Raw genomic sequence first — 53,984 nt, 5'->3', positions numbered from 1 at the left:
TCCGGTCGGCCCTCAGGCGCGGCGACGCCCCAAGCGGGACACCCTGGCCGGCTACGTGTTCCTCTCGCCGTGGCTGATCGGCTTCGTCGGGCTCACGCTCGGCCCGATGCTGATGTCCCTCTACTTCTCCTTCACCGACTACAACCTCTTCCGGGCGCCGGAGTGGATCGGCACCGGGAACTTCGAGCGCCTGTTCGGCGACCCGAAGTTCCTCCAGTCGGTGCAGCTCACCCTCGCCTACGTCTTCATCGGCACGCCGGTGAAGCTGGCCGCCGCGCTCGTCGTGGCGATGCTCCTCAACTACAGCGCGAAGGGCACCGGCTTCTTCCGCTCCGCCTTCTACGCGCCGTCGCTGATCGGCGCGAGCGTCAGCATCGCGATCGTCTGGCGCGCGATGTTCTCGACCGACGGACCGGTCGACTCGGGACTGCAGATCTTCGGCATCCAGATCGGCGGCTGGGTCGGCGTGCCCGCCCTGATCCTGCCGATGATGATCATCCTGGCCGTCTGGCAGTTCGGCGCCCCGATGGTGATCTTCCTGGCCGGCCTCAAGCAGGTCCCGGCCGAGCTCTACGAGGCCGCGATGGTCGACGGAGCGGGCCCGTGGCGGAAGTTCCGCAGCGTCACGCTGCCGATGCTCTCGCCGGTGATCTTCTTCAATCTGCTGCTCGAGATGATCAACGCCTTCCAGGTCTTCGCCTCGGCGTACATCATCGGCAACGGTACCGGCGGCCCGGCCGGCGCCACGAACTTCTACACGGTGTACCTCTACACCCGCGCCTTCACGAACAACCAGATGGGCTACGCCTCGGCGATGGCCTGGGTCCTCCTCCTCTTCGTCGGCGTCCTCGCCTTCGTCCTCTTCAAGACCCAGAAGAGCTGGGTGCACTACTCGGGAGACACACGATGACGACCTTCGACACCACGCTCCCCTCGGCCGATACGCAGGTGCTGACCGAGCCCGCACCCCGCCGGCGCCCGCGCCGCAAGCGCCCGAAGACCGCGACGCTGGTCTGGATCGCGGCGATGATCGTGCTCACCGCGATCGTGCTCTACCCGCTGGTCTGGATGGGCGCCGCGGCGTTCAAGCCGAACAGCGAGTTCGGCGGGCAGACCTCGCTGCTGCCGCAGAACCCGACGCTCGACAACTTCGTCAAGGTGCTCGCCGGCGTCGGCGGAGTCCCGCTCTGGCGGTTCTTCCTCAACTCGACGATCCTCGCGGTCGGCTCGGTCATCGGAGTGGTGATCTCCTCCTCGATGGCGGCCTACGCCTTCGCCCGGCTCGACTTCCGCGGCCGCCCGCTCTACTTCGCGCTGATGATCGGCACGCTCCTGCTGCCGATGCACGTCCTGCTCATCCCGCAGTACACGATCTTCCGCACCCTCGGGATGATGGACACCTACTGGCCGCTGCTGATCGGCAAGTTCCTCGCGACCGAGGCGTTCTTCGTCTTCCTGATGGTGCAATTCATCCGCAACCTGCCCCGCGAGCTGGACGAGGCGGCGCGGATCGACGGCGCCGGCCACCTGCGGATCTTCGGCTCGATCACGATCCCGCTGATCCGTCCGGCGCTGATCACCTCGTCGATCTTCGCCTTCATCTGGAGCTGGAACGACTTCCTCGGCCCGCTGCTCTACCTGAACACGCCCGATCAGCAGCCGCTGCCGCTCGCGCTCCGCGTCTACAACGACCAGACCTCGGCGTCGGACTACGGCGCGACGATCGCGGTCTCGGTGCTCGCGCTGCTGCCGGTGCTGATCTTCTTCATCGTCTTCCAGCGCTTCCTGGTCGACGGCGTCGCCACCCAGGGCCTCAAGGGATGAGCCGCGCGTCACGGGCGCAGCGCGAGGCGCGAGCCGCCGCCGCCGACGGCACGACCCTGCGCTGGCCGGGGGCGGCCAACCGCTTCGCGCTGTTCGCCGAGGTCCTCTTCACGGGGCTCCTCGTCACGATCCTCGCGCTGCCGCTCGTGACGCTGCCGCTCGCCCTCGCGGTCGGGGCGCGGCACCTGCGCCGCTTCGTCCTCGACGAGCCGTCCTCGCTGCGCACGGCGCTGGCGGAGGCGCGCACCGGTGTCCTGCGCTCGCTGCCGGTCGGTCTCGCGCTGCTGGCGCTGTCCGCGGTGCTCGGCCTCGATCTGCTGGTCGCCTCGACCGGCGCGCTGCCCGGAGCGACCGCGGTCGCAATGGTCTGCGCGGCGCTCCTCGCGGCCGCGCTCGTCGTCGTGCTGACGGCGTCGGCGCTCTGGATGCCCGACTCGCGCTGGGTCCCACTCCTGGGCGAGGCCGCGACGCTGGCGGTCCGCGACCTGCGCGGCTCCGGGGCGCTGCTGGTGGCGCTGGTGCTCGCCACCGTGGTCACCTGGCAGCTGGCACCCTTGGTGGTGCCGGCGCTCGGCTGCACGGTGTTCGCCGCGCTCGCGGTGCGGCTGTCGCGGACGGCGCCCGCGGCCCGCTGAGCACGACCCCACGACGATCGTCTCCGCGACGATCACCACCACGATTCGACGACCACGACTCGACGACCACCACTCGACGACGACGACCACGGAAGGCCCACGGCTCGGATGATCCACTACGGCGGCGACTACAACCCGGAGCAGTGGGACGAGAGCGTCTGGCCGGAGGACGCGCGGCGGATGCGCGAGGCCGGCGTCACGACCGTCAGCCTGGGCATCTTCGCCTGGGCGCGGATCCAGCCCGACGAGGACACCTTCGACTTCGGCTGGCTCGACCGGATCCTCGACCTGCTGCACGAGCACGGCATCGCCGTCGATCTGGCGACCGCGACGGCCTCGCCGCCGCCGTGGGCCACGACCAGCTACCCGGGAATCCTGCCGCAGGACGAGAACGGCGCGACCTACTGGCCGGGCAGCCGCCAGGCCTACCGCCCCACCTCCCCCGACTACCGCCGGCTCGCGGCCCGGCTGGTGACGGCGATCGCCGAGCGGTACCACGACCACCCCGCGGTCGTGCTCTGGCACGTCAACAACGAGTACGCCTGCCACCTGCACCACGACTACTCCGACGACGCGGCCGCCGCCTTCCGGGTCTGGCTGGAGCGCAAGTACGGCTCGATCGACGAGCTCAACCGGCGCTGGGGCACCTTCTTCTGGTCCCAGCGCTACGCGTCCTTCGCCGAGATCGTCCCGCCGCGGAAGGCGCCCTACAGCCACAACCCGGCCGGGCTCCTCGACTTCCGCCGCTTCACCTCGGACGCACTCCTCGAGCTCTACACGATGGAGCGCGACATCATCCGCGCCTCGGGCGCGACGCAGCCGATCACGACCAACTTCATGGGCGCCTTCCCGCCGCTCGACTACTGGAAGTGGGCGGCCGAGGTCGACGTCGTCAGCGACGACAACTACGTCGATCCCGCCGACCCCGAGTCGTTCCGCACCGCCGCCTTCACCCGCGACCTGATGCGCTCGCTCAAGCCGGGCGTGCCGTGGCTGCTGATGGAGCAGGCGACCGGCGCCGTCAGCTGGCGGCCCTCGAACGCCGTCAAGGCGCCCGGGCAGATGGCCGCGCTGTCGATGCAGGCGGTCGGGCGCGGGGCCGACGGCGTGCTGTTCTTCCAGTGGCGGCAGTCGCGGCGGGGCAGCGAGAAGTTCCACTCCGCGATGCTGCCGCAGGCGGGCGTCGGGACGCGCACCTGGCGCGAGGTCGTCGAGCTCGGCCGGGTGCTCGGCGCGCTGCCGGAGCTGTCGGCGGAGTCGTCCAGCGTTCCGACCGGCGGATCGGTCGGCGGATCGGCCGCCGGCCCGACCGGCTCCGGTGCCCGCATCGCGCTCGTCCTCGACTGGGAGAACTGGTGGGCGATCGGCAACCCGGACCACCCGGTCGTGCTCGACCTCCTGGAGCTCGTGCAGCGCTGGTACTCCGCGCTGCACCGGCAGAACCTCGCGGTCGACCTGGTGCTGCCGACGGCGGACCTGGCCGCGTACGACCTCGTGCTGCTCGCCCACTCCTACCTGCTCACCGACGCGGCCGCGGAGAACCTGACGGCGTTCGTCGAGCGGGGCGGCCGGCTGCTGGTCACCGCGTTCAGCGACGTGGTCGACGAGGACGACGCCTTCCGCGAGGGCGGCTTCCAGGTCGGGCTCCGCGAGGTGCTCGGTGTGTCGGTCCTCGAGTTCGCCGGGCTCGGGGCGGCCGGCGCGGAGGTCGCCGGTGCTCCCTTCGGCGTCCTGCGCGGCGAGCTGCTGGCGGAGGAGCTCGGCGTGCTCGTCGACCCGTCCGGCGAGCGGCCGGTCGAGGTCCTCGGCCGCTACTCCTCCGGACCCGCGGCGGGCACCCCGGCACTGACCGCGCGGCGCACCGGCACGGGCACGGCGCACTACCTCGCGACGATCCCGGACGACGCGGGCATGCTCGCGCTGACCGCCTGGCTCGCCGAGCAGTCCGGCATCGCCCCCGTGCTGCAGACCGGGAGCCCCTGGGTCGAGGCGGCCCGCCGCGGCGACGTTCTCACGGTGATCAACCACGGCCAGGACCCCGTCGACGTCGCCGTCTCCGGCACCGACCTCGTCACCGGCCACCCCGTCGACACGGTCCACCTCGCCCCCTACGCCTGGACCCTCCTCCGCCCCTGACGCCCGCCCCCCTCTCCCCCTCCGCGAGATGCCACTTGTGCCCGCTTCTACCGGCGTGTCGCGCTCACAAGTGGCATCTCGCGGGGGGCGGAGTGCGCGGCGGCGATGTCGGCGGCGACGGCGTGCAGGGCCGAGCGGACGAGGCGGGCGGCGGGGTCGAGCTCGCCGGACCAGGCCACCGCGATCGAGCGGGAGGCGACGGTGAATCCCGCGTCCGAGCGGGTCGCTCACTCGGTGATCATCGCAGCAGGCGGCGGCGTCGAGGTAGGCGCGACGCCGCCGGCCAGCGGCGCTCACCCGGCGAGACGTCCCGCCGCCGTCGAGGCGTCCTGCTCCGCGTGGACGCCTCGACCGCAACGGGACGCCTCGCCGTTCCGGACGGAGGGTGACTCGGAGTCAGGCGCCTCCCCGCCGCGTGCGACCTCGCAGCGCCAGCACGGCGGCGGCGCTGAGCATCGCGCAGCCCGCCGCGGCGACGGTCGCCGCGACGACGGTCTCCGTCCACGGGGTCGTGTCGAAGGACTGGTAGCCGGTGATCGCGGGCGCGACGACGAAGGTCGCGATCAGCAGTCCCGGCAGGGTGCTGCCGAGCAGGCAGGCGTACGCCAGCGCGGCCCCTACCGACCTCCGGTGCGCCTTCGCGGCGAGGGCTCCGAGGCCGACGACGGGCACCAGCCCCAGCATCATCTGCAGGAAGGGGAGCTGGAGCGGAGTGGGCGCGCCGATCAGCCCCGACAGCACTCCGTGCAGCCCGCTCAGCCCGAGGACACCGGCGACCAGGAGCGCCGACAGGCGGAGGAGACCGCCCCCGCCGATCGCCCGCGCCGACACCGGCAGGGCGATCGCGACGAGCAGCAAGCCGACGCCGTGCACCTGCGCCGCCGTGCCGAGAGGCTCCCACGGATCCGCGGGGATCATGTAGTCGAAGAGATGGTCCTCGACCGACCGGTCCGTCCGCGTCCAGCCCTCGCTCGCGGTGACCCAGCGCTGCAGCGAGGCCTGCAGCTGCAGCAGCGCCGCCCCGAGCAGAAGCGCCGCGGCGAGCAGCACCCCGCGCGGCGATCCCTGTCCAGTCCGCGCGTCCGCCGCGGACGTGCGCACCGTCTCTCGCTCCGCCATGGGCGGCAGGCTAGCGTCGTCCGGCCAACGGCGGGAGAACGAGCGGTGCACGGCCCGGGAGGGATCCATCTGCCTCCTGTGCGTGGGCCTCCTCGGAAGCGTGCCGAGGAGCGGTGACCGCCGAGCTCCGGCTCGCCGAATCTGCTCCGGCTCTCCGGAGCACGCCCGTTCCACGAGCCGAGGCGGTTCCGACGAGCCGGAAGTCCCCGGCCGGTCAGCGCCCGCCGACCGCGGCCAGCAGCTCCCGGACCGTGCGCGGCTCGCGCCCCAGCAGGCCGGCGAGCGTCGGGTCCGTCCCCGCGAAGAAGCCGGCCGCCGCCGCCTGGTGCATGCCGAGCAGGAACCGCGCCTGCGGCTCCGGCTGCCCGGCGGCGACGCGGCGCGCGAGCCACTCGTCGTCGCCGAGGATCCGGAACTCGATCGGGCGTCCCGCGACGTCCGCGGCGAGCTCCGCGACCTCCGCGAAGGTCGGCGCCTCGAGGGCGGTCAGGGTGACCGGTCCGTCGTGCGCCTCGCTCGCGAGCAGGAGGCGCGCGGCGGCCTCCGCCGCGTTCTCCCGCGCCGTCCACGACACGGGGCCGTCGGACGGCACCTCGATGACCCCGGTCGAGCGCCAGTCGCCGAGGAAGAACGCGAGGCTGTGGGCGTAGAAGCCGTTCCGCAGCGAGGTCCAGGCGACTCCCGACTCCGCCAGCAGCTGCTCGGTCGCGGCGTGATCGCGGCCGGGGCCGAACGGGGTGTCGGGCGAGGCGCCCTGGTGGCTGGTGTAGAGGATGCGGCCGACCCCGGCCTCGACGGCGGCCTCGACCGCGGCGCGGTGCAGGGCCGGCGCGTCGGACCCCGGGTCGTTCGAGGAGACGAGCAGCAGCTGGTCGGCGCCCGCGAACGCGCCGGGCAGGGACGCGGAGTCGGCGTAGTCACCGCGGCGCACCACGACGCCCCGGTCGGCGAAGCGCGCGGCCTTCGCGGTGTCGCGCGCGACGACGACGATCTCGGCGGCGGGGAGGGAGTCGAGGAGGTGGTCGACGGTGGCGCCGTTGAGCGCTCCGGTGGCGCCGGTGACGATGATCATGGAGGGCCTTTCGATGGGGGGACCACCGGGGTATCGGTGATACCGCTCGAACGATAACCCTGGAATACCAGCGATAGCAAGAGTGCGATATCGTCGATCCATGACCGCGCCCCCCACGGACACCCGAGCCCGCATCGTCGACGCCGCGGCCCGCCTCCTGCGCGAGGCCGGCCCATCGGCCGTCACCACCCGCGGCGTCGCGGAGGCGGCCGGCCTGCAGGCTCCGGCGATCTACCGCCTCTTCGGCGACAAGGACGGCCTGCTCGAGGCGGTCGCCGAGCACGTGCTGAGCAGCTGGGTCGCCGAGAAGTCGGCCGTCGTCGAGGAGGCCGCGGCCGGTGACGTCGACCCGATCGACGATCTGCGCGCCGGCTGGGCAGCGCAGATCGAGTTCGGCCTCGCGAATCCCGCGCTCTTCCGCCTGCTCAGCGACCCTTCCCGCGCGGCAGCCTCGCCGGCGGCGCGGTCGGGCAAGCGGGTTCTCGCCGCGCGGATCCGCCGGGTCGCGGCCGCCGGTCGCCTCCGCGTCCCCGAGGAGCGCGCCGTCGGGCTGATCCAGACGGCGGGGACCGGCGTCGTGACGACCCTGCTCTCCTCCCCCGCGGCCGAGCGCGACGCGGGTCTCGCCGACGCGGCGTTCGAGGCGGTGCTCGCCGGGATCCTGACCGAGCAGCCGCTTGCCGCGGACGACGCGCCACTCGCCGCCGTCGTCGCCGTCCGCGCCCTCGCCCCGCAGCTCGCCGACCTCCGGCCCGCCGAGCGCGAGCTGCTGCGCGACTGGCTCGACCGCGTGCTCGACGGCGGCGTGCGGCGGCGGACCGCGCAGGACTGACAGGATCGCCGGGTGCCCTCCTCCGCCGCCCGACTCCGCCGCACACTGCCGGTGATCGCGCTTCTGGCTTTCGCGACGTCCGGCTGCACGGGCACCGTTCCGATGCAGGCCGCGCCGACCGCGGCGGCCGTCGGCTGCGCGGAGATCGCGGCCCGGCTCCCCTCCGACGTCGCCGGACTCACGCAGCGGGAGACGGACGCCCAGGGCACGGGGGCCTGGGGCGAGCCGGCCCAGGTCCTGCTGCGCTGCGGCGTCCCGGCCCCCGGCCCCTCCGCCGCGTGCCTCACCGAGCGCGACATCGACTGGACGATCGACGACAGCGACGCGGCCGTCGTCGTCGCGACGAGCTACGGCCGGGACCCCGTGGTCGAGGTCGTGCTGGACGCCGGCCTGTCCGGTGGTCGCGAGATCCTCGCCGCCCTCGCCCCGGCGGTCTCCTCGGTGCCGGCGACACGGAGGTGCTCGTGAGCCGCGCACGACCCGGAGGCTCGGCCGACCGCGCACCCGGAGCCCGCGGGCGCGAGAACGCCGTCCGCGCCGTGCTGGGCGCGATGCTGGCGCTCGTGCCGCTCGCGATCGGGGCGCTCGTCGACAGCGCGAACGGGACGGCGGCCACTCCCCTGTCGGCCGACCCGTCCTTCGTCATCCTCGCCCTCGGCGGGCTCGCCGTCTGCGCGGCGGTGATCAGCCTGCCGGTCGGCGCCGCGACGTATCTGCTGGACCGCCTGATCGAGCGCGTCTGGACGAGCAGCGGAGGGCGGCTCGCCGCGCAGGTCGTGGCGAACGCCCTCGTCGGCGGCGCGGCCGGCCTGCTCCTCGGCGGACTGGTCGCCCCGCTCTGGCGTCCGATCGAGCGCGCCCTCGTCTTCACCGGTCCGTGGGCGCTGGCCGCCGCCGCCCTGGTCCTCCTCTCGGCCGTCCTGCGGAGCCGCCGAGCTGCATGCTGATCGAGCAGCCCGCGCAGCGGGCGCATCGAGATCCACCGTCGCCGGCACGAGAGCCTGCAGACCCGGCGTCTCTGCGGTGGGCGGGTCTCGATACGCCCCTGCGGGGCTACTCGACCAGCATGCACATGCTGATCGAGCAGCTCGCGCAGCGGGCGGATCGAGATCCACCCTTGTCGGTGTCGACTGCGCCCGAGGGACTGAGGCTCCGGTGCGGCTGCCCGGGCGGAGACCCGCCGCGGAGTCCCTCGCTACCGATCGTCCCCCGCGGCGAGCGCCGCCTGCAGCGTGCGGATGAACGCGCCGAGCGCACCGGAGGCCAGCAGTCCCGGCCCGAGCGGACCGGACGCGTCCTCGCCGAGCAGCGGCAGGCGCGCCAGGGCCGTCCGCACCGGGGCGCTCATCCCCGCCAGCTGCCGGTCGATCTCGGCCGCGCCGCCGCGCCCCGGGTCGGCCAGCTCGGCCGCCTTCGCCGCGAACGCCGCCGCCCCCAGCGCGTGCGCGCCCAGGTGAGCGACTCCGGACGCCTGCCCCGCCGACCAGGCCGCCGCCTTCCCCGCGGGCGACGTCGCCGACTGCGACGCCCGGCCCGCCTCGAAGCGGCGCCGGATCTCCCCGGCCGCGCTCAGCTCGCCGCGGGCGAAGCCACGTGCCCGGTCGATGCCGTCCCGTGCCCGGTCGTCGTCGGGGGCCTCCGCCTCGAAGAGCGGCAGGACCCGCTCGGCGCAGTCGGCGGCCCAGGCGGCGACGAGCCGGCGGTCCTCCTCGGTCAGGGTCTGCGGAGAGGGCATGCCAGCACTCTGGCAAACGCCCGGCGGTCGCTCCGGGCGCGGATGCTCCCCGGCCTCTTGTCGCGCCGCGCACTTCTGGGCAGTGTTGCCCGCATGAGCCTCTACCTCTCCTGCCCCGTCGCGAGCGTCGAGCGCGCCACCGCCTTCTACACCGCCCTCGGCTGGACGCGCAACGAGGCGATGTCCAGCGAGAACGTCGCCTGCTTCGCGATCGCGCCGGATCAGTACCTGATGCTCAGCAGCCGCGAGATGTACGCGAGCGTCGGCGGCACCGAGGAGCTGATCGGCGGTCCGGACACCCCGTCCAAGACGACCGTCTCGTTCGACCTCGGCAGCCGCGAGGCCGTCGACGAGCTGACCGAGCGCGCCGGCGCCGCGGGCGGCCGCATCGGCGACACCGAGGAGTACCCGTTCATGTATCAGCGCCAGTTCGACGACCCTGACGGCTACCACTACTCCCCGTTCTGGATGAACCCCGACGCCTGACGCCCGCACCGGCGGCAGTCGAGGCGTCCTCGAACCGTCGAGACGTCCACCTGCACCGGGACGCCTCGACCGTTCGGGGACGCCTCGGCGGCGCCGCCGGGCATAGTGGAGGCATGACTGCCGCAGCCGACGTCCTCCTCAGCGGACCCCGGGGCCGTCGCCTCTGCTGGGAGTACGCGACAGCGGCGGATCCCGCGCTGCACACTGCGGCGTTCCTGCTCGCGCACGCCTCGGGCGGCGGCAAGGAGTCGGTCCTGCTGTACGCCCTCGAGGAGGGCACGGACGCTCCCGATCTGCCGGGCCCGACTCCCGAGAGCCTCGCCGCGATGATCGCGGCACTCCCGCCGACCCCGGCGGAGGACGACGCGGTCCGCGCCGCGTTCCGCAGGAGCGTCGACACCGCGTACTCCTGGCAGGAACCCGACGCCGAGGACGTCCTCGCCGCACTGCCGGAGCTCCGCGCCGCGCTGCTCCCCGTCGCCGAGCGCGTGCTCGCATCCCAGGCCGCGGCGACGTGGACGAGGCCCGCCACCCGGGAGCAGTGGGCCGTCGACTGGCGCCCCGACACCGCCCGCCCGCTCCCCACCGGCGCCGCCGCGCTCCTGGACGAGTGGGCCGCGGCTCGCCGCGCCGACGAGGAGCAGTCCGCCCGCGATCGCCCGGCCGACCCGCGCGCGAGCTTCTCCGGCTCGTGGTGGTCGCTCCCCCTCCGGCTGCTGCGCACGCAGTCCCGGATCGAGGATCTGCTGGGGCTGGTCGAGGACGCCGCCGGTCTCGACACCGCGACCGTGATCCCGGTGACCGGCGCCGGCCGCACGCTCGAGATCGGCAGCGCCGAGAGCTGGGCCGCGCTCTGCCGCGCCTTCCCGGCCGAGGTCACCGCCTCCCGCCGGCACGACTGGTACCGGGTGACCGGCGGGGAGGGCCGCTGGCTGATCCCGGACTGGCAGCGCGTCGCCGCCGAGTGGGACGCCGTGCACCTCACCGCGCTCGGCTACCTCTCGAGCGCGACCCGGCTGATTCCGGTCGGCGACGGCTTCGCCTCCGTGATCGCCGGCTGGGCCCCGGACAGCACCCTGTGGCTCACGGACACCGCGCAGGAATCGGACGGCCCGCGCCAGCAGTGGCGCCGGAGCGGCCGCGACCACTGGGAGCGCACCGGCTGACCGCACGGGTGACGCACTCGGCGGCCGCGACATCGACGAAATCGGCGACGCCGCGCTGTCCTCGGCGGTCTCCCGGACGAGGAGACCGGCGAGCTCGCCGGCGTGAGCGCCCGGCGCACCCCCGGGGAGCACCACCTGGACGGCAGCACGGCGCTCGCCTGTGCTCGCCACGGGCGGCAGACCCGTCCGGCCCGGCGGACGCGCCGCGGAGAGCCGCCGAGGCGCGGAGAGTCGACGAGCGCGATGTCGCAGGATCCCGGTAGCGTCGACCGTGACGGTCAGTCCTGACCGGAGAACGGGAGAACACCGTGAACGCCGTGAAAGCCGTGAAAGCCGTGATCCATCGCCTCCGATCCCTCGCCGCAGCGCTGCGGAGCGCCCTCTCGAGGACTCCGGCCGAGCTGCCGGTCGACCCGTTCGGCGAGCCGCCGCGGGCGCCGCACGATCCGCACGCCTACCGGTCGGAGGCGTGGAAGGCGCCGTCGCCGTCCACGCTCAACTTCCACTGACTGTCGGAGCTCGATCGTGCGAGGGACGTGCGGCGCACTGGCTGTCGCCTCCGCGGTCGCGCTGCTGCTCACCGGGTGATACTCGGAGCCGGAGCCGCTGCTCGTCTGAGCCACGGGCGACCTGCACGTGAGGCCCGACGGCGGCAGGCTGTTCTGCGAATCGGTCCTCGACACCGGCTTCGGCACGGACTGCCGCGACGGCGTCCCGACGGCGGGGATCGACCGGGCGTCTCTCGCGAGCACGCCCGGCGAGACGGTCGTCGTCTCCCCCCGAGGTGAGCGGTCGACCTCCCCCGGCGGCCTCGTGCGCACCCTCGAGGACGGCACCCGGGTGTACTCGCTCTTCCTCGTCGGCACGAGGGACTCCGACGTCTTCACCGTCTCCTCGATCGGGACCGCGGACTTCACCCTCCCCGACGAGTACCGGGAGCCGGACGCCGACGTCCCCGGCGGCTTCCTCGTCCCGGTGGTCCCGACGGGCTGACCGTCCGGACCGACCGCGCGCGGCGACCTCGAGCCGCGCGCCATCACGGACCTGCACCAGGACGGCACTGCACCATCACGGCCCTGCACCATGACGGCACGGCGCCATGACAGCACTGCGCCATGATCGAGTCATGGTCGCGTCGGTCGAGGTCGTCACCCGCTCCCAGCGGTCGGTCGACGACCTGTTCGACCGCGCGCGGAGCATCGACCTGCACACGGAGTCGCAGGCCGCGGCCGGTGAGCGCGCGGTCGCCGGGGTGGTCAGCGGCCGGATCGGCCTCGGCGAGGAGGTGACCTGGCGGGCCCGTCACTTCGGCGTCCGCCTGCGGCTGACCAGCCGGATCACCGCCCTCGACGCGCCGCACTCCTTCACGGACGAGCAGACCCGCGGCCCGTTCCGCTCCTTCCGGCACGAGCACCGCTTCGAGCCGGACGGCAGCGGCTCGGTGATGACCGACCGGCTCACCTTCCGCGCGCCCTTCGGCGTCCTCGGCCGGATCGCCGAGCGGCTCGTCCTCGCGCGACACCTGCGTCGGCTTCTCGAGGAGCGCGGCGCGTTCCTCGCGGCCTCGCCGGCCCCGGGAGACGACCGGCGGGAGTGACGGCCGCCCGATACTCCTCCCGTTGGAGTATGGTGTCGCCCGTGCCCGAGGAGATGCGAGAGACGACCTTCTGGATCCTGACCGCGCTCGCTCTCGGGCGCCGCCACGGCTACGCGCTGCTGCAGGAGATCGAGGAGCAGTCGGAGGGCCGCGTGCGGCTGCGGGTGACCACGCTCTACGCGGCGCTCGAGCGACTGGGGTCGGCGGGCCTGATCGCACCCGACGGCGACGAGCGGATCACCGGCCGCGTGCGCCGCTACTTCCGGCTGACGGACAGCGGCCGATCCGCACTCGGCGCGGAGGTCGCCCGGATGGAGGCGAGCGCCGTGCGGGCGCGGATCAACCTCGGGCTCTCGCCGTCCGCCGCGCTCTGACCCGACCACTCGATGAAGGAGAACGGCATGACGACGAACGAGGACGCGCGGCGCACCGACCGCTTCCGCCGCGCGCTGCGCTGGTACCCGGCCGCCTGGCGCGACGAGCACGGCGAGGTCCTGCTGGGCATCCTGCTCGACGAGGCCGACGACCGCGGGCACCGCGGCCCGGGCATCGGGCAGCGGGTCACCCTCGCGGTCGGCGGTCTGCGCCACCGCCTCCGATCCGCTCCCGGGCGCTCCCCGTCGACGATCGTCCCCCTCGCCCTCGCCACGGCGTTCTTCGTCTTCTACGCCGCCGTCAACTGGTCCCCCGGTGTCAGCTACCCCGGTGCGATCGGACCGTTCACCAACCCCTCCTTCCTCGCCGGGACGCTCTTCGCGATCGCCCTCGGCCTCGCCCTCGCCGCCCGGACCGGCGCCGCCCGGGTCACTGCCCTGCTCGCCTCCGGCACGGAGCTGAGCATCGCGCTCGTCGCCGCGGCGGCCGGCTGGCTCGGTCCCGACCTGTCGACGGCGGGGCCGGTGGCGGCGCTCGGGGTCCTCGCGGTCGTGCCCTGGCGCGGTCGGGTGGCGGCCGTGATGTCGGTCCTCCTGCTGGTCGGTCTGTCGGCGCTGCTGACCGCCGTCGACGCCCTCGGCGCGACGGTGCTCACGGACGTCCCGGCCGCCCGGATCGTCCTGCCGCTCCTCGTCGTCGCCGCCGTGCTGCTCGCACTCGCCCTGGCCGCCCGCCGGGCCACCCTCCTCGAGCGGAGTCTCCCCCGCGGCGTCGGGGCGTGACGCGCGAGGCGTCCCCGAGCGGTCGAGGCAGCCCGTTCCAGCGGGACGTCTCGACCGTCGAGGGACGCCTCGTGGAGGCGTGACGCCGACCGCCGGCCGATCCGCGGCAGGGGTGCCCCGGCAGGGAGTCGCAGTCGTCCGCCCAGCGCTCCTAGCCTGGGCGGACCCGAGGAGAGGACGACGACATGGACACGGACCCGGACATGCACCCGGACCTGGACCTGGAGGACCTGCTCGCCGCGTTCGACGCGCAGCAGACCATCGAGGGCGGCTCCCCGCTGCACGCCGTCCTGCACGCGGCGAGCCAGGAGGCGCTGCGCATCACCGGGGAGCTGAACAGCGGCCACCACCCGCCGGAGCGCGTGCGCGAGCTGCTGGCGGAGCTGACCGGCCGGCCGATCGACGAGTCGGTGACCCTCTTCCCGCCGCTGCGCGCCGACTTCGGCCGCAACCTCCGGATCGGCGCCCGGGTCTTCATCAACTCCGGCTGCGCCTTCCAGGACCAGGGCGGCATCACGATCGGCGACGACTGCCTCATCGGGCACGACGTCGTCTTCGCGACCCTGAACCACGACCTCGATCCGGCGCGACGCGGCGACCTGCACCCCGCCCCGATCGTCGTCGGCTCCAACGTCTGGATCGGCGCGAAGGCCGTCCTGCTCGCAGGCGTCACGGTCGGCGACGACGCGGTGATCGCCGCCGCCGCGGTCGTCACCAAGGACGTCCCGGCGGGAGCGGTCGTCGTCGGCGCCCCGGCCCGCGTCGTCAGGAACGTGCGGGAGGCCGGCGCGGACGCGACCGCCTGAGGGCCCGCCCGCGGCCGGTTCCGCGCGTCACTCCGACGGGACGGCGCAGGTCTCCTCGGCGGCGGTCTGCCCGGGTGCGTCGAGCGGCTCCGGAGCGGGCTGCGCGGCGGCCGGGTCGGTCGGCGCAGGAGCGGAGGTGCCCGCCTCGACCGGCGGCGCGGGCTGCTCCTCCGCGGGCGTCGACGCGAGCACGACCGGCTCGTCGTTCAGCACCCGCGCCATCAGCTCGCCGCCGAGCACGGTGTCCGGCACGACCTTGCCCGGCCGGTCCGGGTCGTCCAGCGCCGGGTACTGCACGAACACCATCTGCGCGAGGTCGACGTCCTTGAGGGCCAGCGCGAGCGAGATCATCGTCGACGGGTTCGTCAGCGTGGTGGAGAGGTGCACGTTCGAGGACACCGCCTGCGCGAGTCCGTAGAGCGCGGGCACGTTCGACAGCGTGTCGGCCGAGCGGACCGTGCGCATCAGCGAGGCCAGGTACTGCTGCTGCGAGGAGATCCGGCTGAGGTCGCTCTCGTCGCCGACGCCGTGCCGGGTGCGGAGGAACGCGAGCGCGGTCGCTCCCGAGACGGTGCTGGTGCCGGCGGGCAGGTCGAGCCCGGAGTCGGTGTCCCGGATCGGTCCGGTGAGGCAGATCGGCACTCCGCCGACGGCGTTGCTCATCTCGATCACGCCGTTGAAGGAGACCCAGCCCGCGTACGGCACGGTCAGGCCGGTGAACCGCTGCACCGTGTCGTTGACGCAGGAGAGCCCGCCGGCCTCGAACGCCGAGTTCAGCGGGACGTCGGCGGTCGCCTCCGTGACCTCGCCGGTCTCCGGATCGGTGCAGGCCGGGCGGTCCAGGACGAGGTCGCGCGGGAAGCTGATCACCGTGGCGCTGCGGTGGTCGGCGGAGACGTGCAGCAGGATCGTGACGTCGTTGAGCGTGCCGTCGCGGACTCCGAAGGCGTCGCCCTGCACCGCGTCGTTGTCGGTGCCCACGATGAGCACGTTGAAGCCGCCCTCGATCGCACCGAGCTGCACGGCCCGCGGCTCCGCGGACGGCGCGATCCCGAGTTCGACCGCGTTGCCGGCGACGTTGCTCGTGATGCTCGCCGTCGCGATCCCGACCAGGCAGGCGCCGCTCACCGCGAGGACCGCGACGGCGGCGGCAGCGCCGCGGAGCAGGGTCCGAACGCCCGAGCGCGGCCTGAGCCGTCCGTGCCGTGCGCCACCCGTCGTCGCCATCCGTCCCCGCCACCCCCGCAGCTCGTCGATCCGCCCCGCAGCGAAGCAGCCGCGGTCGCCCGCCAGTGTACGGAAGCGTTGCCACGCCGCCCGGCATCGGCGGGGAACGGTGGCCGCACGGCACAGCCGGCGCCGGTTCGGCCCGGTACGCTCGTCAGCGGATCCGTGAGGGAGGCGACCGGTGCTGGAGACGATCCTGGAGGCTCTCTCCCTCATCACGCTCCCGCTGGGGCTGCTGTTCCTGTTCGCGGCGTTCGTGGGGCTGCTGATCGACGGGCGGTGGTCGACGACGACCGCCTATCTCGAGGACGGTCCGCCGCGCGCTCTGCACTGGGTCACCCGCGCGGGCGAGGTGCGCTCGCGGCCGCTCGCCGCCGACGACCCGCTGACGCCGGTCGGCTCGGACCAGCGGGAGGTCTACTACCGCGAGGAGGACCCGGAGCGGATCCGGCTGCACCGGCGCGCGGATCCGGTGCGGGCGCTGCGGCTGACCGGCCTGATCCTGGTCGGCACCGGCGCCGTCTGCGGGATCCTGTCGACGGTGCTCGCGATCCTCGGGAGCTGAGGCCGCGGCGGTGCGCCGGGCTCGGGTGCGCCGGGCTCGGGTGCGCCGGGCTCGGGTGCGCCGGGCTCAGGTGCGCCGGGCTCAGGCCTCCGGACGCCGCTCGTCCTCGATCGCGCGGCGGTGCGCCTCGTCCTCGCGATCGAGGGCGGCGGCGCTCGCCGGAGTGATGACTCCGGCCCGCCGCAGCGCGCTCGTCACCGCCGCCCGGACGACGAAGTAGACCGCGACGAGGACGAGCGCGAACCAGAAGAGGTTGATCACGAGACCGGTGAGCAGGGCTCCGAAGCTGGGTTCCATGCCCTCCAAGCTAACCGCCGAGTCCGTCCTGAGCCGAGTCCGCCCACCCCCGAAGCCGCGGCGATCCGCCGATCGACCCGTCACGAACGGCTCCCTCAGCGCGTCGGCGAGAGCCGTCCGCGACGAATCGACCGCCCGCGGGGCGCGCTTCGAAGCCTCAGCGCCAGTGCGAGAGCGTGGCCTCCATCAGCAGGCGGGCTCGGGAGAGCTGCCCGCGGACGACGGTCGCGCTGACGCCGAGCTCGGCGCCGATGTCGTCGTAGCTGCGCTGCTGCAGCTGGCGGAGCTCCCAGCAGCGGCGCTGCAGCTCGGGCATCCGGCCGAGCACGGCGCGCGCCTCAGCGACGAGCGCCGCGCGCTCCGACACCGCGGTCGGGCAGTGGTCGAGCGACTCGGGCAGGTCCTGCTCCAGCTCGGCGCGGTTCTGGTGGTCGCTCGAGCGCAGCCGGTCGTAGCAGCGCCGGCGCACCGTGGTCAGCAGCCAGCCGACGATCGTCTCGCCGTCGATCACGCTGTCCATGTGCGTCCAGGCGGCGAGGAACGTCTCCTGCACCACGTCGTCCGCCTCGCTCGAGGCGCGCAGGAGGCGCAGCGCCGTCGCGCGCAGCAGAGAGGTGTGCCGGCGGACGATCTCGGCGAAGGCGCGGTCGTCGCCCGACGCCGATCGGATGACGAGCATCCGGTCGGAGTCGGGCGGGAGCAGCGGCAGGGCGAGCGCGAGGACGGTCCGCGAGCAACGGGCGGTGGCGGTGGCGGTGGCGGTGGCGAGCATGCGGGCTCCGGTCGTGAGGTTGATGTGTACGCATGATTCGGAGCAGACCTGGGAGCGGATGGCGAGAGGAGCCGCTCTGGCGCGACACGACGGCCGGAGCGTCGCCACGGCAACGATTCTGAGCCCCTGCGCAGCCGCTGCCGGTGGAGCGCCCGTTCTCGCCGGTCGAGCAGCCTCGGAGGGGCGTCTCCACTCGGCAGAGACGCTCGCACAGATGCAGGTCGAGTAGCCCCGAAGGGGCGTCTCGAGCTTCTGCTGGTCGAGCAGCCCCGAAGGGGCGTCTCGAGCTTCTGCTGGTCGAGCAGCCCCGAAGGGGCGTCTCGAGCTTCTGCTGGTCGAATAGCCCCGAAGGGGCCTATCGAGACCCACCGTCGTCAGCCGGCCGGGCTGCAGACCCGTCTTCTGACGCTGGTGGATCTCGATACGCCCGCTCTGCGGGCTACTCGATCAGCATGGACGTGACCACCGTCGCCGGATGCTGAATCTGAGAACCGCGGCTCCACACCCCAGGGTTCGCTGGCAGATCGCACGGGTCGGGGCGCTACGGCGCGAGAGTGACGATATGACGACCACACCGACTCCCCCGTCCGGCTCCACCCGCACCGCCCTCCTCGTCGGAGCCTCCCGCGGGCTGGGCCACGCGCTCGCCGCGGAGTTCCTCGACCGGGGCTGGGACGTGATCGGCACCGTCCGCGATCCCGGCCGGCGTACCCCTCTGCACCAGCTCCAGGACGAGGTCGGCGCGGACCGCCTGGCGATCGAGCGGCTCGACATCACCGACGAGGAGGAGACGCGGGCGCTCCGGGAGCGCCTGGCGGGGCGCGTGCTCGACCTGCTCTTCGTGAACGCCGGCACCACGACGAGCGAGGACACCCCCATCGGCCAGGTGTCGACGGAGGACTTCGTCGAGGTCTTCGTCACCAACGCGCTCAGTCCGATGCGCGTGATCGAGACGCTGCAGGACCTCGTCGCGGACGACGGCCTGATCGGCGCGATGTCGTCGGGGCAGGGCAGCATCGCGAACAACACCGGCGGCGGGCGGGAGGTCTACCGCGGCAGCAAGGCGGCGCTCAACCAGTTCCTGAAGAGCTTCGCGGTGCGGCAGTCCGGCACGGGCCGGGCGATCGTGCTGATCGCGCCGGGCTGGATCCGGACGGCGCTCGGCGGCGACGACGCGCCGTTCACGATCGAGGAGAACGTGCCGAAGGTGGTCGACGTGCTGGTCGGCCGCCTCGGCACGCCCGGGATCGCCTACCGCGACTTCCGCGGCGAGGTGGTGCCCTGGTGACGGCGGTGCGGTGCCGGTCCTGCGGTGACGGTCCTCCGGTAGCGGTCCTGCGATGCGGGTCCTCCGGTAGCGGTCCTCCGGTAGCGGTCCTCCGGTGACGGTCCTTCGGTGACGGTGGTCTTCCGTACGCTCGGAGGGTGCCCTCTCCTCGACCCTTCCAGCAGCGACTCCTCCGGCAGCTCGTCGGCACGCTGAGCGGCCAGCGCCCCGCCGCGCCGGTGAGCCGGCGCTCGCAGCGCGCCGTCCTCGCCGAGCAGACCGTGCGCGGCGTGCTCGAGCTGGCCGTGCGGCTCGGCGAGACGCTGCTCTCGCTGGGCTCTGCGGCCGCGGAGGTCACCGAGACCATCGAGCGGGTCTGCCGCGCCTACGGCATCGAGGTGCAGGTCGACCTCACCTTCACCTCGATCCTGGTCGTGCACGACGGGAGCGAGGACTCGCCCAGCGTGAGCGTGCTGCGCGTCGTCGCCTCCCGCAGCGCCGACTACGAGCGGCTCGCCCGCGTGACGACGCTGGTCACCGCGATCACCGACGGCTCCCCCGAGGTGCGGGTCGCCGACACCGTCGACTCGACGGCCGCGCGCGACGAGGCCCGGCAGCAGTTCGAGGACGCGCACGAGCGGCTCGACGCGATCCTCGTCCAGCCGCACCGCTACCGGCGGAGCGTCGTGACGCTCACCCTCGCGGTGATGGCCGCGGGCGTCGCGATCCTGCTCGGCGGCGGGCCGCTCATCGTCCTCCTCGCCGCGCTCACGACCGCCGCGATCGACGGCGTCAACCAGCTGCTCAGCCGCTGGGGGCTGCCCGCCTTCTTCCAGCAGATCGCCGGAGCCGCGCTCGCGACCGGAGTCGCGGTGCTGCTGCTCGCGGTCGTGCCGCAGCTGCCGGTCGAGTTCGCCGTGCTGCCGCCGGCACTGGTGGTCGCCTCCGGAGTCGTCGTGCTGCTCGCCGGGCTCTCCTTCGTCGGAGCGGCGGACGACGCCATCAACGGCTTCCCGATCACGGCCGGCGGAAGGCTGCTCGAGGTCGGGCTGCTGACGCTCGGCATCGTCGTCGGCATCGCCGCCGTGCTCGACGGCGCGCGCACCCTCGGCGTCGAGCTGGTGCTGGTCGACTCCTACGCCCGCCCCTGGCCGGCCAGCGTGCAGGTGCTCGGCGCGGGCATCGCCGCGGGAGCCTGGGCGCTCTCGTCGCACACTCCCCCGCGGCCGGCGCTCGTCGCCGCGCTCACCGGTGCTGGAGCATGGGTCGCCTCCGACGCGCTGAGCGGGCTGGGCGCCGCGCCGCTGCTCGCCAGCGCCGTGCCCGCGATCGTGATCGGCCTGCTCGGCGAGACCCTGGCCGAGCGCTGGCGCGTGCCCGCCGTGGTGACCACGGCCTGCGGCATCGTGCCGCTGCTCCCCGGCCTCACCCTCTACCGCGGCGTGCTCGACCTCACCTCCGGCCGCGGCCCTGAGGGCGGGATCGAGCTGCTGCTCCAGGCGGGCATGATCGCGATCGGACTCGCGGGTGGCGTCACCCTCGGCCGCATCGCGTACCGGCGGCTGCGCACTCCGGTCGTCCGGGCGGTGGCGCCGGTCCGGGCGCGCCGCTCCTCGCAACCGGAGCCGGAGCCGACCGCCGAGGAGCCGCTCGCGCGGACGGGCACGATGCCGATCATCAGCACGATCGGGGTGACCGAGCCGACGGAGGACGACCTCGCCGGAGGGGCCGCGGCGGCGAAGGACTGACGCCCGGCGGCAGTGCGCCGCGTCACCTGCTGTCGATGCGGCCGACCGCTCCGTCCTCGTGGAACGCCGCGCGCGCGGCGGTCCAGCTGCTCGCGTCGACGCCGAGCGCGGTGCGGAGGTAGGCCGTGGTCAGCTGCTGGATCGCGGTCAGGCGCGCGGGATCCGCATCCGTCGTCTCGGCGACCTCCTCGCCGACGATGCCGCCGAGTGAGTGCTCGCCGCCGTGCAGGGTGAGCAGGTCGGTCGCGCCCGGGCTCTGCGTGAAGGCGTCGGTGAACCAGTCCGGCCCGCGCCGGGAGAGCCGCGACTGATCGCGGTCGCCCGCGACGACGAGGGTCGGCGTGCCCAGCTGCGCGAAGGAGGGGCGGAGGAAGGGGAAGGCCGCCTGCGCGAACGGCTCGAGGTCGTCACCGGCGACGCCGGTCGCGGCGAGAAGGACGCCGGCGCGCACCCGGCCGTCCGAGCGGTCCGGGCTGAGCGAGCCGTCCTCTCCGACGATCCGGGCGCCGAGCAGCGTCTGCGCCGTCTGCGCGCCCCAGGAGTGCCCGGCGACCGCGATGCGGCTCGAGTCGACCCGGCCCGCGAGACCGGGCACGGCCGCCTCGAGGACGTCGAGCCGGTCGAGCACGCGGGTGAGATCGGCGATCCGCTGCTCCCCGATCGTCGGGAAGACGGGATGGTCGAAGCCGAAGCCGTGACGCCTCGAGTCGAGGTGCGTCGGCTGGATCACGACGAAGCCGCGCGAGGCCCAGAAAGCGGTGAGCGGCGCGTAGCCGTCGTGGTTCCAGCCGTTGCCGTGCGAGAAGAGCACGACGGGGAGGTCCGTGCCGGTCACCGGGGCGGAGATCCGCACGGTGAGCGGGACGGGACGGCCGGGAGCGTCGAGCTCGACGGGGGCGACCGAGACGACGGGGAGTGCTTCGGGGAGAGAGGTCGAGGTGGTGCTGGTCGGGGTGGTGCTGGTCATGCTGATGCCTTCCGGTCCGCGCTCTGCGATACTGCTTATCGGAGCGACGTTCCGCAACAATACGGAGCGCTGTTCCGTTAAGCAAGCGGAGTGTTCGGAAAGAGCGCTCGGAGAAGGAGCAGCAGTGACGGATCAGGGCGGCACCGGCCCGGCGGTCCCCCGCGTCGGCCGGCCCCGGCGCGACTCGCAGGCCCTCCTCGACGCGGCCGCCGCGGTCTTCGTCGAGTCCGGCGTCGACGCCCCGGTCCGCGAGATCGCCACGCGCGCCGGCGTGGGCACGGGCACGATCTACCGGCACTTCCCCACCCGGGCCGACCTCGTGGTCGCCGTCTACCGGCACCAGGTCGAGGCCTGCGCCGAGGCCGGGCCGCGACTCCTCGCCGAGAGCGACTCGCCCGAGGCGGCACTCCGCGCGTGGCTGGCGCTGTTCGTCGACTTCCTGGTCACCAAGCACGGTCTGCCCGATGCGCTGCAGGGCGACGGCGCGGGCTCGGACGCCCTGCACGCGTTCTTCGTCGATCGGCTGGTGCCGGTCTGCGCGACGCTGCTCGAGGCGGCGATCGCGCCGGACGCCCCGCCGGTCGAGGCGTACGGCCTGCTGCGTGGCATCGGCAATCTCTGCATCGGCGGCGCGGGCGATCCGCGCTACGACACGGACGCCCTCGTGCAGCTGCTCGTCACCGGTGTCCTGGCGCGCGGCGGATCCTGAGACGCGCGATCCGAGGCGCGGCCCCCTCAGTCGCCGAAGCGGGTCTCCCTGTGCGGAGCGCCGGTGCGGTCGTAGGTGGTCCAGACTCCGACCTGGCGCCCGCGATCGAACGACCCGCTCCGCAGCCGGGTGCCGTCCAGGCGGAACCACTCCCAGTACCCGTGGAGCTCGCCGTCGAGCGTGGCGCCGCGAGCGCGGAGGCTGCCGTCGCGGTGCAGGACGTCCTGCGGTTCCGGGTCGGTCATCGGTCTCCTCCGCGGTCGTGCTGTCGCATGCCGCATCGTCGCACGCCGGATCGCCGCACGCCGAGCCGGCCGGCTGCGCTTGGATGGACGGATGACCGCGCTCATCGTCGCCGCCCACCCCGATCGGGACTCGTTCACCCTCGCTCTGGCCCGACGGCTCGCGGAGGAGCTGCCGCCGGCCGAGCTCGCGGATCTCGCCGCGGAGGGCTTCGACCCGCGCTTCAGTGCGGCCGACCGGCACAGCTACCGCGTCGCGGGCGAGTACCCGGCCGACGTCGCGAGCGAGCAGCGCAGGCTCGACGCCGCCGAGCACCTCGTGCTGGTCTTCCCCGTCTACTGGTGGTCGATGCCGGCGCTGCTGAAGGGCTGGATCGACCGCGTCTTCGTCAACGGCTGGGCCTTCGAGATCGACCCGGCCGACGGGATGCGCCGGAAGCTCGGCAGGCTGACCGTCCACCTCGTGCCGATCGCCGGCGACAGCGCCGGCGTGTACGAGCGGCACGGCTACGAGCAGTCCCTGCGCACCCAGATCGAGCACGGCGTCGTCGACTACTGCGGCGCGGTCCGCGGCACGACGGCCTTCGTCCACGACTCCGAGCAGGAGGACGCCGCCGCCCGCGCGGCGAGCGTCGACCGCGCGGTCGCGGCCGTCGTCGCCGCCGTTCGCGGGCGGGCCCCCGCGCCGGCGGAGTAGCCGCCTCGGACGCCCTCCTTCTCGCCCTCGCCGCCCTTCGTGCCGGTCGAGCAGCCGCCTCCGGCGCCATTCATGCTGGTCGAGTAGCCCCGGAGGGGCCTATCGAGACCCGCCCAGCTCAGCACGGTGGATCTCGGTACGCCCGCTCCAGGGGCTGCTCGATCAGCCTGCAGGGGCTGCTCGATCAGCATGCTGCGCGCGAAGTCCACGCGCAGGGCACATGCCCGCATCTGCTGGTCGAGTAGCCGCCTTCGGCGGCGTATCGAGACCCGCCATCACCGAGACATCCGGGAGCGAGTCTCCTCCACACTCGGGATCCAACGGCGTTGTCCCCGATCAGCCCCTGGTTCCGACCCCGGTGTCGGTGGCTCCTGCTTCAATACGCGTATGTCAGAAGATGAGAATGCGGCAGCACTCGCGGAGGTGCGCGACTGCTTCACCGACGCCGCCGCCTCCGAGCGCGCCGCGTCCCCCACGCGCCTCACGGCGGCCGAACGCATGCACCGCGGCTACCGCGTCGCGCTCACCGTCCCGGAGGCGTTCGCCCGCGGCACGTCCCGCAGCGAGACCCGGGACCTGGTCGAGCGCTCCATCCGCGCCGAGCTCGCAGTGACGCTCGGCGTCTCCGAGCGGGAGGTCTCACGTCGGCTCGAGACCGCGCAGATGCTGATGGAGCACCTTCCCCTCACCCGCGCCCTGCTCCGCGACGGTCGGATCCTCTGGGAGGTCGGTGAGGCCGTCTGCAGGACCGCGAGCAGCCTCCCGGAGAACTCCCGCGCGGCACTCGACGAGCTCGCGGCCGACGCCGCGCTCACGATGACGACGACTCAGCTGCGCCGCGCCCTCAGCCGCTGGCGCGAGGAACTCCACGAGCAGCCCCTCGCCGAGCGCCACGCCCGCGCGAAAGAGGATCGCGCCGTCTGGGTCACCCCGGACGTCGACGGCATGGCGACGCTCTGCGTCCACGCTCCCGCGCCGGCTGTGACGGGCGCGTACGACCGGCTGCGCCGCATCGCGCGCACCCTCCGCGATGACGGCGACCCCCGCACCCTTCAGCAGCTCAGCGCCGACGCCGCGGTCGATCTGCTCTGCGACGGAGACATCGCCGGCACGACCCCGGACCCCGAGCACCGCCCGGACCCGACCTTCGTCCCCGGAGTGCGGGCCGAGGTCCGGCTGACCCTCGCCGCGTCGACGGCCGTCGGCCTTGACGACGCTCCCGCGGACCTCGACGGCTACGGACCCATCCCCGCCGCCGTCGCCCGAGAGCTGATCCGCACGGCTCCTTCGTTCACCCGCGTTTTGACGGACCCGGAGACCGGCGCGGTCGTCTCCGTGGGCCGCACCTACCGTGTCCCGCCGCCGCAGATGCGCCTGCACCTGCAGCTGCGGGACCAGACCTGCCGCTTCGCCGGCTGCACCCGCCCCGCCGCCACCAGCGAGGCCGACCACACCCTCGAATGGCGCAACGGCGGCGAGACGTCGCTGGAGAACCTCGTCTCGCTCTGCACGTCCCACCACCACATCCGGCACGGGGACCAGTGGACGTACGTCAGACACGACGACGGAACGATCGTCTGGACGAGCCCGACCGGCCGGCGGATCAGCAACCGCCCGCCGCCGCTCCCCGGACGACCGCCGGAGCCGCCGCCGAAGCCCCGCTTCGTCGACGTACCCGCACCGTTCTGACGACCGTGGATCTATGAGGAAGAGACGACCGCGCACATGCTGGTCGAGTAGCCCCGCAGGGGCGTATCGAGACCAACCACCGTATGCACGTCGGCCTCTTCCTCGCCTGCGATGGCGCCGGAGGTGCCCCCTCCGCTCGATACGCCCGCCGCGCGGGCTACTCGATCAGCAGGCAGTGCGCGCGGTACAGGCGTGCGCTCCGGGCCCGCACATGCTGGTCGAGCAACCCCGGACGGGCGTATCGAGACCCGCTCAGGCCAGCACGGTGGATCTCGGTGCGCCCGCTCAGCGGGCTACTCGATCAGCATGCAGGGGATGCCCGATCAGCACGCGTCCGGGGCGGGGGCGGCGCCATGATCGGATCGCGACAGGCCTCGATCCGATCAGGACACCGGCCGGTGACCCGCGCCGCGAGGCTGGATCCATGACCGACACCACCACAGTCCCCCTCCTCACGGACGACCGGCTCGCCGGCCGAAGCGCCCTCGTCACCGGCTCCTCCAGCGGGCTCGGCGAGGCCATCGCCCACCGACTCGCCTCGTCCGGCGCGCACGTCCTCGTGCACGGCCGCGACCGCGCGCGCACCGAGGCGGTCGCGCAGGCGATCACCGCGGCCGGCGGCACCGCCTCCGTGCTCGTCGCCGACCTCGGCGGCACGCCCGACGCCACCCGCGCCGTCGCCGCCGAGGCGCTGCGCCTGCTCGGTGGCCGGATCGACGTGCTCGTCAACAACGCCGGCGTCTTCCCCGTCGGCCCGACCGCCGAGCTGAGCGACGCCGACGTCGACGCCCTGCTCGTCACCAACATCCGGGTCCCGCACCAGCTCGTCGGAGCGATCGCGCCGACGATGGCCGAGCACGGCTCCGGCGTGATCATCAACATCACCTCGTGGATGGGGCGCGTCGGAACCCTCGGCACCGCCCTCTACCCGGCGACCAAGGCCGCGCTCGACCACCTGACTCGAGCCTGGGCGGCGGAGTACGGCGCGGACGGCCTGCGCGTCGTCGCGGTCGCCCCCGGCGCGACGCTCACCCCCGGCAACGAGCACGCCTCGGCGATCCTCGACGCGATGACCGCCCCGACTCCCGCCGGCCGCCCCGGTCGCCCGGACGAGATCGCCCAGGCCGTGCGCTGGCTCGCCACCGACGAGGCGTCCTACGTGCACGGCACGACCCTGCTGGTCGACGGCGGTATCGTCGGCGCGCGGCGCTGACCGCGGACCCGGGAGCGCAGGTCAGTCGACCTGCACCAGCCGGCCCGGGTGCAGGGCGGCGTCGGCGGCGGGGGTCGTCTCGTAGGCACGGCGGTAGTCGCGGCCGAAGTGCGACGCGCTCGCGTAGCCGACGGCCGCCGCCGCGCCCGCGGCCGTCTCGCCGCGCACCAGCAGGAGGCGCCGCGCCTCGCCCAGCCGCAGTCGGCGCAGGTAGCCGAGCGGCGACATCCCGGTCAGCTCGCGGAACCGCCGGGTGAGCGTCGGCACGCTCGTGCTCGCCTCGGCGGCCAGCGCGTCGAGCGTCCAGCCGTGCGCGAGAGCGGCGGTCATCGCGTCGACCGCCCGGGTCACCGCGGCCGAGCGGACGGCGGACGACGCCGACAGCAGGCGCGGCGCCTGGTCGCTCTGCAGCAGGCGGAGCACCAGCTCGCGCGACACCGCCGGCCCGAGCACCGGGATCTCCTCGGGCGCGTCGAGGAGCCGGAACAGGCGGTGCAGCGCGTCGGCGAGCTCCGGGGTGATCGTGCCGATCCGTTCCGGGATCGCCGCGGCGGGGCGGTGCGCGACGAGCCCGGCGACCTCGGCGACGAGCACCGGATCGAGGTGCCAGTTGGCCGAGACGAAGTCGCCCTGCTCGCCGGTCTCGACGACGGCCGCGATCACCGGCAGGTCGACCGGCGTGATCAGGAAGCGGCCGGCGCCCCACTGCTCGTCCGAGTCGCCGACGATCGAGCGCTTGCGGCCGGAGAGGACGAGGCTCAGCGTCGGCGGGAAGCGCGTGTAGACCAGCGAGGTCGGCGCCGTGACCCGGTGCAGCCGCAGGTCCAGCGCGGCGGCGCGCTCCGGATGCTCCAGGTGCCGGCGGGCGAGATCGGCGGCGGCGGCGAGGTGCTGCCGGGTGCTCCCTGGCGCGGCGGTCACGAGCGGGGCAGCGCCGCGAGGGCGAGCTCGCCGATCTCGGCGACGCGCTCGGCGCTGCCGCCGTCGCGGGCCTGCGTCGACATCCCCGTCAGCACCGCGACGACGAAGGCCGCCGTCCGCGCCGCGTCGGTGCCGGCCGGCACATCCCGCTCCGCGATTCCCCGCTCGATGCGGGCGGCGATGACGTCCTCCATCGAACGGCGGCGCTCGGCCAGGCGCGGCTCGCTCAGCACGAAGCAGCCGGAGGGCGTGCCCGGGTCGGAGTACCCCGCGGCGCTCGAGCGGACGACGGCGGCCAGCGCGTCCCAGGCCGTCGGCGCGTCGAGGAGCCGGGCGAGGGCGGCGTCGGCGGTGTCGGCGTAGCAGCTCGCCGCGGCTCGGAAGAGCTCGTCCTTATCGCCGAAGGCCGCGTAGAGGCTCGGAGCCGAGATGCCGATCTCGCGGGTGAGCACGGCGACCGTCGTCTCGTCGTAGCCGTCGCTCCAGAAGCGGCGCATCGCCGTGTCGAGCGCCTCGTCGCGGTCGAAGCCCCTCGGTCGTCCTGCCATGCCCCGATTCTATAACAGTCGCTACGGAACGTGCTAGCGTGCATCGCGCCAGTTCTTTATCGACCATTACAGAAAGGCACTCCCATGCAGATCCAGGACTCCGTCGTGCTCGTGACCGGCGCCAACCGCGGCATCGGCGCCGAGTTCGTCCGGCAGCTGACGGCGCGCGGCGCCCGCACCGTCTACGCCGCGGCGCGCGACGCCTCGACGGTCGCCGCCGCGCCGGGCGTCGTGCCGATCGCGCTCGACGTGACCGATCAGGACCGCATCGTCGAGCTCGCGGCGACCCTCGGCGACGTGTCGATCGTCGTCAACAACGCCGGCATCGCCCCCACCGTCGACTTCGTCACCGGCGACCTCGACGAGATCCGCCGCACAGTCGAGACCAACGCCTTCGCGCCCCTGATGCTCGCGCGCGCCTTCGCCGGGAGCCTCGGCCGCGCGGGCGGCGGCGCCGTGCTCAACGTGCTCTCCGTCTCGGCCTTCGTCTCGTTCCCGGGCTCGGAGTCGTACTCGATGTCCAAGGCCGCGGCCTGGAGCGTCACCGACGGCCTGCGCCTGGCCCTCGCCCCGCAGGGCACCCAGGTGCTCGGCCTGCACATGGGCCTCGTCGACACCGACATGGCCTCGTGGTCGGACGCTCCGAAGTCGAGCCCCGAGGCGATCGTGACGGCCGCCCTCGACGGCCTCGAGCGCGGCGCCGCCGAGGTCCTCGCGGACGATGTCGCCCGAGCGGTGAAGCCCGGCCTCGCCCTCGACCCGGCCGAGCGCTACGCGGACGTGCTGGCGCCGCAGCACTGAGCCTGCGGAGGCGGATACGGCCGCCGTCCATGGCGGGGGCGTGTCTCGATACGCCCCTTCGGGGCTACTCGACCAGCGAGTTCCGCGGTGCCTCTTCCCGGTGGACCCACCCCGCCGGGCGAGCAGGTCATGCTGGTCGAGCAGCCGCCGACGGCGGCGTATCGAGACCCCGCCTTACCGGACGCGAGGGTCTCGGAACGCCCGCTCCGCGGGCCGCTCGCTCAGTAGGTGCTTCCCGTTCTGCGGCAGTAGAGTGATCTCGAAGACGCGAATGCGGAGAACCTCCCCGCACCCGCGCGCCGGAAGGTCCCTCCCATGCCACTCCCCCGCACCGCCGCCGCGGCCCTCGCCGCCGCAGCCGCGGTCCTCGCGCTGACGGGCTGCTCCGCCTCCGCGGCGCCCGCCCCGACCGGCTCCCCGGGCGCGCTCTCCGGCTCGATCACCGTCTACGCCGCCGCGTCGCTGAAGGGCACCTTCACCGAGATCGCGACGGCCTTCGAGGCCGAGCATCCGGGTACCGCCGTCGAGCTGACCTTCGCCGGCTCCTCCGACCTGGTGACCCAGATCACCAACGGCGCGCCCGCCGACGTGTTCGCCTCGGCCGACGAGAAGAACATGGCGAAGCTCACCGACGCCGACCTCATCGAGGGCGAGCCCGTCGACTTCGCGACCAACACCCTCGAGATCGCCGTCCCGCCGGCCAATCCCGCGGGCATCGCCTCGTTCGCCGACCTCGCCCGCGAGGGCGTGAAGACGGTCGTCTGCGCGGCGCAGGTCCCGTGCGGCGCGGCGACGGTCACCGTGGAGACCGCGACCGGCGTCGACCTCCAGCCGGTCAGCGAGGAGTCGTCGGTCACCGACGTCCTCGGCAAGGTCACCTCGGGCGAGGCCGACGCCGGCCTGGTCTACGTCACCGACGTCGCCGCCGCCGGCGACGCGGTGACCGGCATCGAGTTCACCGAATCGTCGCAGGCCGTGAACATCTACCCGATCGCCCCGGTCGCCGGCTCCGCGGACCCGGACCTCGCGGCCGCCTTCACCGCGTACGTCGCCGGTGACGAGGGCCGCCGTGTCCTCGCGGCTGCAGGATTCGGGGCCCCCGAGACAGGAGCACCCTGACCATGCCGCAGATCCGCATCCGGAACGCCGCCGACTACCTCGGCGTCAGCGACGACACCGTCCGCCGCTGGATCGAGAACGGCACTCTCGCGAGCAGCAAGGACGCCGCCGGCCGCAGCGTCGTCGAGGGGCTCGACCTCGCCCGTCTCGCCCGGCAGAACGCGATCCTCCCCGTCGACCCGAGCGAGGTGGGCCGCTCGGCGCGCAACCGCTTCGTCGGCATCGTCACCGAGGTCGTCTCGGACACCGTGATGGCGCAGGTCGAGCTGCAGTGCGGCCCGCACCGCGTCGTCTCGCTGATGTCCGCCGAGGCCGTCCGCGAGCTCGGCCTCGAGCCGGGCTCGCCCGCGATCGCGATCGTCAAGGCGACGATGGTCGTGGTGGAGACCCCGAACGGGAAGGCGTGACCCGCTCGCCCGCGACCCGCTCGCCCGTCACCCGCTCGCCCGCGACCCGCCGGCCGGTGACGCTCTCCGCCGGAGTACCCCGCTGGGTCGTCGCCGTCGCGGTCGTCGGCGGTGCCTTCGTCCTGCTGCCGCTGGTCGGCATCCTCACCCGTGTCGACTGGGCCGAGTTCGTGCCGCTGATCACCTCGGACTCCTCGATCGCGGCGCTCCTGCTGAGCCTGCGCACCGCCGCCGCCGCCACCGCACTCTGCGTCGTGATCGGCGTGCCGATGGCGCTCACCCTCGCGCGCACCTCCTTCCCCGGCCAGGGCCTGGTGCGCGCCCTCGTGCTGCTCCCGCTCGTGCTGCCCCCGGTGGTCGGCGGTATCGCCCTGCTCTACACCTTCGGGCGGCTCGGCCTGCTCGGCGGCGCCCTCGAGGCGCTCGGGATCCGGATCGCGTTCTCCACCACCGCGGTGATCCTCGCGCAGACCTTCGTCGCGCTGCCGTTCCTGGTGCTCAGCCTCGAGGGGGCGCTCCGCTCGGCCGGCGACCGCTACGAGAGCGTCGCCGCGACCCTCGGCGCCCGGCCCTCGACCGTGCTGCGCCGGGTCACGCTGCCGCTGATCCTGCCCGGGCTGCTCTCCGGCGCGATCCTCTCCTTCGCCCGCGCGCTCGGCGAGTTCGGCGCGACGCTGACCTTCGCCGGCAGCCTGCAGGGCGTCACCCGCACGCTGCCCCTCGAGATCTACCTGCAGCGCGAGACCGACCCGGACGCCGCGGTCGCCCTCTCGCTGGTGCTGGTCGTCGTCGCGGTCCTCGTGATCGGGCTCGCGCATCGCCGGCCGCGCGCCGCCCGAGTGGAGGCTCGCCCGTGACGCTCGAGATCGACGCGCGGCTGCACGCCCGCGGCGTCGACGTCGCGCTGCGGGTCGAGACCGGGACGACCACGGCCGTCCTCGGCCCGAACGGCGCGGGCAAGTCGACGCTCGTCGGGCTGCTCGCCGGCCTCCTCCGCGCCGACGACGGGAGCGCGGTCCTGGCCGGAGCGACCCTGTTCGACGCCGCCCGCCGCGTGCACCTGCCGCCGCACCGCCGCAGCGTCGCGCTGCTCGCCCAGGACCCGCTGCTCTTCCCGCACCTCAGCGTGCTCGACAACGTCGCGTTCGGCCCGCGGAGCACCGGCGCCGGCCGCTCCGCCGCGGCCGAGACCGCGCGCACCTGGCTCGAGGCCGTCGACGCCGTCGACCTCGCCGACCGCCGCCCGGCACAGCTGTCGGGCGGACAGGCGCAGCGGGTGGCCCTGGCCAGGGCGCTCGCCCCGAGTCCGGAGCTGCTGCTGCTCGACGAGCCGATGGCGGCCCTGGACGTCGCGGTCGCCCCGCTGCTGCGGCGGATGCTCCGCCGCGTCCTGCCCGGGCGGACCACGATCCTGATCACCCACGACGTGCTCGACGCCTACACCTTGGCCGACCGCGTCGTGGTGCTGCACGGCGGGCGGGTGATCGAGGACGGCCCCACCCACGAGGTGCTGGAGCGCCCGCAGAGCCCCTTCACCGCGGAGCTCGCCGCGCTCAATCTGCTGACGGGCACGGCGACCGGCACCGGGCTGCGGACCGACGACGGCGTGGAGCTGCGGGCGGCGGGCTCCGTCGCCGCGGGCGCGCGGGCAGCGGCCGCGTTCCGGCCCGCCTCCGTGACGGTCGCGCCGGCCCTGCCGGGATCGCCCGCCGCTGGCCGCGTCCGCGCCCGCATCCGCGACCTCGAGCGGCGCGGCGACCTCGTGCGGGTGCGCGCCGCTGGTATCGCGGCCGACCTCTCCCCCGCGCAGCTCGCCGCCCTCGGCGCGGGGATCGACGACGAGGTCGACTTCGTGATCGATCCGGAGGCGGTCGCGCTCTACCCGGCGCGCGGCGACGCGAGCGGAGGGTAGCCCTCCGCAGCCCGCCCGAGAAGGGCCCCCGCCCACCGGCGCTCCCGCGGGTAGCTTTCAGCCATGGCGCAGCGCAGCGAGACCAGGTCCGTGCCGTCGACCGCGATCGACGTCACCGTGAACGGCGAGTCGAGAGCGGTCGAGGTCGACAACCGCACCACGCTCCTCGATCTGCTCCGGGAGCGGCTCGATCTCATCGGCTCCAAGAAGGGCTGCGATCACGGCCAGTGCGGCGCCTGCACCGTGCTGCTCGACGGACGCCGGACCAACAGCTGCCTCGTGCTGGCGGTGTCGGTCGACGGCCGCGAGGTCACCACGATCGAGGGCCTGGCCGACGGCGACGACCTGCATCCGGTGCAGCGGGCGTTCCTCGAGCGCGACGCCTACCAGTGCGGCTACTGCACCCCGGGGCAGATCTGCTCGGTGGTCGGCATGCTCGCCGAGGCGCGCGCGGGCATGCCCAGCCACGTCACCGCCGAGCTGAGCACCGACGACGACGTCGTGCTCGACGACGAGGAGGTGCGCGAGCGGATGAGCGGCAACCTCTGCCGCTGCGGCGCCTACGCGAACATCGTGCCCGCCGTCCACGACGCGGCGGAGCACCCGAGCGAGACGGAGACCGCGCGATGAGGACCTTCGAGTACCAGCGGGCCGCGGACGTCGCCGACGCCGTGCGCCTGCTCGCCGCGTCGCCCGAAGCGAGGCCGCTCGCCGGCGGCACCAACCTCGTCGACCTGATGAAGCTCGGCGTCGAGCGCCCGGCGGGTCTCGTCGACGTCAGCCGCGTCGACTTCGGCGGCATCGAGGAGACGGCCGCGGGCGGACTCCGGATCGGCGCGGGAGTCGCCAACAGCGACCTCGCCGCGCACCCGCTCGTCCGCCGCCGCTACCCGGCCCTCAGCCGTGCCCTGCTCGCCGGCGCCTCCGGACAGCTGCGCAACCAGGCCTCGACCGGCGGCAACCTGCTGCAGCGCACCCGCTGCATTTCCTTCACCGACGTCTCGAAGCCGTGCAACAAGCGCGAGCCGGGCACCGGCTGCTCCGCACTGAAGGGCGTCTCCCGCGAGCTCGCGATCCTCGGCATCGCCACCGACGCCGACCCCGGGCACGTCTGCATCGCGACCCATCCCGGCGACATGGCCGTCGCACTCACCGCGCTCGACGCCGTCGTCCGCTTCGAGACCGTCGACGGTCCGGCGAGCCTGCCGATCACCGACTTCTACCGACTCCCCGGCGAGCACCCCGAGCGGGACACGAACCTGCCGGCCGGCGCGCTGATCACCGCCGTCGAGCTGCCGCCGCTGCCGTTCGCCGCGACCTCCACCTACCGCAAGGCCCGCGACCGCCGCTCCTACGCCTTCGCGCTCGGCTCGGTCGCCGCGGCGCTCGAGGTGACCGATGGGACCGTGACCGACATCCGCCTCGCCCTCGGCGCGGTCGCGCACGCGCCCTGGCGCGCTCGCATCGCGGAGGACCTGCTCCGCGGCGGCCCCGCGACCGTCGAGGCTTTCACGCGCGCGGCGGAGGCGGAGCTCGCCGCCGCGACGCCGACCGAGCAGAACGCCTTCAAGGTCCCGCTGCTCACGCGGCTGATCGTCGGCGTCCTCGCCGAGCTCGCCGGACTCGACGAGGAGGTGGCGGCATGACCGCGCTCGGCACGGCCCTGGGCACACCACTGGCCCGCTTGGAGGGCCGCGACAAGGTCACCGGCGCGGCCCGCTACGCCTTCGAGCACTCGCCGGAGGGTCTGCTGCACGCCTGGCCGGTGCAGTCGGCCGTCGCGACGGGCATGGTGCGGCGCATCGACGTCGACGCCGTGCTCGCGCTGCCCGGCGTGCACTCGGTGATCACCCCCGATTCTGCGCTGCCGCTCGAGGACGCGGACGACGGCGAGCTGCAGGTGCTGCAGTCGCACGCGGTCGCCTACCGCGGCCAGGTGATCGCGCTCGTCCTCGCCGACACGCTCGAGACCGCCCGCGAGGCCGCTGCCGCCCTGCGCGTCGAGTACGTCGACTCCGGGACCGACGTCGTGCTCACCGAGGACCAGCCCAAGCTCTACGCGCCGGAGCAGGTCAACGCCGGCTTCGCGACCGACAGCTCCGACGGCGACGTCGACGCGGCCATCGCGGCGGCGGCCGTCTCGATCGACGCGCGCTACTCCACGCCGGCGCTGTTCAACTCGCCGATGGAGCCGCACGCCTCGGTCGTCACCTGGTCCGACGGGCGCCTCGACGTCCTCGACTCCTCGCAGGGCACGAGCTCGGTGCAGTCGACCCTGGCGACGCTGTTCTCGCTCGATCCCTCCGTCATCCGGGTGCGCAGCGAGCACGTCGGCGGCGGCTTCGGCTCGAAGGGCTCGCCGCGGCCGAACGTGGTGCTCGCGACGATGGCGGCCCTCCTCACCGGCCGGCCGATCAAGATCGCCTACACCCGGCAGATGATGTTCGCGCTGGCCGGCTACCGCACGCCGACGATCTCGCACGTCCGGCTCGCGGCCGACACAGAGGGTCGGCTCACCGCGATCGCGCACGAGGCCTTCTCGCACACCTCCACGATCCAGGAGTTCGCCGAGCAGACCGGCGAAGCCACCCGCCACCTCTACGCGGCGCCGAACCGACTGGTCACCCACCGGGTCGCGGCGCTCGACGTGCCGACGCCGCGCTGGATGCGCGCCCCCGGCGAGTGCCCCGGCATGTACGCGCTCGAGTCGGCGATGGACGAGCTCGCGGTCGCCGCCGGGATCGACCCGATCGAGCTGCGGGTGCGCAACGAGCCGGACGTCGATCCCGATTCGGGCTCGCCGTTCTCCAGCCGGCACTACCTCGAGTGCTTCCGCCGCGGAGCGGAGCTGTTCGGCTGGGAGGGCCGCGATCCGCGGGCGGGCGCCGACCGCCGCGGCCGCTGGCTGGTCGGCACCGGGGTCGCCGGCGCCACCTATCCCGTGCTCACCTCGCCGAGCGGAGCGCGGGCCACCGCGCTGCCCGGCGGCCGCTTCGTGATCGCGGTCAACGCGACCGACATCGGCCAGGGCGCCCGCACGGTGCTCACCCAGGTCGCCGCCGACGCGCTGGACGTGCCGGTCGACCGGATCGGGATCGTCATCGCCGACAGCGCGCTGCCGCAGGGCCCGGTCGCCGGCGGCTCCTCGGGCACCGGCTCCTGGGGCTGGGCCGTCACCAAGGCCTGCCACCGCCTGCTCGCCCTGCTGGCCGACGGGCAGCCGCTGCCCCCGGAGGGCCTCGACGTCGTCGTCGATACCACGGAGGACGTCGCCGGGATGGGCGACTTCGCCCGCTACGCCTACGGCGCCCACTTCGTCGAGGCGCGGGTGGACCTCGACTCGGGCGAGATCCAGGTGCCGCGGATGCTCGGCGTCTTCGCTGCGGGCCGCATCCTCAATCCGCGCACCGCCCGCTCGCAGTTCCTCGGCGGCATGACCATGGGCCTCTCGATGGCGCTGCACGAGCACGGAGCACTGGACCCGGTGCTCGGCGACTACGCCAACCACGACTTCGCGACGTACCACGTGGCGGCGAACGCCGACGTCGTCGACCTGCGCGCGGAGTGGCTGGACGAGGAGGACCCGCACCTCGCCCCGATGGGCGGCAAGGGCATCGGCGAGATCGGCAACGTGGGCACCGCCGCGGCCGTCGCCAACGCCGTCTTCCACGCCACCGGCGTCCGCGTCCGCGACCTCCCTGTGCAGCCCGACTCGCTGCTCGCCGCCCTCCCGCCTCGCTTCTGACCGCCGCCGCATGCTGGTCGAGCCCTCGCAGTCGCGTCTCGATTCATGCTGGTCGAGTAGCCGCGCAGTCGCGTCTCAATTCATGCTGGTCGAGTAGCCGCGGAGCGGCGTATCGAGACCCACCAGCGTCAGAAGACGAGTCTGCAGACCGCCCTGCTGCCGACGGCGGGTCTCGATACGCCCCTGCGGGGCTACTCGACCAGCATGATGGCGCCCCCGCTGGGCTGCTCGACCAGCATGATGTCGCCCCTGCGGGGCTGCTCGACCAGCAGGGTGGGGCGACGCCGCGTCCGTTCCCTCAGCACCGAGCCGCGGATCGGCTGAGGCCCGGCAGCCGGCCGAAGGCGGCGACGACGACGGTCGCGGCGAACGGGAGGACGGCTCCGGCGGCGACGAGGCCGAGCCCGGGGAGGCTCGTCGCGAGCGCCAGCAGCAGGAGCAGCACCGCGCCCAGCATCACGGTGCAGAGCGGCCGTGCGAGCAGCAGCTGCACCGTGGTGCGTAGCTGCCAGCGCGTCCGCTCCGCGAAGTGCGCGCGGACCACCCAGAACTCCACGGCGAACAGCGCGAAGAGGGCCGAGACCACGAGGAGGACGCCGGTCACCGCCACACCGAGTCCGTCGACCTCGACGCCGCCGAGGATCCGGTGGTCGACCCAGAGGACCGCGCCGACGCCGAGAAGGACGTACCCCGGCAGGTTCGCGCGCGGGAACTCGTCCCGCCAGGACCGCGCGAACAGCGAGACGGTCCGCCGGAGCGACCAGGGGCCGTCGGCGTCGAGCAGCCGGGCGCGGTGCACCGCGTGCGCGGCGGCCACCGCGGGGAAGAACCCGGCGACCACCGCGCCGCGCAGCGTGAAGACGACCGTCGCCGCCGAGACGACCACGATCAGCAGCACGACCCGGCAGGCCGCCTCGTAGCGCTCGGCGAGCGACGCCATCAGCCCTTCACCGCCCCGACCAGCACGCCCTTGTCGAAGTAGCGCTGCAGGAACGGGTAGAGCACGAGCAGCGGCAGCGTCGAGACGATGATCACGCCGTACTTGATCTGGTCCGCGGTCTCCTGCAGCTGCTGCGCGGACTGACCGCCGCTGCCGCCCTGGCCCGCGACCGACTGGTTCGCGAGCAGGATGCTCTGCAGCACGTTCTGCAGCGGCAGGAGTGAGGCGTCACGGACGAAGACCAGGCCCGTGAAGTAGTCGTTCCAGTGCCCGACGAAGTAGTACAGCCCGATCACGGCGATGATCGCGGCGGAGAGCGGGAGCACGATCCGCAGGAAGAAGCCGAGGTAGGTCACCCCGTCGATGCGGGCCGCGTCGTGCAGCTCCTCGGGGATCGAGGTCTCGAAGAACGACCGGGCGATGATCAGGTTGAAGACGCTGAGGGCACCCGGGAGCACGAACACCCACATCGAGTTCAGCAGCCCGAGATCGCGGTAGAGCAGGTAGTTCGGGATCAGTCCGCCGGAGAAGAACAGGGTGACCGCGAACACCAGCAGCAGCACCCGCCGCGGACGGAACTCGGGCCGGGAGAGCGCGAACGCCGCCGGGATCGTGACGAGCAGGTTCAGCGCCGTCCCGAGGACGGCGTAGACGACGGAGTTCCGGTAGCCGTTCCAGATCCGCTCGTCCTGCAGCAGCCGCTCGTAGCCCGAGAGCCGGAACCCCTCCGGGATCAGCGTGAGCCGCCCCGAGGAGACCGCACCCGGATCGGAGAACGACGCCACCACGATGAACCAGAGCGGGTAGAGCACGGCGAGCACGACGATCGCGATCAGGAGGCCGGCGACGGCGTCGATGACCCGGTCGAGCGGCCGCTTCGGCACCGTCCGGCGCCGTCGGCGCGGCGGGAGGGGTGCGCCGCCGCCGGCTCGGGCGTCGGCGACGGCGATGCCGCGGGTGTCCGGTGCAGGGGTCATGGACGTCCTCTCCCTCGGGGTCCAGGGGTCCCAGCGGCGGATCGGCCCGCCGCGCTCGGAAGACCCCCCGCGCTCAGAAGACACTGGAACCCGTGGCGCGCTTGGCGAGCTGGTTGGCCACGATCAGCAGGGTGAAGTTGATCACCGTGTTGAAGAGGCCGATGGCGGTGGAGTACGAGAACTGGTTGCTGAGGATGCCGATCTTGTAGGTGTAGGTCGCGATGACCTCCGCGGAGGACAGGTTGAGCGAGTTCTGCATCAGGTAGACCTTCTCGAAGCCGACGCTCAGCACCGACCCCATGTTGAGGATGAGCAGGATGGCCGCGGTCGGCAGGATCGTGGGGATGTCGACGTAGCGGATGAGACGGAGCCGCCCGGCGCCGTCGATCTTCGCGGCCTCGTAGAGCGACGTGTCGACGGTCGAGAGCGCGGCGAGGTAGATGATCGCGTTCCAGCCGCAGTGCTGCCAGACCTCGCTCACCCAGTAGATCGTCGAGAAGGCGTCCGGCTCGGCGAGGAGGTTCTGACCTGGCAGGAACCGGCCGAGGAGCCCGTTCTCGGGCCGCAGGAAGATGTTGATCATCGCGACGATCACCACGACCGAGATGAAGTGCGGCATGTAGGTGATCGTCTGCACGAAGCTCTTGAGGCGGCCGGCGCTGATCTGGTTGATCAGGAGCGCCAGCACGATCGGCGCGACGAATCCCATCGCGAGCGTCCAGAGGCTGATCTGCACGGTGTTGAGCACGATCGTCGAGAAGAGCGGCGACTCGAAGAACTGCACGAAGTAGTCGAGGCCGACCCACTCCCCGCCGCTGAGCCCGCGCGCCGGAACGTAGGTCCGGAAGGCGAGTTGGAGCCCGTAGAGCGGCACGTAGGCGAAGACGGCGGTGAAGACCAGCGCCGGCAGCACCATCAGCCAGAGCTGCCACTGGTTCCGCACGCTGCGGAGGGCGCGCAGCGGCCGGGGCGGGACCGGGAGCATCGCCCCCGCGGCCGGGGCGACGGGTGCCCCGGCCGCGGACGCGTCGAGAGCCGTCCGTATCATGACGTCGCGGTGGCGAGGTCGTAGGCCTTCTGCCAGAGCTCGACGTTCTGCACGAGGCCGATCGACTCGAGCTGAGCGACGTACTCGTCCCACTCGTCGTCGACCCCGCCCTCCGCGATCCACTGCGACGTCTTCTGCAGCGCGAAGTTGAGCACGGCGGTGTCGTTGTTGGCGGCGGTGATCGCGTCCTCGGCGGACAGCCGGACGTAGTCGGGCATCAGATCGCGCACGTGGTCGTAGTGCGAGTACTGCTCGGTGTAGACGTCGTCCACCTCGCGGAGATCGTCCCGGTTCCAGTCGCCGTTCAGGGTGACGGAGTCGGGGATCCAGCCGGCCAGGCGGTCGGCGAGCGCGGGGTCGCGACCGTCCGCGACGGCGGCCCGGTACGCCTCGGTGACCGAGTACGTGCTGTTGCCGTCGTCCGTGACGAACTCGGGGATCGATCCGGTGAACTGCTGGATCGAGTACTTCTCGCTGTAGAGGGCGTCGACCACCTTCCACACGCACTCGTCACCCGCCGCGGCTGCCGAGACGGCGAGCTTCCCGCCCTCGTACTCGTTGTCCGAGCCGTCCCAGACCACGTCCTCCGCGGACATGCTCGCGGAGGCGGCGGGAGCGGGCATCGCCACGTACTGGTCGCGGAGATCCCCGAAGTCGGCGAGCGACCAGCCGAAGATCAGGCCGATCTGCGCGGTCTCCCCGTCCCCCGCCTGAGCGGCGTAGTACGCCGAATCGTCCTTGGTGAGCGCGTCGGCCGGGATGAGGCCGGCTGCGAGCAGCTCGTGCAGGTACGCGACCACCCGGCGGTACTCGTCCGAGACGAGGAAGTTGGCGACCCGTCCGTCGGAGACGTGGATCCCCTGCGCCGACGGGCCCTTGTTGAACGAGGTCGCGATGCCGGTGGAGTTCAGCAGCAGGAACGGGCTGTACCAGCCGAAGCCGGCCGTCTCGAGGCGGCGGACGTTGAACGGGACCTCGTCCGCCTGCCCGTTGCCGTTCGGGTCCTGTGTCTTGAACGCCTGCAGCACCGTCGTCAGCTCGTCCCAGGTGCGCGGGACCTCGAGGCCGAGGGCGTCGAGCCAGGCCCGGTTGATCATCATGTGCTGACCGGAGCCGCGGTAGCCGCTGCCGCGGGACGAGGAGAGCGAGTGGATCTCGCCCTTCTCGTTCTCGACCAGCCGGCGCGCGTCGGGCTTCTCCTCGAAGAACCGCCGCACGTTCGGCAGATCGTCCAGGTGCGGCGCGATGTCCTCGAAGAGGCCCGGGTACTGCACCGCGTCGTTCGCGCCGACGGCCCGGAGCGCGATGTCCGGCACGTCCCCCGCGGCGAGCGAGGGGTTCTTCTGCTGGGTCCACGCGGTGTCGTCGATCGTGTTCCAGTTCACCGTGCAGCCGGTCTCCGCCGCGAGCGCCGCGGCCCAGGGGGTCTCGCCGACCGGCACCTGCGCCGTGCTCTGCGCGACGAGGACGTCGACGGCGCCGTCGTCGGCGGCCGGACCGCTGTCGGTGCAGGCCGCCAGGCTCGCCGTCAGCGCGAGCGCGGTCGCTCCGGCGAGCGATCGCCGGACCAGGGTGTTCGAGACGAGGGGCATGGTGTTCTTCTCCATCGAAGGGTGAGCAGCAAGGTACGCGGCTACCGTGACCGTTCACGTGAACGGTCACGGACCACGAGTGCCCACACGCTAAGCTGGCGGCCGTCGACCTGTCAAGGCAGCTGTCGCCGAAGACGCGAGGCGCTGTCGCCATATGCGTGTTGCCAGACGAGACTGAGAAAGAGAGGGCCGCCGTGGACCGCTCCGGCGAACCGCCGATGCCCCCTCGTCCGCCGAGAGACCAGCCGGGTCGCCGCGCCACCATCCGCGACGTCGCCCGGGAGGCCGGCGTCTCGCGGCAGACCGTGACGCGCGCGATGAACGGCATGTCCGAGATCAGCGCCGCCACCCGCGAGCGCGTGCTCGCCGTGAGCGAGGCCCTCGGCTACGTCCCCAGCCGGTTCGCCGCCAACATGGCCCGGCAGAAGAGCATCGCGGTCGGCCTCGTGATCACCTCGCTGCGGAACCCGTACTACACCGACCTCGCCGCCGACCTGCTGGAGGAGTTCGCCGCACGCGGCTGGCAGGTCGTCGTCGTCGCCGAGACGAACGAGTCCGAGGAGCAGATCGTCGCGGACCTGGCCACCCAGGTCGACGTCATCGTCGGCTATCTCGCCCGGGAGAGCCTGGAGTCGATCCGCCGGGCGGCGCGCGGAGTGCCGGTCCTGCTGATCGAGCGCGACGACGAGCTGCCGGGCGTGCACGCCATCGCCGTGGACTTCGCGCCCGGGATGCGCGCGCTGGTCGCCGGGCTGCGCGAGCGCGGGGCGCGCACCATCGGGATGCTCGACCACGCCGAGCCGGACGAGTACGCCCCGAGCGCGCGCCGGCTGCGGTTCGAGGAGTGCCTCGCGCCCGGCGAGGCCGCGCTCGTCGCGACCGGCGGCGAGACCATCGCGGGTGGAGCCGACGCCTTCGGCGAGCTGCTGGCCGCGCACCCCGAGGTCGACGCCGTCATCGCGTTCAACGACATGATGGCGCTCGGCGCCCTGCAGCGGGCGAGCCGCCTCGGGCTCGAGGTGCCGCGCGACGTCCGCATCGCGGGGATCGACGGCCTGAGCCTGGGCGCGGCGATGCTCCCGAGCCTGACCTCGCTCACCATCGATCGCGCGCTGATCGCCCGGGCGGCGGCGCTCCGGCTGGCGGAGCTGCTGTCCCCCGGCGGCGCGGGCGGTGCGGGAGCCGCGGGTCCGATGACGGTCGTCACGCCGTGGCCGGAGTGGCGGGACAGCGCATGAGGATCACCGCTCCGGCCCCCCGCTGGCACCGGCCGCGGGAGCGAGCCCTAGCCGACGGCCGTCGGCCGGTCAACGCGGTCATCCCGATCCGCTCCGCTCCGTACGCTGAGGAACCGGGCCGAGAGGCTCCACGAGACGGGGGAACCATGCTGCAGGTGACGGTGTCCGAGCGGACGTACCTCCTCGCCGCGGACGCGACGATGGAGCGGACGAAGCAGGACGTGCTCGAGGCGATGCGCACCGCCCCGGCCTTCCTGTCCCTCACGACGGTGCTCGGCGGGCGGGTCGAGGTGCTGCTGACCGCGGCCAGCTCGGTCGTGCTCGAGCTGCACGACGAGGCTCCGCTCCCGACGGCCCCGCACGGCGACGCGGCGCCGGACTACGACGACCTCTACGGCGTCGACTACCTCTGACCCGCCGCGCGCTCGGCCCGGTGCGACCGTCCTCGAGGCCGTGTCGGAGGTCGGTCGTAGACTGACCACCCCATGCGCAGACACAGCCTGACCCCGCGTCCCGACTGGCGAGCCCGCTGCGACGAGGTCGGCTTCAGCTTCTACGACCTCCCCTCGGAGGGCGGCCGGCCCTACTGGAACGAGTCCGCGGCCTACGGCTTCTCGCTCGCCGAGATCGAGCTGCTCGAGACGGCGACCCAGGAGCTCTTCGACCGCTGCATGGACGCCTGCGAGCACGTCGTCCGCACCGGCCGCCTCGCGGAGTTCGGCATCCCGGAGCGCTTCCACGAGCTGGTCCGCACCTCCTGGGACGAGGACGACCCCACGGTCTACGGGCGGTTCGACCTCGCCTACGACGGCGAGGGCACGGTGAAGCTCCTCGAGTTCAACGCCGACACCCCGACCTCGCTGGTCGAGACGGCCGCCGCGCAGTGGCAGTGGCTGGAGGAGACGCGCGGCCCCGAGGCCGACCAGTTCAACGGCCTGCACGAGCAGCTCGTCGAGCAGTGGCGGCACCTCCGCGTCGACCGCTGGCAGCTGGACGAGGGCGCACGGCTGCACCTCGCCTCGCTGCACGACTCCGGCGACGGCGAGCTGATCGTCGAGGACGCGGACACCGTCGCCTACATGGCCGAGACCGCGGCGCAGGCGGGCTTCGATCCGAAGCTGATCTTCGTGGAGGACATCCGCTACGAGCTCGACGGCGCCGGCTTCCTCGACGCCGACGGCGAGCCGATCCGGCGGATCTTCAAGCTCTACCCCTGGGAGTGGATGCTCGGCGAGCAGTTCGGCGGGCTCCTGCTCGACCGGCGCGAGCGCACCCGCTGGGTCGAGCCGGCCTGGAAGCTGCTGCTCAGCAACAAGCAGCTGCTCGTGGTGCTCTGGGAGCTGTTCCCGGGCCACCCGAACCTGCTCCCGGCCTCCGTCGAGCCGCTCGTCGGCACGGCGCAGGTGCGCAAGCCCCGGCTCGGCCGGGAGGGCGCGAACGTGACGATCCTCGATGGGGACGGCGCGGTCGTCGCGGAGAACGGCGGCGCCTACGGCGAGGAGGGCTTCGTGCACCAGGCCCGGGCCGACCTCGCCCGGATCGACGGCCGGACGGTCGTGATCGGCAGCTGGATCGTCGGCGAGACGCCGGCCGGCATCGACGTGCGCGAGACCGGCGGACCGATCACCGGGGACCTCGCGGAGTTCGTGCCGCACTTCATCGAGGAGGGCCGGACCCCCCGCGACGAGCCCGTCTTCGGCCGCCCCGACCAGGGCGGCCCCGGGCACGGCCGACCCCAGGACACGCGAGCCCAGGACACGCGACCCCAGGACGCGCGGGAGAACCGCCCGCAGGACGAGGAGACCCGATGACCACCCCCGACGACCGGCCCGACCACCGCCCCCAGGACGCTCCGCAGGACTCCCCCGCCGGCGACCCGGGCACCACCCGCACCCGCCGCCGGTCCGGCGACGTCGGCATCAGCGGCATCGCCTCGAAGCGGCGCGGCCTCGTCATCGGCGGCGTCGTCGCGGTCGGCGTGCTCGGCCTCGCGGTCGCGCTGAACTCCGCGAACCCCTCGACCGACGGCGTGGTCACCACCGGCGCCGACGGCCAGGACTACGTCATCCCCGAGAACGCCGAGCGCCCGGTCTACGCCAGCCGCGAGGACTGCCTGGCGGACGTCCGGGAGCAGATCGCGCAGCTGCAGGCCCAGGGCGAGGAGGTCGGCGACGATCCCGAGCAGCTCTGCGAGGCGACCGACGAGTACCGCGGGCACTACGCCGGCGGCTTCTGGGTCGGCCCGCTGATCTTCGCGTCGTCGCGCTGGAACTCGACCCGCGCCACCAGCTGGGCGCCGGTCACCACCGGCGGCTTCGCGGCGCGCGGGGCGACCCAGCCCGACGTGGTGCAGAAGGCGCCGGCCGGAGCGGCTCCCGGCTCGAAGGCCACCCTCGCGGGCGGCTTCGGCGGCACGGGCAAGTCCGGCTTCGGCTCGCACGTCGGCGGCTGAGCGGCGCCCCCGAGGGGCTTCTCAGCGGCGGGCGTCGCGGAGCTGGTCCAGCGCGGCCCGCACGTCGCGGCGCACGTCCTTGTCCGGGTCGCGGACCATCGAGGTCAGCGTCTGCTCGACGCTCGCCGCGAACTCGCCCTTCGCGTCGCGCCCCGAGCCGATCCCCGCGACCGCGGCGGCGACGAGCGCCCGCGCACCGGCCGCGCGGACCCGTGCGTGCTCGTCGGTGGTGAGCCGCGCCAGCTTCTTCTGCCCGCCGAGGACCCGCTCGGCGCAGACCCGGGCGCACATCTCGCGCACGCGCCAGGCCGGGTTGGCCAGCCCGGCGAGGACCGCGTCGGCCGCCGTGTCGTCCCAGACGTAGAGCAGGGCGCGCGCGCCCCACAGCTCCGGCCAGTACAGCGACGGAGCACCCTGCAGGACGCCCGCCGCGTGCTCGCCGCCGACGGTGAGCAGGAAGGCCTCGCCCTCGTAGCCGCCGGTCAGCAGCGCGGCCGAGCGCAGGGCGACCGCGCGCTCGCCCTCGCGGGCGACTTGGGCGCGCAGGCGCTCCTCGAGCGGATCGGTGAGGGTGACGGAGGGTTCGCTGTCGGATGCCATAGGGCCACCAGCGTAGTCGCGGCGCCGTCGTCCCCGGCGAGGGGGATGCGGCGGCCCGGCCTCCGTCGCTAGCGTGCAGGGATGTCACGAATCACGCGCCACGGCGCTCCCGCGCGTCTCGGCGCCGCCACTGCCACTGCCACTGCCACCGCCGCCGCCCTCCTCGTCCTCCTCGCCGGCTGCTCCTCCTCCGCCGGCACCGACTCCGGCAGCGACGCCGACTCCATCGACACGGCCGCCGCGACCGGCGACACGATCACCGGCGACGGCTACTCCTACTCCGTGCCCGAGGGCTGGGGCACCCCCGACGCCGACCCCGCGAGCATGGGTGCGGACACCCTCGCCGCCGACCTCACCGACACCGACGGCTTCGCCGACAACGTGAACGTCGTGCTCAGCCCCGCCGGCGAGGTCTCCGCCGAGCAGGTCGAGGGCGCAGGAGTCACCGAGCTCGAGAACGCCGGGGCCACCGACGTCGAGGCCAACGACCGCGTCGTCGTCGCGGGAGCCGAGTCCGCGCACCTCAGCGCGAACCTCAGCGCGTCCGGAACCAGCTACGCCGTCGAGCAGTACTACGTCACCGACGAGGGCCAGACCTACGTCGTCACCTTCTCGTTCAGCCCCACTGTGGACGACGACCAGCGCGAGGCCGTCGCCGAGTCGGTCCTCGCCTCCTGGGCCTGGGCCTGATCCTGATCCTGACGTGAGCCTGACGTGAGCCTGCTCCGGCCGCCGCCTCAGCCGCGCGGCCGGAGCAGGAAGTCGACGTGCCCGAGCACGGACGCCGCGACGAGCGGCCGGCGTCCGACGACGGGCAGGATGATCGCCCCGAGGATCGAGAGCCCGAGCTCGTCGACCGGGGCGTCGGCCGGGAGCTGCCCCGCCTCGACCGCCTTCGCGAAGCGGTCCGAGAGCGTCTGGTCCACGCCGAACGCGCGGCCCAGCCGCTCCCCCACCGCGGCGTCCTCCGCGCCGGCGGCGATCAGCGAGCGCACCAGCGAGGCGCCGGGCTCACTGCCCGCGAGCTCCAGGATCGGTGCGAGCCACACCCCGAGGTCGCGGCGGAGATCGCCGGTGTCCGGGAGCTGCACCTCGATCGCGACGAGCCGGCCCTCGATCATGCAGTCGGCGATCAGCGCGCCGCGGGAGGGCCACCAGCGGTAGACGGTCTGCTTGGAGACCCCGGCGTCCTTCGCGATGCCCTCCATCGTGAGGTGGTCCCAGCCCCGCTGCAGGAACAGCCGGGCGGTCGCCTCGAGGACCGACTCGCGTGCCGCGGCGCTGCGGACCGGTCCGCTCCGGTGCTCCGTCATGCGACGAGCGTACAGCGGCTCTAGACGAGACGTACCGTATGATCTAGCGACCGCCGCCACCGCTCGCGTCTGAGCACCTCTCGATCGGACATCCCCTTGGCCTCCCTGCTGTTCCGTCTGGGCACCTTCGCCGCTCGCCGCGCCTGGGCGGTGATCGTCGCCTGGGTCGTGATCCTCGGCGTCGCGGTCGGCGCCTTCCTCGCGGTCGGCGGCACGCTCACCAACAGCTTCGACATCCCGGGCACCGCGTCCGGCGCCGTCACCGACCAGCTGGCCGAGAAGCTGCCGGACACCGCCGGCGGCACCGGCACCGTCGTCTACCGCACCGCCGACGGCTCCGCGCTGACGGCGGAGCAGGAGTCGGCGATCTCGGCGCTGGCCGCCTCCGCCGAGGACCTCGAGGGCGTCGCCGCCGTCGTCGATCCCTTCGCCGCGCGCCAGTCTCAGCTCGACGGCGCGCAGCAGCTCGCCGACGGCCGGGCGCAGCTCCAGGCCGGGAAGGAGCAGATCGACGCCGGGCAGGCGCAGCTCGACGCGGGCCAGGCCCAGCTCACCGCGGGCCAGCAGCAGCTGACCGCGGCCCGCGAGCAGGCCGTCGCCGCCGGCGCTCCGGAGCAGCAGCTCGCCGCCCTCGCCGCCCAGCAGGCGCAGCTCGACACCCAGCAGGCCGAGCTGACCGCGCAGGAGGCGGCGCTCGACGCCTCGCGCACCGAGCTCGAGGCCGGCGCGGCCCCGCTCGACCAGGGCGAGGAGCTCCTCGCCCTCGCGGACGGCATCGGCGTCGTCTCGGCGGACGGCTCGACCGCCATCGTCAACGTGTCCTTCACCGAGCCGCGCCTGGAGCTGCCGGAGGAGGTCAAGCAGGGCGTCATCGACCACTTCGAATCCGCGCCGGTCGCCGGCGCCGACGTCACGTTCGCGACCGATCTCGCCCAGGGCGTCCCGCAGATCTTCGGCGTCGGCGAGGCGGTCGGCCTGGTCTTCGCCGGTGTCGTCCTGATCGTGATGCTCGGCTCGCTCGTGGCCGCCGCGCTCCCGATCGTCACCGCCCTGGTCGGCGTCGGCGTCGGAGTCACCGCCTCGCTCTCCTTCTCGGGCGTCATCGACATGGCCTCGGTCACCCCGGTCCTCGGCGTGATGCTCGGCCTCGCGGTCGGCATCGACTACTCCCTCTTCATCGTCAACCGGCACCGCAAGCAGCTGCTCTCGGGCGTCGAGGTCCGCGAGTCGATCGGCCTCGCCAACGGCACCTCCGGCACGGCCGTCGTCTTCGCCGGCTCGACGGTCGTCGTCGCGCTGCTCGCCCTGAACGTCACCGGCATCCCGTTCCTCGGCCTGATGGGGACGGTCGGCGCGGTCTGCGTCGCGGTCGCCGTGCTGATCGCGGTCACGCTCGCCCCGGCGATCCTCGGCCTGCTCGGCACCCGGCTCCTGCGCCGGAAGGCCCGGTCGGCCGTCGTGCACCACGCTGCGGTGAAGACGGTCGCGCCGATGTCCACGCTGCGCGCGGTCCTCACCGTCGTCGGCACCGTCGCCGTGCTGCTCGTCATCGCGATCCCCGCGCTCTCGATGCGCCTCGGCCTGCCGGACGGCGCGAGCGAGCCCGAAGGCTCGACCAGCGCCCGCACCTTCGAGATCGTCGGCGACGAGTTCGGTGCCGGAGCGAACGGCCCGCTGCTCGTGACGGCGTCGGTCCCCGGCGGGGTCGCCGACGACGCACTGCTCGCCACCCAGGTCGACGTCGCCCGGACGATCGCCGAGCAGGACGACGTCGTCGCGGTGGCGCCCGTCGCCGCCTCCGACGACGGCACGCTGCTCGCCTTCCAGGTGCTGCCGACCGAGGGCCCGAACAGCGCCTCGACCGAGGCCCTCGTGCAGGACCTCCGCGCCCTGCCGCCGGTGGACGACGACATCGTCCTCGGCGTCGCCGGCCAGGCGGCCACCAACATCGACATCTCCGAGGGGCTGAACGACGTCCTGCCGACCTACCTCGCGGTCGTCGTCGGGCTCTCGCTGCTGATCATGATCCTGGTGTTCCGCTCGCTGCTCGTGCCGCTGATCGCGACCGGCGGCTTCATCCTGTCGCTGTTCGCGACCTACGGGCTGATCGTCGCCGTCTTCCAGTTCGGCTGGGGCGCCGACCTGATCGGGTTGCACTCGACCGGGCCGATCCTGAGCTTCCTGCCGGTGATCCTGGTCGGCATCCTGTTCGGGCTGGCGATGGACTACCAGCTCTTCCTCGCCTCGGGGATGCGCGAGGCCTACGTGCACGGAGCGAACGCGCGGCTCGCTGTCGCGCAGGGCTTCCAGGCCGGCAAGGCGGTCGTGATCGCGGCGGCGCTGATCATGGTGGCGGTCTTCGGCGGCTTCATCTTCTCCGAGTCGACGATCATCCGCTCGATGGGCTTCGGCCTCGCCTTCGGCGTCCTGCTCGACGCGTTCGTCGTCCGGATGCTGCTGATGCCGGCGCTGATGCACCTGCTCGGCCGCTCGGCCTGGTGGCTCCCCCGCTGGCTCGACCGGCTCCTCCCGGACGTCGACCTCGAGGGCGCTGCGCTCGAGCGGAGCCACCCGCACCCGCACGCCTGAGCCGCGGCTAGATTGGCGGGATGACTGCCGCCCCGGACTCCCGCGCCTGGCGGCGGTCGCCCGCCACGCCCGACCAGCGCCGGGCCGACGTCGCGACCGCCGCCGTGCTCTTCGGCGCCGCCGTGCTCTCGCTGGTCCTCGGCCGCGCGATCGGGCTGTTCACCGATCCCGCATCGCCCGCACTGAGCGCCGCAGTGCTCGCCGTCGTCATCCTCCCGCTCGCGTTCCGGCGGACGGCGCCCGTCGCGGTCCTCGCCGTCATCGGGGCGGCGTTCCTGCTGGTCGGCGAGCTGAAGGTGCCGGAGCTGACGATCAGCAACATCGCCCTGTTCATGGCCCTGTACAGCGTCGGCGCCTGGGAGCAGAACCGGACGCGGGCGGGCTGGGCGCGCGGCGTGCTCGTCGCCGTGATGGCGGTCTGGCTGCTGATCACGTTCTTCCGCGCGAGCACCCAGGACCTCGACTTCGAGGGTGCCGGCGTCGGCGCGCTCACGCCGATCGCGGCCTACATGCTCCAGCAGATCCTGATCAACGTCCTCTACTTCGCCGGCGCCTGGTGGTTCGGCGACCACGCCTGGGCCTCCGCCCGCCAGCGCGCTCTCACCGACCTGCGCACCCGCCAGCTCGAGGAGGAGCAGTCGACCGTCGCCCGCCAGGCGATCACGATCGAGCGCCTGCGGATCGCCCGCGAGCTGCACGACGCGGTCGCCCACCACGTCTCGCTGATGGGGGTCCAGGCCGGAGCGGCGCGGATGCTCGTCGACGCCGACCCCGCGAAGGCGCACGAGCAGCTCCAGGCGCTGGAGGGCACCTCCCGCGCGGCGGTCGGCGAGCTCTACCAGCTGCTCGGCACCCTCCGCGACGAGGAGTCCGCGCTCGACCCGGTCACGGCCTCGCTCGATCTGAGCGGAGTGCCGGCGCTGGTCCGCGACGCCGAGTCCTCCGGCCTGCGCGTGACGCTCGAGGTGGTCGGCGAGCCCGTCGAGCTCCCCGCGCTGGTGGGTCTGAACCTCTACCGCATCGCGCAGGAGTCGCTGACGAACGTCCTCAAGCACGCCGGACCCGGCACCCGGGCGCGCGTGCACTTGCGCTACCAGGGCGACTCGGTCGAGCTCGAGATCGCGGACGACGGACTCGGGCGGCCGGGTCCGCGCCCGCGCGGCGGCGGGCTCGGCCTGCTCGGGATGCGCGAGCGCGCGGCGACCCTCGACGGCACGGTGGAGGCAGGGCCGCGCACCGGCTCCGGCTGGGTCGTCCGCGTCACCGTGCCCCTGGCGGTCCGGGCATGAGCGGGGGTGCGGGCACGAGCGGCGCTGCGGGCGGCGTGCGCGTCGTCCTCGTCGACGACCACGCGCTGATGCGGCAGGGCATCCGCACGATCCTCTCGCTGCAGGCCGGCATCGAGGTCGTGGGCGAGGCGTCCAGCGGCGAGGAGGCCGTCGAGGTGGTCGCGCGCACCCGGCCCGACGTCGTCTGCATGGACGTGGAGATGCCCGGCATCGGCGGGCTCGAGGCGACCCGGCGGATCCTCGCGGAGCCCGGAGCGACGGCCCAGGTGCTCGTGCTGACCACCTTCGAGCGCGAGGACTACCTGCTGGCGGCGCTCGAGGCCGGCGCCAGCGGCTTCCTGCTCAAGAACTCGCCACCGGAGCGCCTCGTCGCCGGCGTCCGTGCGATCGCCGCCGGCGACGCCCTGCTCGCGCCCGAGCTGACCCGCACGGTGATAGAGCGCGCCGTCGCCCGCGAGCGGGAGCGCACGCCGCTCGCCGAGCCGCCGGTGGGGCACAGCGCGCAGCCCGGCACCGCGCCCGGGAACCTGACCGCCCGCGAGACCGAGGTGCTCCGCCTGCTCGCGCAGGGCCTCTCCAACGACGAGATCGCCGAGCTGCTGGTCGTCGGCCGCGCGACGGTGAAGACGCACGTGTCGAACGTGCTCGCCAAGCTCTCGCTCCGCGACCGCGTCCAGGCCGTCGCCTTCGCCTACCGCTCCGGCCTGGTCGACCCGCGGCGGCCGTCGGAGGCTCCTCCGTCCTGAGGTGGAGACCGCCGTTCACCCCCGCGCCGGAGGTGCCGGAGACGCGCCCTCCGTAGCGTGGAGGGGTCAGTCGGATCCGAGGAGGTCGCATGCTCAGCGTGCAGAACATCAGTCGCAGCTTCGGTGCCCATCGCGCCGTCGACGACGTCAGCTTCGATGTCGGGCGGGGCCGCCTCACCGGCTTCGTCGGCGGCAACGGCGCCGGGAAGACCACGACCATGCGGATGATCCTCGGCGTCCTCCGGCCGGACTCCGGCGAGGTGACCCTGGACGGCACGCCGGTCGGCCAGGCCGCGCTGCACGGCTTCGGCTACATGCCGGAGGAGCGCGGCCTCTACCCGAAGATGGAGATCGGCGAGCAGCTCGCCTACCTCGCCCGGCTGCACGGCATCGACAAGGCCACCGCCGTCCAGCGGGCGGACGATCTGCTCGAGCGCCTCGGCCTGATCGAGCGCCGGCGCGACAAGCTCGAGGCGCTCTCGCTCGGCAACCAGCAGCGCGTGCAGGTGGCGGCCGCCCTCGTGCACGACCCGGACGTCCTGATCATGGACGAGCCGTTCTCCGGCCTCGACCCGCTCGCCGTCGACGACGTCGTCACGGTAATCGCCGAGCACGCGGCGCGGGGCATTCCGGTGCTGTTCTCCTCGCACCAGCTGGACGTGGTCGAGCGGCTCTGCGACGACCTGGTGATCATCGCCGGCGGCCAGGTGAAGGCCGCGGGCGAGCGCGAGGCGCTGCGCGAGCAGTACTCCGGCGACCGCTGGTCGCTCGAGACGGACGGCGACGCGGGCTGGGTCCGCGGCGTCCCCGGCGTCGAGGTCGCGGAGCTGGCCGGCACGTCGGTGCTCTTCCACGCGGACCGGGCGGCGGCCGATGCGGTGCTGCGGTCCGCCGTCGGGCGCGGCACCGTGACGTCGTTCCGGCCGGTGCGGCCGACCCTCGGGGAGATCTTCCGGGACATCGTGGTGAGCGCGCCCGCGGGCGCCGAGAAGAAGACGGAGGCGGTCCGATGACGACGAGCAGCACGAGGAGCCCGAGGAGCGCGAGCGGCACCGGCGCCGGCGCCCAGGACGGCCGGCTGAGCACCTGGGGCGCGACGCTCCTGGTCGCCGAGCGCGAGATCCTCTCCCAGATCCGGTCGAAGGCGTTCCTGGTGTCGACGGTCATCACGCTGGTGCTGGTCATCGGCGGGATCGTGCTCGGCAACGTGCTGAGCAGCCGCACCGCCGACGCGACCCCCGTGGCGGTCGTCGGCTCCGCGGCGTCCTCGCTGGCCGCCGCCGACGCCCTCGAGGTCACCGAGGTCGGGAGCGTCGCGGAGGCGGAGGAGCTGGTGCGCGCCGGCGACGTCGACGCCGCGCTCGTCCCGAGCGACGACGCGATCGGCTTCTCGGTGCTCGCCCTCGACGAGGCGCCGGAGGGCCTGGTCTCGGCGCTGTCCGTCAGCCCCGCCGTCGAGCTGCTCGAGCCCTCGCAGACGCCCTCGGGCCTGCGCACGCTGATCGGCCTGGCGTTCGGGCTGGTGTTCATGCTCGCCGTGCTCGGCTCGGGCGCGACCATCATGCAGAACACGGTGCAGGAGAAGCAGTCGCGCATCGTCGAGATCCTGCTCGCCGCGGTGCCCGCCCGGGCGCTGCTCGCCGGCAAGATCCTCGGCAACTCGGTGATCGGCGTCGGCACGGCCGCCGCGATCGCCGCCGCGTCCGCCCTCGGGCTGGCGATCACAGGGCAGACCGAGCTGCTCGACCTGCTCTCGGCGCCGCTGATCTGGTTCGTGGTGTTCTTCGTCTTCGGCTTCGTCCTGGTCGCGAGCGTCTTCGCGGCCGGCGCCGCGCTCGTCTCCCGCCAGGAGGACACCGGCTCGGTGATGACCCCCGCGATGATGCTCGTGATGGTGCCCTACTTCGGCGTCGTCATCTTCGGCGACAACCCGCTGGTGATGACGATCCTGTCCTACGTGCCCTTCAGCGCCCCGGTCGCGATGCCGGTCCGGCTCTTCTTCGGCGAGGCGGAGTGGTGGGAGCCGCTGGTCTCGCTCGGCCTCCTCGTCGTCGCCACCGCGGCCGTGATGGCCGTCGCCAGCCGCATCTACACCAACTCCCTGCTGCGGATGGGCTCCCGCGTCCGCCTCCGCGACGCCCTGACCGCGAGCTGACCCGCGGCCTGCGCTGCGGACGACGGCGGGCGCCCCTGCCTGCCGATCGACATCCCGGCGACAGGTTCACCGCATCGCGCCAGCGATGTAGCGGATCCGGACAGGTGAGCGAGCATTGCGGCATCCGTCCGATGTCGGCGAGCCGAGGTCTCGCGGCACGACGGGTCGCGAGGAGCCGTGCGACCGGAGGGAGATCTCATGTCCGGCAGTCGTTCGGACGGTCCGGGAGTCACCCGCCGCGCCGCGATCGCGATGGTCTGCACGGCGCCCGTCCTCGCCGCGGCGGTCGGCGCCCCCGGGTCCGCCGCAACCGCTCCGCGACCACTCGAGGCCGGACCGTACGTCGGTCTCTTCCTGGACTCCCTGTCCTCGGGGAACTTCATCGTCGAGCTCCGGGCAGCGTGCAGCGGGGAGTCCGGAGCACCGGTCGAGCTCCTCAGCGACGCCCGGATGGACGTGACCGCCGAGCACGACGTCGAGCACTGGTCGGAGTGGCTCGTCGTCGACCGCCCGCGCTCCGCCCACCTCGTGGTCCCGGCCGGGAGCTACCGGAGCCGCGGGACGTACACGGACCGGGACGGGCGGGTGATGCAGGTGGCACCCCTCGGCCCAGGACGGATGTACTGCGCACTGACGCCGGTCCCCCCGGGCGGCTTCCGCGTCACGGCCACCGTGACGCGAGGCCCGGTCTCCCCCGAGACGAAGGGCGAGGCCCCCGCGTTCCTCGGCCTCCCGTCCAGGACGATCCGCGTCGACGTCTGAGAGCGGTGCCGGCGGGTCTCCTTCGAACGGTACCTCGTACGTATGAGGAAGGCGTGTTGATCGAGTAGCCCGCGCACCGGGCGTATCGAGATCCACCCTGCCGGCGACGGCGGGTCTCGATACGCCCCTGCGGGGCTACTCGACCAGCATGAAGCTCACACGCCCCTGCGGGGCCACTCGACCAGCATGGAGGGCTCTGCCCTGCGGGGCTGCTCGCGCGCTACCAGCCCTCGGGGCCCGCGCTTCCGGCCTCGTACTCGTCGAGCGGGGTGCCGCCCTCGGCCCAGTGCGAGAGCACCGGGGTGATGATGCGCCAGCACTGCTCGGCGACGGCGCCCGGCACCGACAGCAGGGTGTCGCCCTGGAGGATGCCGGCGAGCACCTGCGCGTAGGGGTCGAGCGTGGCGGCGCCGGGCTGCGCCTGGAGCGTCGTGCGCTCGAGGTCGGTCAGGTCGTCGGCGCTGTTCACCAGCAGATCGAGGCTCACGTCGCCGCCCTTGAGCGACATCCGCAGGACGGTGCCCGCGCCGTCGTCGGCGCCGGCCAGACCGCGCGGCGGGGTCGCGGCGCGGAAGTGCACGGCGACCTCGTGGCGCGGGTCGCCGATCGCCTTGCCGGAGCGCAGCACGAACGGCACGCCGGCCCAGCGGGGCGTGTCGACCTGGAGCAGCAGCTGCGCGAGCGTCTCGGTGCCGGCCTCCGGATCGACGTCGGGCTCGTCGACGTAGGAGGGGAAGAACCGGCCGTCGACCCGGCCCTCGGTGTAGCGCGCGCGGCGCGCCGTGGCGGGGTCGTCGCGCCAGAGGCGGACGGCGCCGAGCGCCTCGGCCATCCGCTCGTGGACGTCGTCGGGCGAGACCTCCTCGGGGCGC

At 73.5% G+C, this 53,984-nt stretch carries 59 protein-coding genes (2 of these 59 only partly in view); 41 read left to right on the top strand and 18 right to left on the bottom strand.

The features are described 5' to 3' along the window. The 4 genes from EDF36_RS06860 to EDF36_RS06845 all read left to right on the top strand — a co-directional run. Positions 1-910, top strand: the 3' portion of a protein-coding gene (locus EDF36_RS06860) for a carbohydrate ABC transporter permease (RefSeq protein WP_123703775.1). Its footprint begins 80 nt before the window's first position; 910 of the gene's 990 nt are visible here — the last part of the coding sequence; its start codon lies beyond the left edge, outside the window; the stop codon is at positions 908-910. Further along, positions 907-1,824 carry a carbohydrate ABC transporter permease gene (locus EDF36_RS06855; RefSeq protein WP_123703773.1) on the top strand — a complete coding sequence of 306 codons (918 nt, stop codon included), beginning with the start codon at positions 907-909 and terminating at the stop codon, positions 1,822-1,824. The genes EDF36_RS06860 and EDF36_RS06855 overlap by 4 nt, the downstream gene beginning before the upstream one ends. After that, a complete protein-coding gene (locus EDF36_RS06850; RefSeq protein WP_123732381.1) occupies positions 1,821-2,459 on the top strand; it encodes a hypothetical protein in 639 nt (212 codons plus the stop codon). Before EDF36_RS06855 ends, EDF36_RS06850 begins: the two co-directional genes overlap by 4 nt. Before the next feature lie 108 nt (positions 2,460-2,567). Beyond that, a complete protein-coding gene (locus tag EDF36_RS06845; RefSeq protein ID WP_123732380.1) occupies positions 2,568-4,595 on the top strand; it encodes a beta-galactosidase in 2,028 nt (675 codons plus the stop codon). 47 nt (positions 4,596-4,642) lie between these two features. Here EDF36_RS06845 and EDF36_RS21740 read toward each other — a convergent pair whose 3' ends face one another. The 3 genes from EDF36_RS21740 to EDF36_RS06835 form a co-directional block, all read right to left on the bottom strand. Next, positions 4,643-4,774, bottom strand: a complete 132-nt coding sequence (locus EDF36_RS21740) for a hypothetical protein (protein WP_260300549.1) — start codon at positions 4,772-4,774, stop codon at positions 4,643-4,645. A gap of 217 nt (positions 4,775-4,991) precedes the next feature. Further along, complete coding sequence (locus EDF36_RS06840; RefSeq protein WP_148059986.1) at positions 4,992-5,714, bottom strand: hypothetical protein; 723 nt, start codon at positions 5,712-5,714, stop codon at positions 4,992-4,994. Between the two features lie 214 nt (positions 5,715-5,928). After that, entirely contained in the window at positions 5,929-6,786 is an 858-nt protein-coding gene (locus EDF36_RS06835) for an NAD(P)H-binding protein (RefSeq protein WP_123732378.1), read from the bottom strand. A gap of 100 nt (positions 6,787-6,886) precedes the next feature. Between EDF36_RS06835 and EDF36_RS06830 the strand changes: the two genes are divergently transcribed. Genes EDF36_RS06830 through EDF36_RS06820 form a run of 3 tightly spaced genes read left to right on the top strand, consistent with a single transcriptional unit; the run spans position 6,887 to position 8,565 of the window. Then, positions 6,887-7,618 (top strand): TetR/AcrR family transcriptional regulator, encoded by a 732-nt coding sequence (locus EDF36_RS06830; protein WP_123732377.1) that lies wholly within the window; start codon positions 6,887-6,889, stop codon positions 7,616-7,618. 12 nt (positions 7,619-7,630) lie between these two features. After that, complete coding sequence (locus tag EDF36_RS06825; protein WP_260300548.1) at positions 7,631-8,086, top strand: DUF3515 domain-containing protein; 456 nt, start codon at positions 7,631-7,633, stop codon at positions 8,084-8,086. Then, the gene (locus EDF36_RS06820) at positions 8,083-8,565 is read left to right on the top strand and encodes a hypothetical protein (protein WP_123732376.1); all 483 of its coding nucleotides are present in this window, start codon (positions 8,083-8,085) and stop codon (positions 8,563-8,565) included. The genes EDF36_RS06825 and EDF36_RS06820 overlap by 4 nt, the downstream gene beginning before the upstream one ends. Positions 8,566-8,813: 248 nt before the next feature. Here EDF36_RS06820 and EDF36_RS06815 read toward each other — a convergent pair whose 3' ends face one another. Further along, positions 8,814-9,353, bottom strand: coding sequence for a putative immunity protein (locus EDF36_RS06815; RefSeq protein ID WP_123732375.1), 540 nt, complete (start codon positions 9,351-9,353; stop codon positions 8,814-8,816). Between the two features lie 93 nt (positions 9,354-9,446). Between EDF36_RS06815 and EDF36_RS06810 the strand changes: the two genes are divergently transcribed. From EDF36_RS06810 to EDF36_RS06775, 8 genes are all read left to right on the top strand, one after another. After that, positions 9,447-9,839, top strand: coding sequence for a VOC family protein (locus EDF36_RS06810; protein ID WP_123732374.1), 393 nt, complete (start codon positions 9,447-9,449; stop codon positions 9,837-9,839). 113 nt (positions 9,840-9,952) lie between these two features. After that, positions 9,953-11,005, top strand: coding sequence for a hypothetical protein (locus EDF36_RS06805; protein ID WP_123732373.1), 1,053 nt, complete (start codon positions 9,953-9,955; stop codon positions 11,003-11,005). A gap of 317 nt (positions 11,006-11,322) precedes the next feature. Beyond that, complete coding sequence (locus EDF36_RS06800; RefSeq protein WP_148059985.1) at positions 11,323-11,514, top strand: hypothetical protein; 192 nt, start codon at positions 11,323-11,325, stop codon at positions 11,512-11,514. Between the two features lie 127 nt (positions 11,515-11,641). Then, positions 11,642-11,998, top strand: coding sequence for a hypothetical protein (locus EDF36_RS06795; RefSeq protein ID WP_123732371.1), 357 nt, complete (start codon positions 11,642-11,644; stop codon positions 11,996-11,998). Positions 11,999-12,131: 133 nt separating this feature from the next. Continuing rightward, entirely contained in the window at positions 12,132-12,602 is a 471-nt protein-coding gene (locus tag EDF36_RS06790; protein ID WP_123732370.1) for an SRPBCC family protein, read from the top strand. A 41-nt stretch (positions 12,603-12,643) separates the two neighbouring features. Continuing rightward, positions 12,644-12,976, top strand: coding sequence for a PadR family transcriptional regulator (locus tag EDF36_RS06785; protein WP_243732819.1), 333 nt, complete (start codon positions 12,644-12,646; stop codon positions 12,974-12,976). A 27-nt stretch (positions 12,977-13,003) separates the two neighbouring features. Continuing rightward, positions 13,004-13,759: a hypothetical protein gene (locus tag EDF36_RS06780; protein ID WP_123732369.1), complete on the top strand. Its 756-nt coding sequence runs from the start codon at positions 13,004-13,006 to the stop codon at positions 13,757-13,759. A 185-nt stretch (positions 13,760-13,944) separates the two neighbouring features. Continuing rightward, entirely contained in the window at positions 13,945-14,565 is a 621-nt protein-coding gene (locus EDF36_RS06775) for a DapH/DapD/GlmU-related protein (RefSeq protein WP_260300547.1), read from the top strand. A 27-nt stretch (positions 14,566-14,592) separates the two neighbouring features. Here the strand turns inward: EDF36_RS06775 and EDF36_RS06770 are convergent, their stop codons facing one another. Continuing rightward, the gene (locus tag EDF36_RS06770; protein ID WP_185020387.1) at positions 14,593-15,693 is read right to left on the bottom strand and encodes an LCP family protein; all 1,101 of its coding nucleotides are present in this window, start codon (positions 15,691-15,693) and stop codon (positions 14,593-14,595) included. Positions 15,694-15,973: 280 nt separating this feature from the next. On the opposite strand from EDF36_RS06770, the gene EDF36_RS06765 reads away from it, so the two are divergent. After that, positions 15,974-16,357, top strand: a complete 384-nt coding sequence (locus EDF36_RS06765) for a hypothetical protein (RefSeq protein WP_127886561.1) — start codon at positions 15,974-15,976, stop codon at positions 16,355-16,357. An 81-nt stretch (positions 16,358-16,438) separates the two neighbouring features. Here the strand turns inward: EDF36_RS06765 and EDF36_RS06755 are convergent, their stop codons facing one another. Both EDF36_RS06755 and EDF36_RS06750 read right to left on the bottom strand, forming a co-directional pair. Then, the gene (locus EDF36_RS06755) at positions 16,439-16,654 is read right to left on the bottom strand and encodes a hypothetical protein (RefSeq protein ID WP_123703738.1); all 216 of its coding nucleotides are present in this window, start codon (positions 16,652-16,654) and stop codon (positions 16,439-16,441) included. A gap of 157 nt (positions 16,655-16,811) precedes the next feature. Then, the gene (locus EDF36_RS06750; RefSeq protein ID WP_123732366.1) at positions 16,812-17,426 is read right to left on the bottom strand and encodes an RNA polymerase sigma factor; all 615 of its coding nucleotides are present in this window, start codon (positions 17,424-17,426) and stop codon (positions 16,812-16,814) included. Positions 17,427-17,988: 562 nt separating this feature from the next. Here EDF36_RS06750 and EDF36_RS06745 point away from each other — a divergent pair. Next, positions 17,989-18,714 (top strand): SDR family NAD(P)-dependent oxidoreductase, encoded by a 726-nt coding sequence (locus EDF36_RS06745; protein ID WP_123732365.1) that lies wholly within the window; start codon positions 17,989-17,991, stop codon positions 18,712-18,714. A 137-nt stretch (positions 18,715-18,851) separates the two neighbouring features. Further along, positions 18,852-20,441 (top strand): threonine/serine exporter ThrE family protein, encoded by a 1,590-nt coding sequence (locus tag EDF36_RS06740; protein ID WP_123732364.1) that lies wholly within the window; start codon positions 18,852-18,854, stop codon positions 20,439-20,441. 22 nt (positions 20,442-20,463) lie between these two features. On the opposite strand, the gene EDF36_RS06735 is transcribed toward EDF36_RS06740, so the two are convergent. Next, complete coding sequence (locus tag EDF36_RS06735; protein WP_123732363.1) at positions 20,464-21,408, bottom strand: chlorophyllase/cutinase-like alpha/beta fold protein; 945 nt, start codon at positions 21,406-21,408, stop codon at positions 20,464-20,466. 124 nt (positions 21,409-21,532) lie between these two features. On the opposite strand from EDF36_RS06735, the gene EDF36_RS06730 reads away from it, so the two are divergent. Further along, positions 21,533-22,117, top strand: coding sequence for a TetR/AcrR family transcriptional regulator (locus EDF36_RS06730; protein WP_260300546.1), 585 nt, complete (start codon positions 21,533-21,535; stop codon positions 22,115-22,117). A 26-nt stretch (positions 22,118-22,143) separates the two neighbouring features. On the opposite strand, the gene EDF36_RS06725 is transcribed toward EDF36_RS06730, so the two are convergent. Then, positions 22,144-22,362: a toxin-antitoxin system YwqK family antitoxin gene (locus EDF36_RS06725; RefSeq protein WP_123732362.1), complete on the bottom strand. Its 219-nt coding sequence runs from the start codon at positions 22,360-22,362 to the stop codon at positions 22,144-22,146. A gap of 91 nt (positions 22,363-22,453) precedes the next feature. Between EDF36_RS06725 and EDF36_RS06720 the strand changes: the two genes are divergently transcribed. The 3 genes from EDF36_RS06720 to EDF36_RS06710 all read left to right on the top strand — a co-directional run bounded on the left by EDF36_RS06720 (position 22,454) and on the right by EDF36_RS06710 (position 25,958). After that, positions 22,454-23,056 (top strand): NAD(P)H-dependent oxidoreductase, encoded by a 603-nt coding sequence (locus tag EDF36_RS06720; RefSeq protein WP_123732361.1) that lies wholly within the window; start codon positions 22,454-22,456, stop codon positions 23,054-23,056. A 387-nt stretch (positions 23,057-23,443) separates the two neighbouring features. Further along, complete coding sequence (locus EDF36_RS06715) at positions 23,444-24,745, top strand: HNH endonuclease signature motif containing protein (protein ID WP_185020386.1); 1,302 nt, start codon at positions 23,444-23,446, stop codon at positions 24,743-24,745. A gap of 424 nt (positions 24,746-25,169) precedes the next feature. Next, positions 25,170-25,958: an SDR family NAD(P)-dependent oxidoreductase gene (locus EDF36_RS06710; protein WP_123732359.1), complete on the top strand. Its 789-nt coding sequence runs from the start codon at positions 25,170-25,172 to the stop codon at positions 25,956-25,958. A 21-nt stretch (positions 25,959-25,979) separates the two neighbouring features. Here the strand turns inward: EDF36_RS06710 and EDF36_RS06705 are convergent, their stop codons facing one another. Beyond that, positions 25,980-26,879 (bottom strand): AraC family transcriptional regulator, encoded by a 900-nt coding sequence (locus EDF36_RS06705; RefSeq protein WP_123703715.1) that lies wholly within the window; start codon positions 26,877-26,879, stop codon positions 25,980-25,982. Next, the gene (locus tag EDF36_RS06700) at positions 26,876-27,427 is read right to left on the bottom strand and encodes a TetR/AcrR family transcriptional regulator (protein WP_123732358.1); all 552 of its coding nucleotides are present in this window, start codon (positions 27,425-27,427) and stop codon (positions 26,876-26,878) included. The genes EDF36_RS06705 and EDF36_RS06700 overlap by 4 nt, the downstream gene beginning before the upstream one ends. 84 nt (positions 27,428-27,511) lie before the next feature. Between EDF36_RS06700 and EDF36_RS06695 the strand changes: the two genes are divergently transcribed. The 8 genes from EDF36_RS06695 (at position 27,512) to EDF36_RS06660 (ending at position 35,411) form a co-directional block, all read left to right on the top strand. Continuing rightward, positions 27,512-28,228, top strand: a complete 717-nt coding sequence (locus EDF36_RS06695) for an SDR family oxidoreductase (protein WP_123732357.1) — start codon at positions 27,512-27,514, stop codon at positions 28,226-28,228. Between the two features lie 315 nt (positions 28,229-28,543). Next, positions 28,544-29,347, top strand: coding sequence for a molybdate ABC transporter substrate-binding protein (gene modA, locus EDF36_RS06690; protein WP_123732356.1), 804 nt, complete (start codon positions 28,544-28,546; stop codon positions 29,345-29,347). 2 nt (positions 29,348-29,349) lie between these two features. Next, positions 29,350-29,754: a molybdopterin-binding protein gene (locus EDF36_RS06685; RefSeq protein ID WP_123732355.1), complete on the top strand. Its 405-nt coding sequence runs from the start codon at positions 29,350-29,352 to the stop codon at positions 29,752-29,754. Positions 29,755-29,810: 56 nt separating this feature from the next. Further along, positions 29,811-30,611: an ABC transporter permease gene (locus tag EDF36_RS06680; protein ID WP_123732447.1), complete on the top strand. Its 801-nt coding sequence runs from the start codon at positions 29,811-29,813 to the stop codon at positions 30,609-30,611. Continuing rightward, entirely contained in the window at positions 30,608-31,666 is a 1,059-nt protein-coding gene (locus EDF36_RS06675; protein ID WP_123732354.1) for a sulfate/molybdate ABC transporter ATP-binding protein, read from the top strand. Before EDF36_RS06680 ends, EDF36_RS06675 begins: the two co-directional genes overlap by 4 nt. Before the next feature lie 63 nt (positions 31,667-31,729). Beyond that, a complete protein-coding gene (locus EDF36_RS06670; protein WP_123732353.1) occupies positions 31,730-32,296 on the top strand; it encodes a 2Fe-2S iron-sulfur cluster-binding protein in 567 nt (188 codons plus the stop codon). Beyond that, entirely contained in the window at positions 32,293-33,312 is a 1,020-nt protein-coding gene (locus EDF36_RS06665) for a xanthine dehydrogenase family protein subunit M (protein ID WP_123732352.1), read from the top strand. The genes EDF36_RS06670 and EDF36_RS06665 overlap by 4 nt, the downstream gene beginning before the upstream one ends. Then, complete coding sequence (locus EDF36_RS06660; RefSeq protein WP_123732351.1) at positions 33,309-35,411, top strand: xanthine dehydrogenase family protein molybdopterin-binding subunit; 2,103 nt, start codon at positions 33,309-33,311, stop codon at positions 35,409-35,411. Before EDF36_RS06665 ends, EDF36_RS06660 begins: the two co-directional genes overlap by 4 nt. Before the next feature lie 298 nt (positions 35,412-35,709). Here the strand turns inward: EDF36_RS06660 and EDF36_RS06655 are convergent, their stop codons facing one another. From EDF36_RS06655 to EDF36_RS06640, 4 genes are all read right to left on the bottom strand, one after another. Next, positions 35,710-36,351, bottom strand: a complete 642-nt coding sequence (locus EDF36_RS06655; protein ID WP_123732350.1) for a YesL family protein — start codon at positions 36,349-36,351, stop codon at positions 35,710-35,712. Further along, positions 36,351-37,328, bottom strand: coding sequence for a carbohydrate ABC transporter permease (locus EDF36_RS06650; protein ID WP_123703695.1), 978 nt, complete (start codon positions 37,326-37,328; stop codon positions 36,351-36,353). Before EDF36_RS06650 ends, EDF36_RS06655 begins: the two co-directional genes overlap by 1 nt. A gap of 73 nt (positions 37,329-37,401) precedes the next feature. Further along, complete coding sequence (locus EDF36_RS06645) at positions 37,402-38,376, bottom strand: sugar ABC transporter permease (RefSeq protein WP_123732349.1); 975 nt, start codon at positions 38,374-38,376, stop codon at positions 37,402-37,404. Further along, a complete protein-coding gene (locus EDF36_RS06640) occupies positions 38,373-39,968 on the bottom strand; it encodes an extracellular solute-binding protein (RefSeq protein ID WP_221181609.1) in 1,596 nt (531 codons plus the stop codon). The genes EDF36_RS06645 and EDF36_RS06640 overlap by 4 nt, the downstream gene beginning before the upstream one ends. A 218-nt stretch (positions 39,969-40,186) precedes the next feature. Between EDF36_RS06640 and EDF36_RS06635 the strand changes: the two genes are divergently transcribed. The 4 genes from EDF36_RS06635 (at position 40,187) to EDF36_RS06620 (ending at position 43,658) form a co-directional block, all read left to right on the top strand. Next, on the top strand, positions 40,187-41,206 hold the full coding sequence (locus EDF36_RS06635) for a LacI family DNA-binding transcriptional regulator (RefSeq protein ID WP_148059984.1): 1,020 nt from the start codon (positions 40,187-40,189) through the stop codon (positions 41,204-41,206). 146 nt (positions 41,207-41,352) lie between these two features. Beyond that, the gene (locus EDF36_RS06630; protein WP_123445913.1) at positions 41,353-41,619 is read left to right on the top strand and encodes a hypothetical protein; all 267 of its coding nucleotides are present in this window, start codon (positions 41,353-41,355) and stop codon (positions 41,617-41,619) included. Positions 41,620-41,691: 72 nt separating this feature from the next. Continuing rightward, positions 41,692-43,017 (top strand): glutathionylspermidine synthase family protein, encoded by a 1,326-nt coding sequence (locus EDF36_RS06625; protein WP_123732347.1) that lies wholly within the window; start codon positions 41,692-41,694, stop codon positions 43,015-43,017. Further along, positions 43,014-43,658, top strand: coding sequence for a hypothetical protein (locus tag EDF36_RS06620; protein WP_123703687.1), 645 nt, complete (start codon positions 43,014-43,016; stop codon positions 43,656-43,658). The genes EDF36_RS06625 and EDF36_RS06620 overlap by 4 nt, the downstream gene beginning before the upstream one ends. Before the next feature lie 21 nt (positions 43,659-43,679). On the opposite strand, the gene EDF36_RS06615 is transcribed toward EDF36_RS06620, so the two are convergent. Continuing rightward, positions 43,680-44,258 carry a HEAT repeat domain-containing protein gene (locus EDF36_RS06615; protein WP_164874455.1) on the bottom strand — a complete coding sequence of 193 codons (579 nt, stop codon included), beginning with the start codon at positions 44,256-44,258 and terminating at the stop codon, positions 43,680-43,682. Between the two features lie 81 nt (positions 44,259-44,339). On the opposite strand from EDF36_RS06615, the gene EDF36_RS06610 reads away from it, so the two are divergent. Continuing rightward, positions 44,340-44,948, top strand: a complete 609-nt coding sequence (locus tag EDF36_RS06610) for a hypothetical protein (RefSeq protein ID WP_123732346.1) — start codon at positions 44,340-44,342, stop codon at positions 44,946-44,948. 47 nt (positions 44,949-44,995) lie between these two features. On the opposite strand, the gene EDF36_RS06605 is transcribed toward EDF36_RS06610, so the two are convergent. Next, the gene (locus tag EDF36_RS06605) at positions 44,996-45,571 is read right to left on the bottom strand and encodes a TetR/AcrR family transcriptional regulator (RefSeq protein WP_123445909.1); all 576 of its coding nucleotides are present in this window, start codon (positions 45,569-45,571) and stop codon (positions 44,996-44,998) included. Between the two features lie 96 nt (positions 45,572-45,667). On the opposite strand from EDF36_RS06605, the gene EDF36_RS06600 reads away from it, so the two are divergent. From EDF36_RS06600 to EDF36_RS06575, 6 genes are all read left to right on the top strand, one after another. Beyond that, on the top strand, positions 45,668-48,160 hold the full coding sequence (locus EDF36_RS06600; protein ID WP_123732345.1) for an MMPL family transporter: 2,493 nt from the start codon (positions 45,668-45,670) through the stop codon (positions 48,158-48,160). A gap of 20 nt (positions 48,161-48,180) precedes the next feature. Beyond that, the gene (locus EDF36_RS06595; RefSeq protein ID WP_123732344.1) at positions 48,181-49,449 is read left to right on the top strand and encodes a sensor histidine kinase; all 1,269 of its coding nucleotides are present in this window, start codon (positions 48,181-48,183) and stop codon (positions 49,447-49,449) included. Then, positions 49,446-50,195, top strand: coding sequence for a response regulator transcription factor (locus EDF36_RS06590; protein ID WP_123732343.1), 750 nt, complete (start codon positions 49,446-49,448; stop codon positions 50,193-50,195). The genes EDF36_RS06595 and EDF36_RS06590 overlap by 4 nt, the downstream gene beginning before the upstream one ends. Before the next feature lie 89 nt (positions 50,196-50,284). Further along, positions 50,285-51,208, top strand: coding sequence for an ABC transporter ATP-binding protein (locus tag EDF36_RS06585; RefSeq protein ID WP_123732342.1), 924 nt, complete (start codon positions 50,285-50,287; stop codon positions 51,206-51,208). After that, on the top strand, positions 51,205-52,350 hold the full coding sequence (locus tag EDF36_RS06580; protein WP_123732341.1) for an ABC transporter permease: 1,146 nt from the start codon (positions 51,205-51,207) through the stop codon (positions 52,348-52,350). Before EDF36_RS06585 ends, EDF36_RS06580 begins: the two co-directional genes overlap by 4 nt. 198 nt (positions 52,351-52,548) lie before the next feature. Continuing rightward, a complete protein-coding gene (locus EDF36_RS06575) occupies positions 52,549-53,112 on the top strand; it encodes a hypothetical protein (protein WP_123732340.1) in 564 nt (187 codons plus the stop codon). Positions 53,113-53,332: 220 nt separating this feature from the next. Here EDF36_RS06575 and EDF36_RS06570 read toward each other — a convergent pair whose 3' ends face one another. Beyond that, a protein-coding gene (locus EDF36_RS06570) for a glucose-6-phosphate dehydrogenase (RefSeq protein ID WP_123732339.1) crosses the window boundary here: on the bottom strand, positions 53,333-53,984 show its end. It continues 749 nt past the right edge of the window; 652 of the gene's 1,401 nt are visible here — the last part of the coding sequence; the start codon falls outside the window, past its right edge; the stop codon is at positions 53,333-53,335.

The sequence above is a fragment of the Rathayibacter sp. PhB152 genome, from assembly GCF_003751395.1.
Classification (GTDB): domain Bacteria; phylum Actinomycetota; class Actinomycetes; order Actinomycetales; family Microbacteriaceae; genus Rathayibacter; species Rathayibacter festucae.
The sequence above is the reverse complement of the archived record's forward strand: the minus strand, read 5'-3'. Positions and strand labels throughout refer to the sequence as shown.

Excerpts from the sequence above, each read along its gene's own strand:
- EDF36_RS06855 (WP_123703773.1), top strand. The coding sequence starts at position 907 with ATGACGACCTTCGACACCACGCTCCCCTCGGCCGATACGCAGGTGCTG.
- EDF36_RS06850 (WP_123732381.1), top strand. The coding sequence starts at position 1,821 with ATGAGCCGCGCGTCACGGGCGCAGCGCGAGGCGCGAGCCGCCGCCGCC.
- EDF36_RS06845 (WP_123732380.1), top strand. The coding sequence starts at position 2,568 with ATGATCCACTACGGCGGCGACTACAACCCGGAGCAGTGGGACGAGAGC.
- EDF36_RS06840 (WP_148059986.1), bottom strand. The coding sequence starts at position 5,714 with ATGGCGGAGCGAGAGACGGTGCGCACGTCCGCGGCGGACGCGCGGACT.
- EDF36_RS06835 (WP_123732378.1), bottom strand. The coding sequence starts at position 6,786 with ATGATCATCGTCACCGGCGCCACCGGAGCGCTCAACGGCGCCACCGTC.
- EDF36_RS06830 (WP_123732377.1), top strand. The coding sequence starts at position 6,887 with ATGACCGCGCCCCCCACGGACACCCGAGCCCGCATCGTCGACGCCGCG.
- EDF36_RS06815 (WP_123732375.1), bottom strand. The coding sequence starts at position 9,353 with ATGCCCTCTCCGCAGACCCTGACCGAGGAGGACCGCCGGCTCGTCGCC.
- EDF36_RS06810 (WP_123732374.1), top strand. The coding sequence starts at position 9,447 with ATGAGCCTCTACCTCTCCTGCCCCGTCGCGAGCGTCGAGCGCGCCACC.
- EDF36_RS06805 (WP_123732373.1), top strand. The coding sequence starts at position 9,953 with ATGACTGCCGCAGCCGACGTCCTCCTCAGCGGACCCCGGGGCCGTCGC.
- EDF36_RS06790 (WP_123732370.1), top strand. The coding sequence starts at position 12,132 with ATGGTCGCGTCGGTCGAGGTCGTCACCCGCTCCCAGCGGTCGGTCGAC.
- EDF36_RS06780 (WP_123732369.1), top strand. The coding sequence starts at position 13,004 with ATGACGACGAACGAGGACGCGCGGCGCACCGACCGCTTCCGCCGCGCG.
- EDF36_RS06775 (WP_260300547.1), top strand. The coding sequence starts at position 13,945 with ATGGACACGGACCCGGACATGCACCCGGACCTGGACCTGGAGGACCTG.
- EDF36_RS06755 (WP_123703738.1), bottom strand. The coding sequence starts at position 16,654 with ATGGAACCCAGCTTCGGAGCCCTGCTCACCGGTCTCGTGATCAACCTC.
- EDF36_RS06750 (WP_123732366.1), bottom strand. The coding sequence starts at position 17,426 with ATGCTCGCCACCGCCACCGCCACCGCCACCGCCCGTTGCTCGCGGACC.
- EDF36_RS06745 (WP_123732365.1), top strand. The coding sequence starts at position 17,989 with ATGACGACCACACCGACTCCCCCGTCCGGCTCCACCCGCACCGCCCTC.
- EDF36_RS06735 (WP_123732363.1), bottom strand. The coding sequence starts at position 21,408 with ATGACCAGCACCACCCCGACCAGCACCACCTCGACCTCTCTCCCCGAA.
- EDF36_RS06725 (WP_123732362.1), bottom strand. The coding sequence starts at position 22,362 with ATGACCGACCCGGAACCGCAGGACGTCCTGCACCGCGACGGCAGCCTC.
- EDF36_RS06720 (WP_123732361.1), top strand. The coding sequence starts at position 22,454 with ATGACCGCGCTCATCGTCGCCGCCCACCCCGATCGGGACTCGTTCACC.
- EDF36_RS06715 (WP_185020386.1), top strand. The coding sequence starts at position 23,444 with ATGTCAGAAGATGAGAATGCGGCAGCACTCGCGGAGGTGCGCGACTGC.
- EDF36_RS06710 (WP_123732359.1), top strand. The coding sequence starts at position 25,170 with ATGACCGACACCACCACAGTCCCCCTCCTCACGGACGACCGGCTCGCC.
- EDF36_RS06700 (WP_123732358.1), bottom strand. The coding sequence starts at position 27,427 with ATGGCAGGACGACCGAGGGGCTTCGACCGCGACGAGGCGCTCGACACG.
- EDF36_RS06695 (WP_123732357.1), top strand. The coding sequence starts at position 27,512 with ATGCAGATCCAGGACTCCGTCGTGCTCGTGACCGGCGCCAACCGCGGC.
- modA (WP_123732356.1), top strand. The coding sequence starts at position 28,544 with ATGCCACTCCCCCGCACCGCCGCCGCGGCCCTCGCCGCCGCAGCCGCG.
- EDF36_RS06685 (WP_123732355.1), top strand. The coding sequence starts at position 29,350 with ATGCCGCAGATCCGCATCCGGAACGCCGCCGACTACCTCGGCGTCAGC.
- EDF36_RS06670 (WP_123732353.1), top strand. The coding sequence starts at position 31,730 with ATGGCGCAGCGCAGCGAGACCAGGTCCGTGCCGTCGACCGCGATCGAC.
- EDF36_RS06665 (WP_123732352.1), top strand. The coding sequence starts at position 32,293 with ATGAGGACCTTCGAGTACCAGCGGGCCGCGGACGTCGCCGACGCCGTG.
- EDF36_RS06660 (WP_123732351.1), top strand. The coding sequence starts at position 33,309 with ATGACCGCGCTCGGCACGGCCCTGGGCACACCACTGGCCCGCTTGGAG.
- EDF36_RS06655 (WP_123732350.1), bottom strand. The coding sequence starts at position 36,351 with ATGGCGTCGCTCGCCGAGCGCTACGAGGCGGCCTGCCGGGTCGTGCTG.
- EDF36_RS06650 (WP_123703695.1), bottom strand. The coding sequence starts at position 37,328 with ATGACCCCTGCACCGGACACCCGCGGCATCGCCGTCGCCGACGCCCGA.
- EDF36_RS06645 (WP_123732349.1), bottom strand. The coding sequence starts at position 38,376 with ATGATACGGACGGCTCTCGACGCGTCCGCGGCCGGGGCACCCGTCGCC.
- EDF36_RS06640 (WP_221181609.1), bottom strand. The coding sequence starts at position 39,968 with ATGCCCCTCGTCTCGAACACCCTGGTCCGGCGATCGCTCGCCGGAGCG.
- EDF36_RS06635 (WP_148059984.1), top strand. The coding sequence starts at position 40,187 with ATGCCCCCTCGTCCGCCGAGAGACCAGCCGGGTCGCCGCGCCACCATC.
- EDF36_RS06630 (WP_123445913.1), top strand. The coding sequence starts at position 41,353 with ATGCTGCAGGTGACGGTGTCCGAGCGGACGTACCTCCTCGCCGCGGAC.
- EDF36_RS06625 (WP_123732347.1), top strand. The coding sequence starts at position 41,692 with ATGCGCAGACACAGCCTGACCCCGCGTCCCGACTGGCGAGCCCGCTGC.
- EDF36_RS06620 (WP_123703687.1), top strand. The coding sequence starts at position 43,014 with ATGACCACCCCCGACGACCGGCCCGACCACCGCCCCCAGGACGCTCCG.
- EDF36_RS06615 (WP_164874455.1), bottom strand. The coding sequence starts at position 44,258 with ATGGCATCCGACAGCGAACCCTCCGTCACCCTCACCGATCCGCTCGAG.
- EDF36_RS06610 (WP_123732346.1), top strand. The coding sequence starts at position 44,340 with ATGTCACGAATCACGCGCCACGGCGCTCCCGCGCGTCTCGGCGCCGCC.
- EDF36_RS06605 (WP_123445909.1), bottom strand. The coding sequence starts at position 45,571 with ATGACGGAGCACCGGAGCGGACCGGTCCGCAGCGCCGCGGCACGCGAG.
- EDF36_RS06595 (WP_123732344.1), top strand. The coding sequence starts at position 48,181 with ATGACTGCCGCCCCGGACTCCCGCGCCTGGCGGCGGTCGCCCGCCACG.
- EDF36_RS06590 (WP_123732343.1), top strand. The coding sequence starts at position 49,446 with ATGAGCGGGGGTGCGGGCACGAGCGGCGCTGCGGGCGGCGTGCGCGTC.
- EDF36_RS06585 (WP_123732342.1), top strand. The coding sequence starts at position 50,285 with ATGCTCAGCGTGCAGAACATCAGTCGCAGCTTCGGTGCCCATCGCGCC.
- EDF36_RS06580 (WP_123732341.1), top strand. The coding sequence starts at position 51,205 with ATGACGACGAGCAGCACGAGGAGCCCGAGGAGCGCGAGCGGCACCGGC.
- EDF36_RS06575 (WP_123732340.1), top strand. The coding sequence starts at position 52,549 with ATGTCCGGCAGTCGTTCGGACGGTCCGGGAGTCACCCGCCGCGCCGCG.